The following is a 57131-nucleotide window of genomic DNA, read 5'->3' as shown; positions in this document are numbered from 1 at the left end:
CGCAGAAACCTCATCAACGCTACGTTTTCGATCAAAGCGAATTCCACTCTACCTGCGTTAACGATTGCTAGGCGCATCACAAGTGCCGTTGGATTGGGATGAACTGTTGCATCGCTACGGTTTGTGCGCTACGTTTTCACCACCGCGGCAGGTTCGCCGCCGACACCGCACAAGGAGCGAGACTGATGAACACTTCGGAATGGGACGAAATCCCCGTCGGGGCTTGCACCCGGGATCCGGAGCGGTGGACCACGTCGGCCGACGAGGAGGCCAAGGCGATCTGCCGCGCTTGCCCGCGGCGTTGGCTCTGCGCCCGCGAAGCCTGCGAACTGCCGCGCGCCGAGGGCCTCTGGGCGGGAATCTTCGTGCCCGAGGCCGGACGCGGCCGGACGTTTGCTCTACGGCAGCTGAAGTCGTTGGCGGAACGCAACGGTTATCCGGTGCGTGAGCGTCGAGCGTACGCAGAGTCTGCCTGACCGTCGGCTCGTCCGCCGCCGGATCGGGGGCTCGGCGGCGGGCGGCCGACACCCGCTGTCGTACCGGAATAAGGCGCCGCAGCGGGTGGTTGACTCATGCGACGGTGCCGGGCATGCCCCGGGCCCCAATCACATCTGTCGCTGCGAGCGACCACTCGCCGAGAGGCGCAGGCGGCACCGTCCCCCTACTTCGCCAGCCGTCAGGTCTGGCTACCAGGTGTCGACAAACCGTCGGCCGGCGCGACGATGTGCGTGCGCGGTGGCCGCGGTCAGCGTGTTGATGATGACGTCGCGCGTTTCCGCCGGATCGATCACATCGTCGATCTCGAACAGCTGAGCGGCGTTGAGCGCCTTGGCATTCTCCTGCGCTACCGCCGTCGCCTGGCGGACGCGTTCCTCGCGTTCGGCGTCGTCGGCGATCGCGTCGAGCTCCTTGCGCATGCCCAACCGGACCGCGCCCTCCAGCCCCATCGGTCCCAGATGAGCACCCGGCCAGGCCACCGTGAGGACGGGCTCGTGCAGGCTCCCACCGGTCATCGCCTGGGCACCCAGGCCATATCCGCGGCGCAGTATCACCGCTATCAGCGGAACCTCCAGCGCGGCGCCCGCCACGAGCATCCGGGACGCGCGGCGCACCAGCGCCTCGGATTCGGCCGCCGGTCCCACCATGTACCCCGGACAGTCGACCAGCGAGACGACCGGCAGCCCGAACGCGTCGCACAGTTGCAGGAAGCGGGCCGCCTTGTCGGCCGCCGCGGCGGTGATCGCACCGGCCATCACGATGGTGTTGTTGGCGATGATGCCGACCGCGCGACCGTCGAGACGCGCCAACGCCGTCACCATTTCCGGAGCGAATCGGGTGCGCAGGAACGTCACCGACCCCTGGTCGGCCAGCGTCTCGATCACCGGCGCTACCTGATATGCCCGGCGGGCACGCTCGGGAACCATTGAGCGCAAACGACTTTGGTCGGCGGCCTGGGCGGGCCCGGTGGTGCCCTGGAAATATCCGAGCAACCGTTTGGTCACCGCGACCGCCTCGGCCTCGTCCGCGACGACGACGTCGACCACGCCGTTGGGCGCCTGCATGCTGATCGGTCCGACTTCGTCGGGCGGCACGTCGCCGAGTCCCCCGCCGGCGATCATCGCCGGACCGCCCATGCCGATCGACGTGCCCTCCGTCGCCACGATCAGGTCCGAGCACCCGGCGATGACGGCGTTGCCCGCGAAGCAGCGGCCGTTGACGACAGCGATCCGCGGCACCACACCCGACAGTGCCGCCCACAGCTTGAACGCGCGCGCGTCGAGCGCCGAGACGACCGGGATGTCGGTGTCGCCCGGGCGCCCGCCGCCGCCCTCGGCGAAGAACACCGTCGGCAGGCGCATCCGCTCGATCAGCTCGAAGAGCCGGTCCTTCTTGCGATGGCCCAGCGCGCCCTGCGTCCCGGCCAGCACGGTGTAGTCGTAGGACAGCACCGCGCAGGCGCTGCGGTCATTTCCGAAGAGGTGCCCGTTGATTCGTGCGGTGCCTGCGACCAGGCCGTCGGCCGGCGTGCGCGCGATCAGGTCGTCGAGGTCGCGGCGATGCCGCTGCGCAGCGATGGTGAAGCGGCCGTATTCGACGAACGACCCTTCGTCGACGAGGTCGGCGATGTTCTCCCGCGCGGTGCGGGCGTTCGCCGCATGCCTGCGCTCGACGGCCTCGGGCCGGGCCGTGTCCTCGGTGAGCTCGCGGCGCCGCAACAGTTCGGCGTGGTCGTCGCGCAGCGAGTCGTCACTCACGGCGTCCGATGCTAATCACCACCACCCGGGAGTTATCCACAGGCCGTGCGCTCGCACGCCCGGACTGTCGGCCGCCGCGCTTAGCGTGCGGGCATGACGAACTGGATAAACACAGTGAGCCGCGACCACGTCGAACTCGGCGTCCGTGGCCGCTTCACGCAGGCAAACCACGGCAAGCCGACCATGTTGCGAAAGATGACGCGCGGGGACTGGATCGTCTTCTATTCCCCGCGCACGGTGTATCCCGACGGTCCGCCACTGCAGGCGTTCACCGCAATCGGACAGATCGCCGACGACGAGCCCTACCAGGATCGGGTGTCGCCCGACTTCGAACCGTGGCGGCGCAACGTCGATTTCCTCGACTGCGCCGAAACGCCGATCCGCCCGCTCATCGAGCAGCTGAAGTTCATCGAGGACAAGACCCACTGGGGATACAAGTTTCGGTTCGGGGTGTTCAGGATCGACGACGATGACCTGGAGGTAATCCGTTCGGCGATGATCGGCCGGGGTTGAGGCCTACTGTGTCCAGGTGAGCAACACCGAGCCTGCACCGGCCGAAGTCGCCTGCGCGGCATCGCCGTTCGCCGGCGTCCTGCATCCGCGGGAAGTGCCGTTGGGCGGGCCGCGGGCCATCAGGGTGCGACGGACGCTGCCGCAGCGGGAGCGATCGCTGATCGGGGCGTGGTGCTTCGTCGACCATTACGGTCCGCACGATGTGCGCACCGGCGGAGGGATGGACGTTCCACCGCACCCGCACACCGGACTGCAAACAGTCAGCTGGTTGTTCAGCGGGGAGGTCGAGCATCGCGACAGCGCGGGCGTGCACGCGATGGTGCGGCCCGGTGAGCTCAACCTGATGACGGCCGGCGCCGGCATCGCTCACTCCGAGGTGTCGGTCTCCTCCACCCGGTCGGCCGCCACGCTGTTGCACGGTGTGCAGTTGTGGGTGGCGCTGCCCGACGAGGCGCGCGACACCGCTCGCGATTTCGCGCACTTCGTGCCGACGCCCCACACGCTCGGCGGTGCAACGCTGCGGGTCTTCCTCGGCGAGCTCGCGGGCCAGCACTCGCCCGTGCACACATTCACGCCGCTGCTCGGTGCGCAGGTCGACCTGGACCCCGGCGCGAACCTGACGCTGGCGGTGAACCCGGACTTCGAACACGGTGTGCTGCTCGACCACGGCGCGATATCGGTCGCCGGTGCGGCGCTCAACGTCGCCGACCTCGCTTTCCAGGGCGCCGGCAACGACCGGTTGAGCGTGGCCAATGCCGGATCGGGTCCGGCCCGGTTCCTGCTGCTGGGTGGTCCACCGTTTCCCGAAGAGCTGGTGATGTGGTGGAACTTCGTCGGTCGCAACCACGACGACATCGCGACATACCGCAGGCAATGGGAGGCGGGCGATGACCGGTTCGGCGCGGTGCACGGTTACCGCGGGACGGTCGCGCGCCTACCCGCTCCTCCCCTGCCCAACGTGACGTTGCGTCCGCGGCCCAACCCGGGGGTATAGAAGAACCATGACGACCGACAAGACCGGCGCGCCCACCGCAGTCACCGCCGAATCCGACCGATACACCATCTCCGTCGAGGGCAAGAGGGTGGGTCTGACCGAGTTCATCGACCACGATGGCCAGCGCATCTTCCCCCACACCGAGGTGGACGGCGAGTTCGAGGGACGCGGCTTGGCCACCATCCTGATCGGCGAGGCGCTGCAAGACACCCGCGACGCCGGGCAACGCATCGTCGCGGTGTGCCCGATGGTGGCCGCCTACCTCGACAAGCACCAGGAGTTCGCCGACATCGTCGATCCGGTGACGCGGGACGTCAAGCGCTGGCTGGCGAATCGCTGAAGCCGCCAGCCGCGAAGCGCCAAAACTCAAGCGAGACAAGAAAACACCCCGCGAGACCTTCGCGGGGTGTTTCCGTGCGGTTCAACGGTCAGCTGAGGCCGACGACCTCCTGGGCAATGTCGGCCAGGCGCGTCTGCGCCGCCGACACCAGCCGCTGCCGGTTCTTGTGCATCTCCTCATAGGCGATGATCGTGCGGATGTCGCTCGGATCGTCGAGGTCCTTGACCGCGGCCACGGCATCGTTGAGGTTGAGGTCCTCATACCCGGCGATCGGAAGCTCTTCGGCGTCGACGACGCCGCCTTCCGCGCGTGCCTTGTGCAGCGCGTCGGCCGCCTCATTGGCGCCCTCACGGCGGACGACCTCCTCGGCTCGCTTCAGTGCCCCGTCACGCGAGGCGCCGAGCGCCTTGAGCGTGATCTCGCTGGCGCGCTGGGCACGTTGACGGAGGTCGTCGACGGCCGGACCCGCCGAGCGCAGCAGCTCGGCGATGCGCTCGACCGACTGCGCCGACCACTGCCCGGGCAGGTTGACGATCCTCACCGCGGTGCCCGCGGCGGCCTGCAGCGGGGTGCGCTGCAGCGCCGCCGGACCACCGAGCGCGTCCTCGGCCAGCACGGTGGTCAGCCAGTTGACCGTCGCCGAGTGCGCGGTGATCAGCCGGTCGGCCAGCTCTTGAACATCCGGCTTCTTGGCCGCGACGGCCAGGGCCTTGATGTAGCGGGCGCGGTCCAGCAGCTGATCCTCCAGCGCCAGATCCCCCAGCAGTGCCTCGTCGAACGGTTGCGCCTGCTCGGTCAGCGCCTTCACGGCCGCGGCGGCGCGGCCCAGGAACGGGCCGATCGTGTCGGGAAAGCCGCCGAGATCGCGGATCGCCTTCTCGATCGCCTCGGCGCGGATGCGTCCGTTCTCGGCGTTCTCGGTCAGCTCGCGCCGGACCGCCTCAGTCCTGGCCTGCGCGATCCGGGTTTCGGCGACCTGGATCTCGGTGTGGGTGAGGTCGAGAATCGTGCGCAACTGCGTCAGCAGTGTGGTTTCAGTGGTGGTGGTCATTGATATAGCCCCTCAAGCGTTGACGGATTGGGTCGGCGCTGGGCTGCACCTGGTCCGTTGGCTACCCGGCGTGTGGGGGCAGACGAACACGTCTCCGATGTGAGATGGATCGCAATCGCGTCAGCGCGGCTGCAGGATGATCACCGGGATCTCGCGAGCGGCCCAGGACTGGTAGGTGTCGAAATCGGCGTACGCCTCGACCAGCTTCGGCCACAGCCGGGCCCGCTGCTCAGGGGTGGCGGTCAGCGCGCGCACCGGTCGCCGCTCCGAGCCGATCTCGATGTGGGCCTCCGGGTTGGCCACGAGGTTGCGGTACCACTGCGGGTCCGTGTCGCGGCCACCCTGCGAGGCGACGACGATCACGTCATCTCCATCGTGGATGTACACCAGCGGGGACACCAGCCGCTTGCCGGACTTACGGCCGATGTGCTCGAGCAGCAGGGTCGGCACCGGCTTCTTGAACCCGGCCCCCACGCGCCAGTTCGCGCCGATCTTTCCTCCGGAGCGGCGATACACCCAAACATGCGCCTTGCCCGCGTACTTCATGATCTTGGAGACGACGGGCGAGTTCAGCTGCTTGGGCTTGTTGTTCGGGTCCATGCGCTCAACCTAGATACTGCGCCGTGCTGCCGCCCAGCGGCATGGCCGGCATCCCGAGCTTGCGATGGTCCCAGCTGCGGGTCCGGATCGGTGCCACCCGTACACAGATCCGGTTGTTCATCATCTGGTCGACGAACGGGCGCATCTCATCGGAGTACGGTCCGGTGTAGCGCTCCCAGACGCTGATGCCAACGCGCAGTGCGGTTTCCGGGTCATCGACGATCTCGGCCCGGCCGTCGATCGAGACGCCGCGCAGGGTGTCGTAGGTGTGGCCGTCCTCGATCATCACGGTCACCGTCGGGTTGCGACGCAGGTTCACCGCCTTCTGCGACTTGGCCTTCGTCTCGAACCAGATCTCGCCGTCGAGCACGGCGTACCACATCGCGACCAGGTGCGGCCGCCCGTCGGGCAGCACGGTCGCCATCGTGGCGGTGCGGCTGCGTTCGATGAATTCGCCGATCTCGTCGTCGGACATGACGATCTTCGCGCGCTCGTTCTTGCCCACGATCGAAATACTGTCAGGTCGCGGGAGCGGCCACCGTCACGGGGATGCCGTATCAGCTACTCATCAACATGATGTACTGCGCGGCGGTCATCTGCTGCGTGGCCAGCAGGGTCGGAGCGCTCGTCTCGATCGCGTACCGGTCGGCCGTCGCCAGGCAGTAGAAGGTCTCGTCGGTCATCCGCAGGCAGCGGCTGCCGGGCATGTTCGGCACCGGGTTGGCGGGCTGTGCGATCGGTGACACCTCAGCGAAGAACTCATCGACGACGCCCTCGGCGCCGTCGGCGTCCTCGGCCCGGTAGACGCTGGAGCCGGCCATCGCGACGAGGTCAACTCCGGTGTCGGAGAACAGCTTCGCCGAGCGCACGGGGTCGGATTGGAAGTGCAGGGCGCCGCGCCGTTCGTAAGTCGTGTTCTTGGTGAACGTCAGATCCCGGCCGTCGAGCGGGATCGTCCGGGCCAGCAGCCCGGTGGGATCGATCGAGATGTCGGCGAGCTCGCTCAAGTCCGTGGCGCGGAAGTCGTCGATCGCCGGCGTTTGCAGCTCGATGCTTTTCGCCACCAGCTTGGCCGCGGCGTCGACGCCGGCGGTTGCCTGCGCCTGCTGCATCAAGACGTACGGGCCGTGCGCGGTGAACGAGCGCACCGCGCCGAACGACCCGATCGTCCGATCACTCGCGGTGTAACTGGTCGCCCGCGCCTCCGGATGTCCCGGGATCTCCAGTGTCGCCGGTCCGTCGGCACCTTGCTGCTGCGCCGCCGCCTCGCCCAGGTCGGTGGCCGCGGCTGCCGCAGCGTCGTCGTCGGCGAAGCGCAGCACCGCATTGAGCAACACCCGGCGCTTCTTCTCGGTGCGCACCGTGGCGAAGCCGGTGACGAAGTCGTGCCGGGCCGCCGCCCCGGCGAGGTTCATCGGGCCGATCAGCGCGAGAGCCTCCGCGCGCGGCAGCACCACCGCGCCGAAGCCGAATCCGTCCTTCAATGCGGAATCGACTTCCCACGGTCCGACGACATAATCGGCGAGCCGCTGGCCCTCGAGCACCGCACCCAGCATCGGGTCACCGGCGACGCCCAGCGGTTGCCTCGGTGTCGTCGGGAACCGACCCGGGTCCAGCCGATCGAAATCCAGCGTGGGCCCCGACGGTCCGCCGGTGGCTTTGATCGCCGCCCCCTCGACGGTGGACGTACACGCCGTTGCGAGCAGCGCGACTACGAAAACAAGGGCGAGAATTGCGTGCCGCATTCAGGCGAAATTACCCGCCCCGGCAGAAACCGCGGTTCAGGCATGCCGGTGGGTGTCGAGGTACTTGCGTTCGGCGCCCAAACACCAAAGGCCACGACCTCTTTCGAGTTCGCGACCTTCAGCCCCTGCAGTTCGTTTTGTGTGCGGATCTCAAATGCAGGTCAGACTGCCCATCCGGCGGTTGATTCCACCGACTTTTCGCGATTTTTCCACCGACTTTATACAGGATCAGAAGACGACTTCGGTGGTGCCGCTCTGGCGTTCGCTCGGTCGCGTCTGGTGGCATCTGCGCTCCTCCTCGCAAACTATGAATCTGGCGTTTCCGCTGGCAGGGTGCATTCTGTGGCGGTTCGGTGAAATTGTGCCATTTCATTCCACCGACTTTCTCCAGCTGCGGACATGACGATGGACCGCACCTGTTAAGCGCGGTCCATCGTGCGGAGTTGCTTTTAGGTTCGTGGGGGTGTGCGGGCGGGCTCGTGGCCGAGGTCGGCGGCGAGCTGACGCATCCGCATGTCGATGGACTCGCCCCTGACCTTGGCGGGGTCGAAGTTTGCTTGGCTTTCCCGGTTGGAGGCGACGACAGCCATGGCCAGGATCAGCTTGATCATCGGGTCGCGCCGCGGCCCGTCGGTGAGCTGCCTCAGCCCTGTCACGTGGGCGGACTTGAGGTGGCTGAACCGCTGCTCGGTCAGCGCGCGAGCTGCCTCGAAGTACACCGCGTGTTCCCAGCTCCCGGGTACCAGATCCCATTGCGCGCGTTTGAACTGATCTGGAGTGAGGGTGACCATGACGCTGGACTTGACGCAGCATCCACGTTCGTGGGCCTGCCAGGTCGGCTCCGCGACCGGGACTCCGCGACGGCCGTACTGCATGGATTCGGGTTTGAGTGGACAGGTGACGTTGCCCAGCGCCGCCGGACAGACCAGTTTGACCTTCACCACCTGCTTGCGTGAGCGACCCAAAACGGGCCTGCCGTGTCCGCTTTGTGCGTAGAAGGGCCGTGAGTTGTATCCCATGAGGTAGGGCAGGATGCGCCGCAACCGCTTGTCGTGGAGGCGGAACTGATCGTTGCTCAGGAGGTGTTCCATCTTCGGTGCGCTGTGGCCTTTGATTTTCGCCAGGACTGCGGGGCAGAAGAACGCCCCGGCCCATTGGAGAGCGCCTGGCTCTGGCTCGGAGGCGGGCGCTCCGGCAGGTTTCGTTGAGGGGCATTCGATCCCCCAGCCCTTGGGGAACCGTCCGACGTAGTTGTAGCGGCGTTCGAGCAGGATGTCGGCAGTTTTGTCCTTCGTGTTGTAGGCCATGTCAGATGTCATGAACGGCCATTTGGCACGAAGACTTTCAGAACGTCCGGTCAGACCGTTGGCCTCGGCTTGTTCAAGCGCATCGGCCATGCCTTCCGGGCTTCCTGAAGTTCCGTAGTGGATGGCGATGCCGACGAAGACCGGGGCCACGGCGTGCATCGCAGTGGGCTTGCCGATGCGGGTCAGCGCGGTCATTTCCAGAGTCATCCCCGCATAGGTGATCTGGCGAGTCGTGCCTGTGCCGTCGCCGGCCGCAGACTTGCGGTCGCGCACGTGGTAGTTCGCACTCGGTACGGCGCCGCGCATCTTGTCGTCGGCGACGCCGATCGTGCCGTCCTGTTTGGCGACGAGGTAGAGGGTTCCGTCGACGACGAGGTCTCCCCGGCAGCCTTCGGGGTTCTTGACCTCTACGGACGCCGCGACGAGCCGGTTGATGGCCAGGTGCAGAAGTCGTGCGGCGCGTTCGGCATGGTCGCGTTGTTCGTCGGTGCGTTTTTCGAGGCGGGCGTGATATTGCGCGTTGGTAATGCGCCGGGCTGGCAGGTCAGCCCAGGAATCGAAAGGCCTGAGTCTGCGTGCCCACCAGGCGGTGAAGCGCTTGTACTCGGCGTGGTGTTGTCGCCAGATCCGCGAGCAATCCTGGTCGTGCATGCCGACTGCGGTGAGTTGGGCCGCGGTGAGCTCCGTCATCGTCTGCAGGAGGCCCGTCAGTGTGGGGGGACGTTTCATAATGACCCTGATCAGCAGCGAGACCAGAACTGCGGTGGTCGTATAGGCGATGCCTTGTCGACGTCGCCCGGCCGCCTCACGACGATGCTGGTGTTGATCGTCGATGAGTTCGGCTACCCCAGATTCCCACACCAAGTGGCGAGCGTAGTTGAAGAGGTCGTCGGCAATGATGCACTCCGGTTTGCGTGCGGCGATCATCGCAGGCTCTCCTGCTGAATGGTGATAGCGTGCCGGATTTTGAAGTGCGGCAATTCCTTTCGTAGATCACTCAATACCCTCAGGTCCGCAACATCCGCTAACTGCAACAGCATCGCTGTGGGTATGCGCCGTTCGGCCATATCAAGAATCCACCGGTTGCGCAGCGCCGCCGCCCTAACGGGTGGATATCCCTTGTTCGTCAGCTTTTCGCTGATGCGGTTCACGATATTGCGTTCAGCGAACTCGGCGTTGGGGGCCAACACCAGGCCGTCACCGACTCGGGCCGCCAATTCGATGAGCCGGGAGTTGATGCCGGGTTCTAGGACCGGTACCTGCCGTGCACCGCCGGCGGCGTTGGGCAGCGCGACGACGCAGATCGCTCGGCCATGTGAGCGCACCGTGGTGATCGCCGTTCCTCGCAGGACCTTGAAGTCGGCCGCGCGGGCACCGACGCCGTAGCTCAGATCCGCCAACGCCAGCGCTCGCATCCCCAGCGGAGTGGGCAGTTCCCAGACGACCCTATAGAAAGAGCGGATCTCGTCGTAGCTGGCCGCCTTCCGCTTCGTCCGCGCCACCGGCGTTACCCGCTCTGGCGGGTACTCCCGAGGATGGAACAAGCGTCCCGCGGTATAGAGGACGTGACGGACTTGCCGATGACCTCGGGGGCTCTGCGCTCCGGTGACCTCCAGTCGCTCGTCGACAGGTCCGCGTTTGAGAGCTCTCTTGGCGTCGACGACGCCACCGACGGCGGCCCAGGCCAGATGCCTGGCCACCTCTGCACAAGCCTTCCTGTCGGTCGCTGCGGTGGTGAACTCAGTCATGCACTGGACCTTCGCCGCCTCCAGAACCGCTTCCCTGGCGACCTCGGGGTCCGGGTAGCGGATCGTGATAGCGGTAAGCATGGCCATACGCTCTTCGAGATCGGGACCCGGCTCCGGCACCGGTGTCAGGGCGGCGCGTTGCATGAACGCCGAAGCCGCCTCCAGGAGCGGCTCGGGCGGTGCCTCGTCAGGAACAGTCACCGACGCATCGGCCGCGGTGAACCCCTTGAATCGGGCCATCAGCAACCACCACCGATCACGCGGCGTGGTTGGTTGACAATCGTGCGTAGGCACGCTGAAATGAACACAGTCCTCCTTGGAGGTTTAGAAGAGCGTCGCAACTCTTTGTTCGTCTGGAAGCCGGGTTGGCGCCCGGCTTTCGGCATTTCTGGGCGGCATATGCCGCGGGGAGTGCCGTTACCGCAGTCAGCTAGGTGTTCGGTGCACCTCCCGAACTCGGCGCGTGTGCAACGGGATTCAGTGGATTCTCGATAGACTCATGGCGATCGATTCCGTGCTGGCTCAGCGCCAGTTTCAGGAGTTCACCGCCAGCCTGCGACAACGTAATGTCGGCGGAATCCGCATACGTGTAGACGGCTTCAGCGATTGCCGGTGGCAAGCTGAACTCGACTCGCACCCGTGAAAGGCGCCCGTTCCGTGGCCTGGCCATCGCAGCTCCCATCGAGTCCCGGAGATTTGTCGAGAGATTCCCGGCCGTAGATTAACCGACCCATCACGCTGAATACGTTGCCGTTGGGGGCTTCTCGCAGTAGTTGGTGTCAAAGTTCACCGTATGTGGTGAACTTCGAAGGCTAGGCGCCTCGGCGGCGAAGATGGTCCCTGTTCAGATCATGGTTCCACTCGATGTGCGCGCTCTGTGCGCATACTCGTTGCTGAAGAACATATTTCGACCTCCTGAGAGGAAACAATGCCTTAGGGTTGATCGGACTCGCGACCGCCGTTAGCTCCTGCGCACGGGACTCGACAATGCAGATCAAAACATCCAGCCACAGCTTCGGAGAACTCTTCGCAAACAGCATTCTGCGCGCGTGTCGCCGGCGCTGACGCATCGACAGCGGCGAGAGCCAGGACGGGACACGGGAGATGCAGCTTCGCTCGTCGCCAAATCCGATGGTTCCGCTCAATCATCAACCACGGCAACGGAGTCCGGTTCGCCGGCGATCCGTCTTACAGTCTCCTGCTGCACTACGGTCAGCATGTCCTCGGTATAGCCATCGATCACGAGAGCCCACCACACCGTTCTCACGTTGGGACAGCGAGGACAACATCGGGGGCTGACGACGCCGAACTTGCCCATGCGCGGTGGGTAGTCCCATCCGAGATCAAACGCATCGCTCGGAGTCAGGATCTCCTCAACCCCGCACACTTCGCAGATATGCCGCCACTGTCGTTCGGTGTCCGTCATGCGCGCCAGTCTCGCCTGCAGCGGTGACAGGTATGCGAGACGGGCGAGGAGCGCCTCGGCACCACACCACAAGGGGTCGACCAGGCCGCGCCCACCGCCGGGCGGCTATGGGCCGTGCTGGTCTCAAGCCGGCCGCGGCGCGCCGGGATCAGTGAGAATGCCGCCGCCCGGGATCACGGTGATCGGCGACCTTTTCCACGCCGGCAAGCGCGGTCAGATCACCGTGCAGGTGCAGTGGGACTGGGTTGGCCGCCCCGGGCGCACGATGACGGTCAAGGGCATCGAGGACGTCCCCGTCCACGACTAGGACGCCATAGTGGCCAGGTCGTGCATAGGGCTTGTGACGAGCGCTTCGATCAGGTCGACCAGCACCGCACCGATGGCGGGCAGGACATCGGTGTGGCCGGTGAACATCGCGACGATGCACACCGCCAGCCAGGACGCGACGATGACGACTACCGTGATCAGCAGATGCTTGAGCGCGGTCAGTAGATGAGAAGACATGCCTCCCCCTCACAGGGGTTGAAAGCGACGAGACAGCCGTGGCCGTCCCACCGCGACCCGACTGGCCCCGGCATAACTTCCTGTGAGTCAGAGCATGTCTTACAGGTACGAAGTGCATCAATGCTGGTCAGGGGCATGATCAAAACCCCGTTGCATTGTGTGCCTGATAGGCACACAATGATTGGCATGGCTACGAAGACGGAGCGGTTCGCGGTGCGCTTGACTGCTGAGCAGGACGCGCTGATTCGTCGTGCCGCCGAGGTGGAGGGGACCGATCTGACCAACTTCACGGTTACTGCGACTCTGGCTCATGCCCGCGAGGTGCTCGCCGATCGGCGGCTGTTCATGCTCGATGCGTCAGCCTGGTCGGAGTTCGTGGCGGTACTGGACCGCCCGGTGTCGCAGAAGCCGCGGCTGGAGAAGCTGTTCACGGAGCCCTCGATCTTCGACGAGTGAGCGGCTACAGCGCGCCCCGGCCGATTAGCGAGCACGATGTGGTCGCCGACTTCGACAGCGGCGAGGCCAGCCTGGATGAGTACCTGCGGGGACGCGCCCTGGCCAACCACGTCGAGGGTGCCTCCCGGTGCTTCGTGACGTGCCGGGACGGACGTGTCGTCGGGTTCTACGCGCTGGCCTCGGCGGCGGTGGAGCGCGCCGGCACACCCGGGCGGGTGCGACGCAACATGCCCGACCCGGTGCCGGTGATCCTGTTGTCACGGCTGGCGATCGACCGCAAAGAACAAGGCCAGGGTCTGGGCGCTGCACTGCTGCGCGACGCGATCACCCGCGCGGTGGCCGCCGCGGAGATCATCGGCGTGCGGGCACTGCTGGTACACGCGCTGGACGAGCAGGCGCGAGCGTTCTACGCGCACTTCGATTTCGAGCCCTCACCGACCGACCCGCTGCACCTGCTGCTGTTGATCAAAGACGCCCGCGCCCTGCTCGACCCGCCGCAGAAGTGACTGGCTGATGCCCGACGACATGGAGAACGCACCCGAGGACCGGCGGTGGCGATCAGCAGCGACCTTCCAGGGATTTCTCGACCACATGGAGGAGTTCTGGCATTCACCGCAGGGCCAGCAGCTTCAGGCCGATCAACAGGCCGCCGAGGCCGACCTGCAAGCGTGGCTGGCCGATCAGCCAGGGGTCCTCGTGGGCCGCCACGGCGGGCAGGTGCCCGAGCAGTGGGAAGGCCAGGTCGACGGGCACAGCTTCTACTTCCGCGAACGGGGCGGGGATTGGGACATCGAACTGGACCTGCACGAGCAGCAGCCCGGCATCACCAGGGGACACCTCATCGCCACCGGCACAATCACCGCCCCCGGATATGGGCAGAGCCCCCGGGAGCGGGCGGCGTTCATCGTCACCACCATCCGCAACCATCTGCGCCACACGCGGACCGCCGAGGCCACCGCCAGCTCGGATTTCGCCTACCGGGTCGAGTGGTCGCCGGCGGACAACGAGTTCGTGGGCCGGGTCGCCGAGTTCCCCGCGCTGTCCTGGCTGGCACCCACCGAGGACGAGGCGCTGCGCGGCATCATCAAGGTCGTCGAGCAGATCGCGGCCGATGACCCCGACACCGGCGGTCGGGGACTCCGATGACCGCGGAGAACGGCGTCGACACGGAATTGCTGGGACAGTCGGCGTTCCACAAGCTCACGCATGGTTTCGCGATCCGCGACCGGCTGCGCGATGTGCTGGCCGAGCAGCAGGCGATCGAGCGGCATTACCTCCGGCGCGACAACAGCAGTGAGTACAGCTCGCGCACGGCCTGGGCGGAGTGGGTGCTGGACTCAGATCTCGACTACACCGAGGCAGCGCTGCTCCTGGGGGATTTCATTCACAACCTGCGCGCTGCGCTGGATCACGCCGTGTGGGCGATCACCCCGGCGCACATTCAGGAGAAGAGACCGACCGAGGTGGCGTTCGGGCTGCGCTCGACCGAGCAGAGCTACGCGAAGTGGGCGAAGGCTCGCCGTGACTGGTACGGGCCGGAGGTGTTCGAGGTGTTCAAGAGCAGTCAGCCGTTCAACGCCGTGGGTACCGGCACGCTGCATCCGCTGCACATCCTGCAGTTCCTGTCGAACACCGACAAGCACCAGCTGCTCAACATCGTGGCCAACACCCAGGTCGACCTGGGCGGTGTCACTGTTGATCCGGAGCCACCCGGCGGCGTGGTCTCCACGGTCAACCAAGGTGTCGTCTGCAAGGGATCGGTCCTGGCCCGGGTCGAGTTCGCCAGACCCACCCAGCCAGGGAAAACAGAGGTGACGCTGAAGCCGGTCTTTGCGTTCGAACAGGTCTTTCGGTATGTCGACCAAGATGGCGCACAGCAATGGCTGGTCGTCGGCGACGCGTTGAATGAGATCGGCCCGGATGCCGTCGAGGCCGTCACCTCCCTGCTCTCTGCGCACAAGCGAGACCACGATAACCGCTGACTCGTTTCGAGTTACACGGTCCGGGCGCAGCTTTCTTCGTCACTCTCGGCGTGACGGGTGGCAACGGCCTAACGCCATCTGGCGCGAATGTTGAGTTTCTTAACGCTCCGAAGGGCCGAGTATGGCCGCAGCCAGATCCACTGATTCTCGAAGTTTGCCGAACCTAGACCAGTTACCGGTGTAGTGCCCGAACTGTCCTGCGACAACTCCGATGGACACCTTTGCTTTTCGTGCGAACGACTCGGCGTCTGCCTTCGTTTGTAGGAGGGCGAGTTCGCATCGCTGCCGGTCGTTGAAGAACGTGTCGGACGCGAATGCGTCGGCTGCGGTTTCTTGTTGGTCTGCATCGTCATCGACGCGCTTGGAACGTTCGAAGTGTAGAAACGTCACCCTTTTGGGATGTAAGAGCACGTGAGCGACCTCATGGACGAGGGTGAACCAAAAGGCGTCGACAAATCTGTATCGGCCGGTGAGCGCAATGATTGGATGCGATGGCGTATGCCACCAGGTAGCACCAGAGATGCGCGTTTCGTCGATCTCAGGAACAAAGACCAGCAATACCCCGGCGCTCAACAGCATGGCTCGGGCCGCTCGAAAACCTTCCCCCACAGGTAGTCGACTCAGTGCCGGCAGTTGATGCGCGGCGGCCCTCAGCGCACTGGCGTCGTAGTCTGCTGCGCCGCCGAGCAGCGTGTCAGCTTGGACTTCGGCGAGGCGTCGCCATAACGCCGTGGCGTAGGGGTCGACACTAAATTTCTGGCTTCGCCGATAATTGACCTGCGGCGCAAGAAATATGCGATCGAACGACTTCTCGTCGGCAACCCGGAAGAACCGCAACAATGCTTCGACTCGTGCGGAGGCCGGAGCGGAGAAGTCGACGACGCGATACTCCTGCAGGGCCTGCCTCGGAAATTTCGCAACCCAGTGCTGCATTCCTGCCAGCGTCGAGGCCGAGGTTCGGCGCACCTTGTCGGCCTGCCAGGTGGCGTCCATCTGAAGCAGCATTTCAGCGGGGATGTCGAGGACGCGCTCCAAGGCAACGGCGATATCAGGAGACAAAGGCACGTGTCCTTTGATCAGCTGATTGAAGTGCTTAGTGCTGATGTTGGTTCGAGCTGCGACGTCTGCCTGGGAGTACTCGAGCGCGTCGAGTTCGGCCTGAATCAGCGTGCCAGGCGCGACGGCCCAATCCGCCTCGAGGCGGTTGGCCACGTAGCGGAGCGTGGAATCCGAGTGCGAGTCTGCCATCAGCCAGCGTGTCGCAGCAGACTGGTTCCAGCGGCGTGGACGTCGTCAACGCGTAGCGCTGCCTGCGTCGACATCCCTGTCCAGTAATTAACCGGGTCTCCTCGAAGTACGTTCCCGGCCTTGGTCAGGACTACGGCATGCATCGCTGCCTCCTTGTGTTCGACGATGATGCGGCCCACTGCCACATCGATGGGCTGGACGTGCACACTGCGTAGCCGGCTCACCGAGCGCAGGTCGGCGGCGTGCCCCACGACTGACAGCAGAAGCCGTACGGCGTCGGCTGAGGCGGGGCATGCCCGGGTTAGCAGATCCCCAGACGTGCAGATGCGCCGCAGATCGGGTGACATCCAGGCCAGAAAAATGTTATTACCTTTCAGGTAATGGATACTTTCTGTATGATCGATTACCAGATGCACCAAGACTACCTCGGTGCATAGCTGCATCGTCGACGTGGCGCGCATCGCGAGCCCAATAGGAAGGATCACCGTGAACGCACCCAGGAAACTGACCGTCTACCTCGACGGATCGCCCCACGCCCTGGCCCCCGGCCGGTACACCGGCGCCCAGATCCGTGCTCTCGTAACCCCGCCGGCTCAGGACCTGTTCTGGGACATCGAAGACGCTGCAGATCCGGCCATCGCCGCCGACGTGGTAATCACGATCAGCGAAGAAATGCGGTTCTACACCTCGATGCCGGTGACCATCTATCTCAACACCCAGCCGTACACCGTCCCCGCCGGCGCGATCTCCGAACAGCAGCTGCGCCACCTGCCCACGCCGCCGATTAGCGGCGACGACGCCATCTGGCGCGACATTCCCGACGCCAACGACCGTCGCCTTGCCCACGGCGAGATGCTCGAGATCACCGGCGGCGAGCGATTCTTCTCAGCGCCCGAGCGGCACCGCCCCGTCACCATCATCGTCAACACACGGCCCAAGCGCGTCGAGCACCGCGAGCTGAGCTTCGAGAGCCTCGTGGAATTGGCCTTCGACAACCCACCCACCGGCGAGAACGTCCTCTTCACAATCACCTACAGCAGGGCTGCCGGGCCGAACTCGAAGGGTTCGTTGCCCGTCGGCGGCGTCCTCACCGTCAAGGAAGGCACGATCGTCAGTGTCCAGCATTCCGATAAGTCTTAGCCCCGACCTGCGTCGCCTGCGCGATCAGGGCTACGCAGTCTCGATCGTCGGCGCGCACCTCCTGCTGTCTGATGTGCCCTACGTCACCGCCGACCGCCGGGTAGCGCGCGGCACCCTCGTCTCCGAACTCACCCTGGCCGGACAGGTCACCGCCACACCGAGTGATCACGTCGTACGGTTCATCGGCGAAATGCCCTGCCACCCCGACGGAACCCCGCTGCGTGAAATGGTCATCGACTCCCAACCCCAGCAGATCAACGCTCAGCTGACGACTAATCACACCTTCAGCCACAAGCCAGCAGTCGGCTACCCCGACTACTTCGCCAAGATGACCACCTACGCCAATCTCCTGACTAGCCGAGCGCAGGCCATCGATCCCACCGTGTCTGCACAGACTTACCCGCCGCTCACCGACGACGCCGACGACTCGCCCCTGGTATACCTCGACACCGCATCCAGCCGTGCCGGCATCACAGCCGTCACCTCCAAGCTGGCCGTGCCGAAGGTCGCAATCATCGGACTCGGCGGCACCGGCAGCTACGTCCTGGACTTCCTAGCGAAGACACCGATCCGCGAAATCCACCTCTTCGACGACGATGACTTTCTCCAGCACAACGCCTTTCGCAGCCCCGGCGCTGCAACACTGGACGAGCTGCTCAATCACGTGGCCAAGGTCGACTACCACACTGCCCGGTACACGGCGATGCACCGCGGAATCGTCCCCCACCAGACTGCACTCGACGAGAACACGATCGATGGCATCGACGACATGGCGTTCGTCTTCGTGTGCATCGACGACGGGCCCGCGAAGAAGATCATCATCGACCGCTGCGAGCAACGCGGCATTCCCTTCGTCGACACCGGCATCGGCGTCGACGTCATCGACGATGCACTGAGCGGCATAGTCCGCACCACCATCAGCCGTCCCCACGAAAAGAGCCGCACAGCCGCGCGCTCACAGATCTCCCTCGGCGACATCGGAGATGACGCCTACCAGCACGGCGTGCAACTCGCCGAACTCAACGCCCTCAACGCGGCGCTCGCCGTCGTCGCGTTCAAAAAGGCCCTAGGCTTCTACGCAGACTTGAACCCCATCGACTCGACCAACTACACCCTGGCAACTAACGAGATCGACAACGTCGGCCCCGACCATGCCTGACATATCCCGCGCCGCATCCGTGTTCGGCCACCGCTTCGTCTCCGAGGTACCTCCATACCGGCACCTCGAACCATCAACCCTCTATGTCTGCATCGAGTACGCCACCACCGTGCACCTGTGCGCCTGCGGATGCGGACATGAAGTGGTCAACGCACTCTCGCCGACCGACTGGCGGATCACCTTCGACGGCGAAACGGTGTCACTCAGCCCATCAGTCAACAACAGCAGCTTGGCCTGCGCCTCTCACTACTGGATCAAACAGGGCCAAGTGCTTTGGTGTGAGACTGTGCCGACAGCTCGTGTCGAAGCCCTCCGCGCCGCCGACAGGCGCGCAAAGCAGCGCTTTTACGAAGACGCAGGGGACCACGAACCTGAAGCCAATAGGGTCTCGCACCAGAACAAACGGGTCAATCGCCTGTCACGCATCTGGCGTCTATTGCGACAACGCAATTGAAAGGCGCGCGCCTTCTCAGCATCTGAATGCGATTGTTGTCCGACCTACGGCGCGGTTTCCAGCTCGCCATGACGCGGCCACATGTCCGCTCCAGGAGCCCAGCCCGCAGCTTCGGTATCCCAAGAACCGGGGTGTTTCGGAGACCACGCATCCGTCGCCGCGCCGCACATCAGCCGTTGCCCTTGACAGAGGTCCGCGTGTGGGCGACCACAGTATGTTGAGCTTCGTGTACATCGACCGTATTGACGTCGAACGACTCCTCGGGTTCGAGAACCTGAGCGTCGAGGTTGATCCTGCGCTGCAGCTCATCGCCGGTCCAAACAACGCCGGCAAATCCTCGCTCCTCCGCGTTCTCGAGACATTCTTCGCGGACCCGTCGAGCGCAGACCTCCTGAGGTTGAAGCCCTTGCACGACTACTACGTAAACGGCGGGCCGCGAATGATGTCGAGCATTCAGGTGCAGTTCGGCGGCCTCACTGAGGACGAGAAACAGTTTTTCTCGGACGCTCTGGTGAGGAATGGAACGTTCTGGGTCAAGATCTCCTGTACCCGGGGTGGAACGATCGGCTATGCCGCAAGCCGCAAATCACCACGTGCCCGCGAACACTACGAACGCGTGCTGGAGTCCTTCAGCTTCGTCAAGATCCCGTCCGTCCGTGTGAGCGAGACAGGTCAGGGCGAGAACGACCAGTCTCTACTTCGACTGCACGAGACCCTCGAAGGCGTACTAGTACGCTCGGGTGGTTCGCGAAAAACTCAGTTGCAGAGAGAGTTCGAGGACGCAATTGCTCCAGTCGAGAAACTCGTTCATAGCGTACTGAGTGACTCCATGAAGGCTGTCGCCTCCGAGTTGCCCTTCCGCGAACGTGATCTCGGTATCAAGCTGCCGGATTCCCGGCACGCGCTACGCGGCATGCTCAAAGAAGCCGTCATCACGAGCAAGGACGAGATCGAGGTCTCAATCGGCGAGCGCGGCACGGGGTTCCAGTCCGCAATGGTTCTAGGTATTCTCCGGTACGTCGCTTCTAGGAGCAGTCAGACAGCAGGCCGGGTTGTATTTGTGATTGAGGAGCCCGAGGCGTTCCTCCATCCGCAGACCCAGCGGGCGATGGCGAAGATTCTTCGCGACATCTCCCAAGACGCGCAGCTCCTTGTAACGACCCACAGCCCCGTTCTGGTGGATTCCTTCTCCGTCCGCCGCATCGTCCGACTACCGCTGAGCCCCTCCGGGATGAACTACACGGCAAAGCGCCAGGAAATGTCCGAAGCCGAAGAGGGCAGGTTGTCGAGGTACTGCGACGCGACCAACAGCGAACTGGTGTTTGCGAATGCGGTGGTCCTCGTCGAGGGGCACGGCGACAAACTGCTTATCGACTACCTGCTTCAGAAGATCACGGGCGGGCCTGGCGGCCACTATGCCCTGGGAATAACCGTGGTTGAAGCATCGAGCATTGACAACATCCCCCATCTCATCCGCCTCGCGCAGCTCTTCGGAGTTCAGGCCTACGTCGTCACAGACAAGGATGGGCTGCATAAGGCCGGCGGTAACGGGAAGCGCAAGCTGCTAGAGATCCTGAAGGCCAAGGATCCGCGGCCGCCGCAGGACGAGCTCTTGGAGCTGTGCGGCCTGGCGGACACTGAAGTCACACACCTCACCGCGGCGCTTGAGCAACAGGCAGCACTGAACGCGATGCTAGATGCATGGGATGCGTTCGTGCTTGCGTCAGATCTGGAAGGCCTCCTGCTCGACACCATGAGGCAGGCGGACCTCGCCGAGAAGCTCGGCCCGGACGGAGAGAATCAGGTCGACAAAGCCACAGCAGAGAAGTTCGCGCAAGGAGCCCAGGGCAAGGCGGACATGGCCTCGTGGTTGGGTTCCAAGGGCTGGAACTCCACAGGCAGAAAGTCCGGCAAGGTGAAGCCTCATCTGCCGTCCGCGCTACTTCGAGAGCACTTGAGCTCGCGTACGGGTCTTCCCCGCGCCATCAGGCCCCTTGAAGCGTGGCTTCGCAGCATCGTTTCCGAGCACGAGCGATCTCCGCTCTGACTGGCCAAATCCATGCGGCGCATGTCCCGTATTCCGACGAAAGAGTTAGACCCGGTTGTCGGGGACTCGTGATGGTCGCTAGCTTGGCCAGCGGCGACGTTGATAGTCGTGGGCTTCCTGCCCGGATAGTTCCTGAGTGGAGTTGTTCACACGGACGAAAAAGGCTTGGCGCTTCTCACCTTTGATCGTGGTCGCAAAAACTGGCGCTGCCGCAGGACCTACGTCGATCCTGGCGATCGTGTGGTCCTCTATTTCGCAGATCGTCGTCCGGAGGTCTGCGGCAGCCACCTTGCCGAGTGACGATGAGATGCGGTCGGTGAGCCAGAGCTCCCATCCGTCACTATCCTGCTTCTTCCCAAGCATCGCAAAGTCTTGCTCGATGCCAAGCAAAGTCCCGTCGTCCGCGACTCCGACCAGTAGTGATCCACCGTTGCCATTCATGAAGCCGGCCAGGGTCTTTACGATGGCCCACTCCATCTGCGAGTCGCGCTCACCGGTTCGAAGGTTCTTGAGCGCCGTTGATTTGAACTCGACGATTCTGCTCTCCCCCGCCTTTGCAACGGCGACTATCCCTTCGGCATCGCCACTGCTGTCGGTACGTGCGAAGGGTGAATCGAATCCATCCTGGCTGCGCGTTACGGCCTTCCCCGTGGCTGACTCGACTTGCTTGATCAGACGTTCGAGGCGCTTTGTGAAGAACTCCTCAAAGTCGTCTGCTCTCAAAGCAATAGGGTCAATGTCGTGCGAACTCAGAATTGCGTCGAGTTCTTCGGGGGAGATCTTCTCATTCTTCTGCAGCCGCTCTACATAGACGCTTGGCGCACTGCCGCCGATCCGTCGATTGGTTCTTGAGTCAATAGCCGTCTTGTTGACGATACTGTTCATGATCCACCGCTGCACGCCGTTGGCGCGGCACCAGTCCTGCGGGAAGATGTGGTGAATGTCGATCGCATCGTCGAGATACGCATGCAAGTCAATAGTGTTGCCAGTACGGAAATCTCGTCCCCCGCGCTTCATCTGAAGAGCGTACAGACCCTTGTAAGCTGCGCTGTTCCTCGTTTGCAAGCGAACGAGGCGTCCGGCCTGAAGTTGCGACTCACGGATGGTTCGCGGTTCATCCGCACCGTTCTTAACCCAGCTAACAACGTCCTGAAGATCATTGGCGAACCGTGTTTCGGTTGATGTGCCGTACATTTCACCGAAGACACCGCACCAGTACCACCGACGCAACATCTCGGCGACACCGTGACTTTCAGCTCGGTCGCCCAGAATTACGAAGATCGCAGTAAGAGGTACCAACTGGGTCGGGTAAGGCAGGTCGGACTCCTTGAAAACTCTCTCGGCGTGGAGGAAACGGACCACCTTGGGCAGCGCATCGGTCACCGTGTCAGCCCAAGATTGGTAGTCATTCACCGTCAGGCGAAGCACGTCCCTTCGCTTACATGACGTCGCGGGCGCACGATCATCTCCCGGGTGGTTTTCTAGGTGTAGTGCCCGGCGATGGTATGTCGCGAGCAAGCTGATGATCTGGAGGAAGTCTGTCGACCGAAACGAACCGAGAACATGGTGTTCCGCCAGCAACTTCGCACGCTCAGCCCAATCATCACGCAGGGCGAAGTCATCTGCGGCGAAGGTCGCGGTGAGCAATTCGAAAACGGTCAGGGAAACACCGCCGGTGTTGACCTTCTCGAACACCTGGCAGACAGCCTCTTTCGGCGTCATCTTAGCCAGTTCGATTGATGGAACGGTGTATCGCTCGAAGTTGTGAACTACCGCTTCTTCAAAAGCATCCCACTGCTCGATACGTGTGTCCGCGTCAGCGCCGTCGGACGCGCAGAACTGCCTCATCCATTTCCTAGTCTTCGCCGCATCCAGCACAATCTCTAGCGGGAACAGTCCGGCGTCAACCTGTCCCTGCAGTGATGAGACATCTACGCCCACCTCGCCCCTGCCTCGGAGCATGCCGTCAGCGGACACCGAGAGAATCGCCTCTTCACGATCCTGGTCGGGATCTATGCACTTCGCTATGTCCGCAAAGTACCTCCGGTGAATCGAATTGCCGCGTGCGTCTCGCGTTGGCACAGGTTCTCCGGAGCCCAGCGCTAAGTACAGTGACGTAATGCGCTGCTGCCCGTCGAGGAGCAGCAATTCAGGCTCGACCGTTGCAGCGGCTTTGGCACCCTCCAAGGCCCGTGGCTTGAACTTCACATCTGGGTTGCCCGTTCGCAACGTCATGACCGCGCCGATAGGGTAAGACAACGAGATCGAGGCCAGCAGACTGCTGATATGCCCGTCATCCCATACCCAGTTTCTCTGAAAATCGGGTAGCTGCAGGGTCCCGTGTCCGGCCTGACGAAGCAGGTCGCCTAACGGCGTGTCACCGCTGGTGAACTTCTTATCCAAAGCCGATCTCTCCCTGTTCATTGGCATGAGGTTGCGCTGCTGCGCGAGTGGCAGGAGCTGCGTTGTCCCGCACGGTGTTCAGGATCGTCACGATGTTGTCAACATCCGCCTCGCCAAACACGTCGTCGGGACCCGTCGGTGCGTGGTCGATGTACGGCGACTCGTAGAGCCGCACAGGTTCTACGAAGCCGTTGGCTGTCAGTTCGGTGATGATGAGGTTCACGAAGCGGATCTGGTCGGCATTGAACTTCGTGCCGTCCAGGTATGCGCCGAAGGCTTCAGCGGCGGCTTCGCGGTCCAGCCCGACTAGTGACCGCACGAACAACCCCAGGCCATGCGACTGCTCCTTGGCCAGCTCGATATCGGCTTGCTCTCCCGTACCGCTCTCGACGAGCATCTGCTCCAACGAGGCGAGGTCATCCGGGGTCAAGGGTCTATTGCGTCGTAACCGTTGCAGCGCAACGTGATCCTGGTGCTGTCTGAGATACGCGCGGGCCTTGGCTTGGAAGCGTTCCCAGTTGGTGCCGGGCGTGATCCCCGGGAGATCAACGAGGGTGGCTTCGCTGAGTTCGTCGGCGAAGTCGGTATAGACCTGGTTCCGTTTCGCCTTCTCCAGGAACCGGAGCAAACCGCGTAGCTTGCGCCGCACCGATTCGAGCATCGGCAGGGTGACGTCAACCCACCACTCATCCCCGCCGACCTCTTCGAGAAGCCCCTCTTGTGCCTTCACCGACGGGATCGCTGTCTGGCTCAGCAGGCCAATTGCGATGTTCTGGATCTGTTCGCGTAGCCGTTCGGCCGCGACAGCGTCGCCTTCGAGTTGGGCGAGTTGACGGCGCAAGACGAGCATGTCGAAGCGCTTGGCGTCCTCGTCCTCGTCCTTGTGCGCTGACGGCAGCCCTGCGAGGTGTTCGGCGACATCGCCTGCGACATCGGGCGTCAGAGACGTCCAGGCCGGCCATTGCGAGTATTGCTCGACCAGCCGGCGGTGGGGTCGCACCAGAAAGTTGTCCAGGTTCATTCCCGTGACGGCCCGATGGAGCGACCACGCAACATCGACCCGCAATCCTCTTTCGGTCTCGGTGCCCTGCCCCTCGTCGGGTTCTGCCTCCGAGGGCGGCCAGGCGTGGTCGATTGCGGTGATCAGGCCAAGGCGCGTTTCGAACAGCCGCTGGTTCAATGACTTCTGGAACGAGCCTTCGGATCCCTGCAGGTCCTGGCTGAAGAATTCGAGGTTGCCGCAGAAGTCGAAGACGTAGAAGTTCTGCTTGTCCTTGCCGGGGCCGAAGAGATCGGGGCGTAGGCGGGTCCCGCGGCCGATCATCTGCCAAAACTTGGTCTTGGACCGAACAAGCTTAAAAAAGACGAGGTTGACCACGTCGGGGACATCGATGCCGGTGTCGAGCATGTCGACCGATATGGCGATGTGTGGGGCCTTGTCGGTGACGGAGAAATCGTCAATCAGCGACTGGGCATAGGCAGTGCTGTGGGTGATGACACGGGCGAATGTTCCGGCGTACTGCGGATATTGGACGTCAAAGCGTCGCGCGATGAACTCGGCGTGGGCTTGGTTCTTGGCGAAGATGATGGTCTTGCCGAGCCGGTCGCCCTCGGCGACGCGGTGGCCCTTGCTCATCAGTTCGGCGAGCACCTTGTCGACGGTGTCCTCGTTGAACAGGAACCGGTTGATCTCCTCTGAGCTCACCTCGTCAGGTGGGTCCTCGTCGCCCCAGTCCAGGGCATCCCAGTCGTCCTTCTCCTCTTCGGAGAGATCGGCGTAGCGGATGCCTTGACGCAGGAACTTGGTGCCGACGGAGATTCCGACAGCTGGTACCAGGAAGCCTTCCTTGACGGCGTCGTCGAGGCTGTAGGCGTCAGTGGGTACGCCGTCTTCGAGGCGGAAGAGTCGGTAGGTGTTGTGGTCGACTTCGTCTTTAGGGGTGGCGGTCAGGCCGACGAGCAGTGAGTCGTACCAGTCGAAGATGGCCCGGTACTTTTGGTAGACCGACCGGTGGGCTTCGTCGATGACGAGGAGGTCGAAGTAGCCGGGTCCGAACTTCCTAATGCCAGAGTCGGTGTCGTTGATGAGGTTCATCATCGTCGGGTAGGTGCACACGTATACCCGGCCGTCGGTGATCTTCTCGGTCACCAGATTCACGGTGGTCACATCAGGCAGATGCGCCTTGAACGCGTTGGCGGCCTGGGTGACCAGAGCTGTGCGGTCGGCGAGGAACAGGACCCGTTTGACCCAGTTGGCTTCCATCAGCTGCTTCACCAGCGCGATGACGGTGCGGGTCTTGCCCGACCCGGTGGCCATCACCAATAGGGCTTCGCGTTCCTTAGCGGTGAATGCGTCGTCGATCGCGCGAATGGCGCGGTGCTGATAGTGGCGCTCCACAATTGCCGAGTCGATCGGCGTGTCGGACAACGGTTTGTGGGTGTCGCGGCGTTGGATCAAGAGCTCAAGCTCGTCCCGGGTGTAGAAACCCTGGATATCCCGCGGAGGGTAGCCGCCGGTGTCATCCCAGACCCAGTGCTCGAAGCCGTTGGTGTAGAAGATGATCGGCCGTCGGCCGGTCATGTTCTCCAGGCAGTCGGCGTAGAGCTTGGCCTGCTGCTGGCCGACCTGCGGGCTCTTGGTCGTCCGTTTGGCCTCGACGATCGCCAACGGGAGACCGTCTGCACCCCACAAGACGTAGTCGACAAACCCCTTGCCGTCGCCGTTCGGCATGCCGGTAACCGGGTACTCGCGGTCCTTGGTGTCTGTCAGGGGCCAGCCTGCTTCGGCGAGCATGACGTCGATGAACCGATCTCGGGTCTCGGCTTCGTTGTAGTCGCGGTCGTCAGTCTGCTGGTTGGCGACTTGGGCTTTCTTGATCGCGTCGCGCAGTGCGGCGATCTCGGCGGCCTGCGCAGCGGCAAGCTCGTCCTTCTCGGCCAGCGCCTCCGCGTGTGCCTCGTCCTGTGCCGCGAACTTCGCCGCAAGCTGGGCGACCTCCTGCCGGGACAACGGTGCGGCCTTCGCCGCGATCTTCGGATCGAACGCGGCCCTCATCGGAACTGACTGCGGCTGAGTCGAATACCGGAATGTCGCCCACAGCATCACGTGGTGCAGTTCGCGCAACACATCCAACGCGGCCCGCGGCGGGATGGGCTGCGAATCGTGGACAGCAGTGTTGCCGAGCTTGCGGATCAGGTTCAACTTGGTCGCGATCCCGACGCCGACTTTAGACTTGAACTTCGGATCGTTGATCTTGGCGGCAAGGTCGTTCTTGTACGGCACCGGCAAGACTAGAACGTCATACAAGTAGTCGACCAACAATTCGACGGTGCGGCGGCTGTAAAAGCAGGCTGACCGGGGGTCGCTGGTGGCGTAGCTCTCCGCCCGCGCGCAGTCGGCGTGCATCTCGGGCCAACCGACCGTGTGGAGGAAGGCGAAGTTGGACATTGCGCTACCTCACAGCTGTCCGGAGAAAGCGCGGGATTGGAGACAACCGAGCAGTTCATCCATGAATTTAGTGGACTCGGCTAGGAATCTGGCCTGCCGTCGGCTCCTGGCTGCCACATCGCAGTACGTTTGTTGATCATCCCGAGCCGGAACTGGCGCACGATATTGGAGAAGTTTTGCTTTCGCTATGTTCCGCACGCCGGCGGCGCCGCTCGCATTGTGCCGCACAAAAGCCAAGAACTCTTGGCTCCTAAGAATGCCCAACACAAAGTCAGGTAGAACCTGACAACACTCAGGAACCTCTAGCCGCCATACCTTGTCGGGCAAGAAAAGGTTGTCACACGGCTTATCGACGATTGCTGTAGCTCCCAGTAGATCTAATGATCCACTCGCTCGACCGAAAAGCACGTCCCCAGAGTGAATTCGATGGTTGGGCGGGGGGGTATAACTTGTAGGCATCGGTTTTGACTCTGCAGGGTCAAACTGACCGCTAGAGATCGCACTGACTTTAATTACCCTGTTGTCCGGATGGGTATCATGCGCGGAGCCCACCACATTCTTGCCGCTAGTGAAGGTGATGCCTAACTCGGCCAAGCTTGCCCTCGTATCGCCATCTCGGCACGCTGCCGCGAAGGCGGCTCTTTCAATGGATTTTGTAAGGCTTACCGTGTGACGTCGTTTGCGTAGGGCCGCATCAGCATGGTCGAGTATTGAAGCGATACGACGCTGCGCGTGTAGTGAAGGAAGCGGTACAGGCCATTTTGCGAGAGCATCCCGCCCCAGATGGTTAATGCCGACCCCGCGCGAACCTCTTGCGAATGCCGATGTCGCTGCTTGCCAACGGAAGTAGTGGAGCAAGTACTGCGGGTTTGCGTTAGGCCCACATCGCACTCGCAGCAACGTGTTCTGAAACGCACACTCCTCAATTTCACCACTCCATATAGCAGGCTTCCCCACCTCGGTCGCCGAGCCAGAGGCTTCGTTGAGGAGAATGTCACCGGGTTTCAGCCGAAAGGTCTCCATCTCTGAATCCGAGAAGTTCATCGACTTCACGTCTTCAAGGAGCAGACCGGACCACCCAACATTGGCTGCCCGCAGATACTTCCGCATATTTGGACCGTCATGGTTCTGCGGTGACCGCTGCCGCCCCAGTTTCACTTCTGCAATTGATGTGAGCGGCACTGTAGGAATGCTCACGACAACAGCGCCTTTAGTGCGTCCAGCCCCGAGGAAATTTCACCCTCAAGCCTCTCGATCTCGGCGATTATCTCTAGCGGAGGCCGGTGCTCGACCACATCCTGAACGATCTTCTTGTATCGGTTTAGCGATAACTCGTATCCCTGCTCGACGATGTCGCCCTTCGGTACGCAGAACGACTGTTCAGTGCGTGTTCGCGAGAGTTCGGAACCATTCCGTTCCATCCAGCGCGAGAGCACATCTCGGAGATCGCTCGCTTCAACCGGATTCCGCTTATCGTCTAAAGAGAATCCATCAGCAGTCACGTCGTAGAACCACACCTGATCGGTACCGCCAGAGTTGGTCTTCGTGAACAACAGGATCGCCGTCGATACACCCGCGTACGGTTTGAACACACCGGACGGCAACTTCACGATTCCATCGAGCTTCTGATCTTCGACCAACATTCGCCGAAGGTCTTTGTGCGCCTTCGATGAACCGAACAGCACTCCATCGGGCACGACAACCGCCGCACGCCCACCGGGCTTCAACAGCTTCAAGAACAGCGCCACAAATAACAGCTCGGTCTTCTTAGTCTTTACGACCCTTTGCAGATCTTTCGAGGTCGACTCGTAGTCCAGCGAGCCAGCGAATGGAGGGTTCGCAAGGATCAGCGTGTACTTCTCGGCGTCTTCGGAAGCACCCTCCGACAGCGAGTCCCGGTAGCGGATATCAGGACTTTCGATGCCGTGCATCAGCATGTTCATGCTGGCGATCCGGAGCATAGTGTTGTCGAAGTCGTAGCCGTGAAACATGCTGGCGTGGAAGTGCTTGCGCTGCGCGGCATCGGTGAGGACTGACGGGTGCTGCTCGCGGATGTACTCGGACGCGGCAACGAGGAAGCCTGCCGTACCGGATGCCGGGTCGCAGATCTCGTCGGTCGGCTTCGGCGCCATCATGTCGACCATCAACTTGATAATGTGCCGCGGCGTACGGAACTGGCCGTTGACGCCGGCGCTCGCGATCTTCGACAGCAAGTACTCATATAGGTCGCCGTTGGTATCGCGATCGTTCATCGGAATGTCGTCAAGCAAGTCGACCACCCGGGACAACAGCTGCGGCGTCGGGATAGTGAACCGGGCGTCCTTCATGTGTTCGCCGTAGGTCGAGCCGTCGCCACCGATGGTCCGCAGGAACGGAAAGACCTCTCCCCCGACCGTCGTGAACATGACAGCCGGCTCCTCATTCTTGAAGCGCGACCACCGCAGCTTTTGTTGGTCTGAACCGAAACGGAGCTCACCGGATGCGCCGAGGCGCGCTTTGCGCTCTTCCAGAGTCTCTAGGTCATCGAGGCGTCGGATGAACAGCAGGTAGGTGATCTGCTCGATGACCTCCAGCGGGTTGGAGATGCCGCCGGACCAGAATGCGTCCCAGACCCGGTCGACCTTGCTCTTCAATTCACCGGTGATCACGGCCGAGTCCCCCTCAATCTCATCGTCCTGAACTGAACGGAACTGTATATAGGACCCAGCCGACAAGTGGCACACAACGCTGAGGATCGACTTGCCAGATCGGGGCGGTACCGCGACATGCGACCATCCAGATGGGGACTTGGAGCTCTATATCCCGCGGCCCTGTCGTCAGGAAGTTCAATCAGGCATTCTCCACAAAACACAAAGGTCACGAACCATTTCTGGTTCGTGACCTCTATGCCTGCAGTTCGTAGAACCGCTCTTTGTGGGCGAAGGGGGACTTGAACCCCCACGTCCCGAAGGACACTGGCACCTGAAGCCAGCGCGTCTGCCATTCCGCCACTCGCCCCAACAACCGGGGGAGCCTATCACGCACGGCGCCCCGCTCCCCAACCGTACCGGCGGCACCGCAGAGCTTGGTCACGCGCCTGGACCGATCGTGATTCATACGGTCTGAGCTGGATTGATCCGATTCTCAGAATTCTGTTGGTCCCGCAGCGCGGCGCTGGGCCGATACCATGCACATGAGCATTGTGGCCAGGCGACACGCTGGGCATCCGTGCCGATGAGCAGGACGAACGAAACGACCGAGTGAGGCGGGCGGTGACATGGGTCTAGTCGACCGCATCGAGCGCAAGCTCGAGTCGACGGTCGGTGACGCTTTCGCCCGGGTGTTCGGCGGTTCGATAGTTCCGCAGGAAGTCGAGGCGATGCTCCGCCGGGAAGCCGACACCGGTGCGCGGGAAGTGCTCGGCGGCCAGGTTTTGGCCCCGAACGCCTACGTCATTACCCTCAGTGTGCCTGACTATCAGAAGGTGAGCGCCGACCCAGACCTCACATCAGCGACTTTTGCCAAGCACTTGGAGGGATACATCCGTGAGCAGGGATGGCAAACGTATGGTGATGTTGTCGTCAGGTTCGAAGAATCATCCACCCTGCACACCGGACAGTTTCGCGCGCGTGGAGCGGTCAATCCCGACTCGACCACTGGCGAACCCGCCCCACCACCTCGAGTACGTGTGTCCAGCGCAGAATCAGGAGTACCACCGATGAGCGACAATCCGACCTACCGCGGCGGCCAGGGGCCGGGCCGGCCAGCCGACGAGTATTACGACGAGCGGTACGGCCGTCCGGACGACCGCGGTCAGTATCCCCCGCAGGAGCAAGGCGGCTACCCGCCCCAGGGTGACCCCTACCCGCCGCGTCAGGGCGGCTACCCCGACCAGGGCGGCTATCCAGAGCAGCAGGGCGGCTACCCGGAACAGGGCGGCTATTCCGACCAAGGCTATCCACCGCCGTCGTACGAACAACGGCCTCCCGGCGGCGGGTACGGCCCGCCGCAGGGCGGTTACCCGGATCAGGGCTATCGCCAGGCACCCGGCGGCTACGGTCCGCCACAAGGTGGGCAGCCGGGCTATGGCGGTCCTCCCGCCGGTGACTACGACTACGGCCGCTCGCCGGCGCCGGGCCGTCACGAAGAGGGTGGTTATGGCCGGCCCGAGCCACGGCCCACGTATCCGGATCAGGGCGGCTACCCCGACCAGGGTGGCTATCCCGACCAAGGCGGCTATCCCGACCAGGGCGGCTACGGCGGTCAGCCGTACGGCCGCCAAGACCAGGGTTACGGCGCCCCGCCGGACTACGGCCGCTACGGCGACGCGCCGGCCGCCGGTTACGCCGAGCCCGCGGGTGGCTACGAGCCCGCGGGTGGCTACGACTACGGCCAGCAGGGCGGCTACGGCGCCGGCTACGGCCAGTCCGACTACGCCGCCGGCGGCGCCACCGTCACGCTGCAGCTCGACGACGGCAGCGGCCGGACCTACCAGCTACGCGAGGGCACGAACGTGATCGGCCGCGGCCAGGACGCCCAGTTCCGGCTGCCCGACACCGGGGTGTCGCGACGCCACCTGGAGATCCGCTGGGACGGACAGGTCGCGCTGCTGTCCGATCTGAACTCCACGAACGGCACCACCGTGAACAACGCGCCGGTGCAGGAGTGGCAGCTCGCAGACGGCGACGTGATCCGGCTGGGCCACTCCGAGATCATCGTCCGCGTGCACTGAGCACCGAGGCCGGCCGCGGCCGGGGCGCGAAGCTCGTCGCTTCCCGCTCATGTCGGTGACCGTCCAAGTATCGTGACGGTGCCGAGGCCGGCTGCGCGGTGCCGACGCAACGAGAACGGGACGGGGACGGAGAGGACGTCAGATGCAGGGGTTGGTACTGCAACTGACGCGCGTCGGATTCCTGTTGCTGCTATGGCTGTTCATCTGGTCAGTGCTCAGAATTCTGCGCACAGATCTCTACGCGCCCACCGGTGCCGTCATGGTGCGCCGTGGGCTGCCGCTGCGGGCCTCGCTGCTGCCCAACCGGGGCCGTCGTAACGTGGCGCGGCATCTGGTGGTCACCGAGGGCGCGCTGGCCGGGACCCGCATCACGCTGGGCAGCCAGCCGGTGTTGATCGGGCGCGCCGACGATTCGACCCTGGTACTCACCGACGACTACGCCTCGACCCGGCACGCCCGCCTGTCGCCTCGAGGTTCGGAGTGGTACGTCGAGGACCTAGGATCGACCAACGGCACATACCTCGACAGGGCGAAGGTGACGACGGCGGTACGCGTTCCGATGGGCACGCCGGTTCGGATCGGCAAGACGGTAATCGAGCTGCGCCCGTGACACTGGTGCTTCGCTATGCCGCGCGCAGCGACCGCGGCCTGGTCCGGGCGAACAACGAGGACTCCGTCTACGCCGGTGCGCGACTGCTCGCACTTGCCGACGGGATGGGCGGCCACGCCGCCGGCGAGGTCGCCTCCCAGTTGGTGATCGCCGCGCTGGCCCACCTCGATGACGACGAGCCCGGCGGCGACCTGTTGTCCAAGCTCGACGCCGCGGTCCGCGAAGGCAATTCGGCGATCGCCGCGCACGTCGAGGCCGACCCCGAGCTCGAGGGCATGGGCACCACGTTGACCGCAATCCTGTTCGCGGGCAACCGGCTTGGGTTGGTGCACATCGGCGACTCCCGGGGCTATCTCCTGCGCGACGGTGAGCTGACCCAGATCACCAAGGACGACACTTTCGTCCAGACTCTCGTCGACGAGGGCCGCATCACCGCGGAAGAGGCGCACAGCCATCCGCAGCGGTCGCTGATCATGCGCGCGCTGACCGGTCATGAGGTGGAGCCCACGCTGATCATGCGTGAGGCGCGCGCCGGCGACCGCTATCTGCTGTGCTCCGACGGGCTCTCCGATCCGGTCAGCCACGACACCATCCTCGAGGCACTGCAGATTCCCGATGTGGCCGAAAGCGCCGACCGGCTCATCGAATTGGCGCTGCGCGGCGGCGGACCCGACAACGTCACCGTCGTGGTGGCCGACGTCGTCGACTACGACTACGGGCAGACCCAGCCGATCCTGGCCGGTGCGGTGTCCGGCGACGACGACCAGCCCCCGCCCAATACCGCAGCTGGTCGAGCGTCGGCGTTCAACCCGCGCCGCAACGAAGCCAAACGCGTTCAACCGGAACCGGAGGAACCGCCGCGGCCGCCCAAGTCGCGGCGGCGAATGTTCATCGCCGCCGTTCTGCTGGTGTTGGCGGTACTGGCCGGGTTGGCTGTCGGCCGGGAGATCATCCGCAACAACTTCTACGTCGCCGCCCACAACGGCACCGTGTCGATCATGCGAGGGGTGCCCGGATCGATCCTCGGCTATTCGTTGCAGGAGCCGTACCGACAGGGCTGCTTGACCGAACGCAACGGCCTGAACCTCATCAGCCCCGGACAGCAGCCGCGCGACTGCCAGATCTTTCGGGTCAGCGATCTGAAGCAGTCCGAACAACGGCAGGTCATCGCCGGGCTGCCGACCGGATCCGAAGACCAGGCCATCAGCCAGATCAACCAGCTGGCACGCGATTCGCTGCTTCCGATCTGCGCGCCGCCTCCGCCGCCGCCTCGCACCAGTGAGACGCCGCACAGCCCAGCACCGACGAATTCGCCTGGCGTACCGAACAATCCGCCGACCCGCGGTGAAACCGGCGCCCCGGCGCCCGAGACGCCGCGAACGGTGACGCCACCCCCGCCGGAACCGAGGTCGCCTGCTCCGCAACCGGAACCAGGTGCACCGTCACAGCCGGGCGACCCGTCACCGCCCGCGTCGTCGCCCAAGCCGCCACCGGCACCGACGGTCACCGCGTTGCCCCCGCCGCCGCCGGAACCGGGCACCAACTGCCGGGAAGTGGCATGACCACCCAGCCGCAGTCCGCCGTCGCCGTTACGCCGCCACTTCCCAACCGGCGCAACGCCGAACTGCTCCTGCTCGGCTTCGCGGCCGTCATCACCACTCTCGCGCTGCTGCTCGTCGAGGCCAACCAGGAGAAGGGGCTGCACTGGGATCTCGCGCAGTACACCGTCGCGTATCTGGCGTTGTTCAGCGGTGCGCACCTCGCGGTGCGACGTTTCGCCCCGTACGCCGATCCCCTTCTTTTGCCGGTGGTCGCGCTGCTGAACGGGTTGGGACTGGTGATGATTCACCGCCTCGACCTCGGATCCGGCGAGCTGAGGCAGGACGGCTTGGGCGGCACCGCCAACCAACAGATGCTGTGGACCCTGCTCGGGGTCATCGGGTTCTCGCTGATCGTGATCTTCCTGCGCGACCACCGGCTGCTGTCCCGCTACGGCTATCTGTGTGGGCTAAGCGGCCTGATTCTGTTGGCCATTCCGGCAGTGCTGCCCCGCTCGGTGTCGGAGCAGAACGGTGCCAAGATCTGGATTGAGTTCCCGGGCTTCTCGATTCAGCCCGCCGAGTTCTCGAAGATCCTGCTGCTGATCTTCTTCGCTGCGGTGCTGGTGTCCAAGCGCAACGTCTTCACCAGTGCGGGCAAGCACGTTCTCGGCATGGATCTCCCCCGGCCCCGCGACCTCGCGCCGCTTCTCGCCGCCTGGATCGCCTCGGTCGGGGTGATGATCTTCGAGAAGGACCTCGGCACCTCGCTGCTGCTGTACGCGTCGTTTCTGGTGCTGGTCTACGCCGCCACTGACCGGCTCAGCTGGGTCGTCATCGGCCTCGCCCTGTTCGCAGCGGGAAGCATTGCCGCATACCACCTTTTCGATCACGTCCAGGTCCGCGTGCAGACCTGGCTGGACCCGTTCGCCGACCCCGACGGCGCGGGTTACCAGATGGTGCAGTCGCTGTTCAGTTTTGCGACCGGAGGGATCTTCGGCACCGGTCTTGGCAATGGTCAACCCGCCACTGTGCCCGCCGCATCAACCGATTTCATCATCGCGGCCATCGGCGAGGAACTCGGCCTGGTGGGCCTGGCCGCGGTGCTGATGCTCTACACGATCGTCATCATCCGGGGCCTGCGCACCGCGATCGCCGTGCGTGACAGCTTCGGGAAGTTGCTCGCCGCGGGCCTGGCCTCGACGCTGGCGCTGCAGTTGTTCATCGTCGGCGGCGGTGTCACCAACCTGATTCCGCTGACCGGCCTGACGACGCCCTGGATGTCCTACGGAGGGTCTTCGCTGCTGGCGAACTACCTGCTGCTCGCCATCCTGGTGCGCATCTCGCATTCGGCCCGGCGCCCCATTGTCACCGCACCGCAGACCCCGACCCCGATCGCGGCGGCCGGCACCGAGGTGATCGAGAAGGTATGAACACCTCGCTGCGCCGCATCGCCGTCTCGGTTATGGCCCTGATCGTGCTGCTGCTCGCCAACGCCACCCTCACGCAGGTGTTCACCGCTGACGGGTTGCGCTCCGATCCGCGCAACCAGCGCGTGCTGCTCGACGAGTACTCCCGGCAGCGCGGGCAGATCTCCGCGGGTGGCCAGTTGCTGGCCTACTCGGTGTCGACCAACGGTCGGTTCCGGTTCCTGCGGGTGTATCCCAATCCCCAGGCCTACGCGCCGGTGACGGGCTTCTACTCGCTGCAGTACTCGAGCACCGGCCTGGAGCGCGCCGAGGACTCCATCCTCAACGGCTCCGACGAACGGTTGTTCGGCCGGCGGCTCGCCGACTTCTTCACCGGCCGCGACCCGCGCGGCGGAAACGTCGACACCACGATCAATCCGCAGGTGCAGCGCGCGGCCTGGGAGGCGATGGAGGACGGTTGCGACGGGGGGTGCCATGGTTCGGTGGTGGCCATCGAGCCCTCGACGGGCAAGATCCTGGCGATGGTCTCGGCGCCGTCCTACGACCCGAACCTGCTGGCCACCCACAACATGGCCGCCCAGACGGAAGCCTGGCAGCGGCTGCGCGACGACCCCGAGTCTCCGCTGCTGAACCGCGCGATCTCCGAGACGTACCCGCCGGGGTCGACCTTCAAGGTGATCACCACCGCGGCGGCCCTGCAGCGGGGCGCCACGGTGGACACCCAGCTCACCGCCGAACCGCGAATCCCGTTGCCGGACAGCACCGCAACGTTGGAGAACTTCGGCGGCGCGTCCTGCGGCGGGGGCCCCACCGCGTCGCTTCGGGAGGCCTTCGCCAGGTCGTGCAACACCGCGTTCGTCCAGTTGGGCATCGACACCGGCGCCGACGCGCTGCGGTCGACGGCCCGCGGGTTCGGCCTCGACGCGCCCGCGCCGATGATCCCGCTTCAGGTGGTCGAGTCGAGCGTCGGCCCGATCGCCGACGCCGCCGCGCTCGGCATGTCGAGTATCGGCCAGAAAGACGTCGCGCTCACTCCGCTGCAGAACGCCCAGGTCGCCGCGACCATCGCCAACGGTGGGGTGGCGATGCGGCCCTATCTCGTGGATAGCCTGAAGGGACCCGACCTCTCGAACATCGCTACGACGGCTCCGCAGGAAGAGCGCCGGGCGGTGTCGCAGCAGGTCGCCGATACACTTACGGACTTGATGGTCGCCGCCGAGCAGGTGACGCAGCAGAAGGGAGCCATCGCCGGCGTGCAGATCGCATCCAAGACCGGCACAGCGGAGCACGGCACCGACCCGCGTAACACCCCTCCGCATGCCTGGTACATCGCCTTCGCCCCGGCACAGGCCCCCAAGGTCGCGGTCGCGGTGCTGGTCGAAAACGGCGGTAACCGGCTGTCGGCGACGGGCGGGGCGCTCGCCGCGCCGATCGGCCGGGCCACGATAGCCGCCGCCCTGCGGGAGGGCTCATGAGCGACGCTCGCGAGCCAATCATGGGCGCAGCATGCGGCGACCGAGCCAGCGAGGGGGTCGCATGAGCCCCCGCGTCGGAGTGACGTTGTCCGGGCGCTACCGGTTGCAGCGGTTGATCGCCACCGGCGGCATGGGCCAGGTGTGGGAGGCGGTGGACTCCCGGCTGGGCCGGCGGGTCGCGGTGAAGGTGCTCAAGGCCGAGTACTCCACCGACCCCGAGTTCGTCGAGCGGTTCCGCGCGGAGGCCCGCACGGTCGCCATGCTCAACCATCCCGGCATCGCCAGCGTGTACGACTACGGCGAGACCGACATGGACGGCGAGGGTCGCACCGCCTACCTGGTGATGGAACTGGTCAACGGCGAACCGCTGAACTCGGTGCTCAAACGGACCGGCCGGCTGTCGCTGCGCCATGCGCTCGACATGCTCGAGCAGACGGGACGCGCGCTGCAGGTCGCCCACACCGCGGGCCTGGTGCACCGCGACGTGAAGCCGGGCAACATCCTGATCACCCCGACCGGTCAGGTCAAGCTCACCGACTTCGGCATCGCCAAGGCCGTCGACGCCGCGCCGGTGACGCAGACCGGCATGGTGATGGGCACCGCGCAGTACATCGCGCCCGAGCAGGCGCTGGGTCATGACGCCACCGCCGCCAGCGACGTGTATGCGCTGGGAGTTGTTGGCTACGAGTCGGTTTCGGGCAAGCGTCCGTTCACCGGCGACGGTGCGCTGACGGTGGCGATGAAGCACATCAAGGAGACGCCGCCGCCGCTGCCCGCCGATCTGCCGCCCAATGTGCGCGAACTGATCGAGATCACCCTGGTCAAGAACCCCGGTATGCGGTATCGCTCCGGCGGGGCATTCGCCGACGCGGTCGCCGCGGTGCGGTCCGGACGGCGCCCACCGCGACCGAACGCCGCGCCGTCGATCGGCCGGGCCGCGCCCACCGCCGTGCCGTCGGCCACTCAGGCCCGCGCCGCCGCCGACATGACCGGTCGCGCCCCGGCCACCGCCGCGCGCCCACGCCCGGCAACCGGTAGCCACCGCCCGCCGCCGCCGCGGCGCACGTTCTCGTCGGGCCAGCGCGCGCTGTTGTGGGCCGCGGGGGTGCTGGGGGCGCTCGCGATCATCATCGCGATCCTCATCGTGCTCAACGCTCAGGACCGCCAGGACAAGCAGACGCCGCCACCGACGATCACCAACACCATCACCGAGACCACCCCGTACGAGTCGCCGGCGGCGCTACCGGATCGGACCGGGCGCGGGGGCGAAGTTGATGGTGAGGAAGAATCAGGGGTAACCACACCGCAGGCGATGGCGCCACCGGCACGGGCGCTGGTGCTGCCGTCGACCCCGGCACAGGAGCTGGACCTGCGACTTTCGGCTCCAGAACAGACATCGCAATGACGACCCCGCAACACCTGTCCGACCGCTACGAGCTCGGCGAGATCCTCGGCTTCGGTGGCATGTCCGAAGTCCATCTCGCACGCGACACGCGCCTGCATCGCGACGTCGCAATCAAGGTGCTGCGCGCCGACCTCGCCCGCGATCCGAGCTTCTATCTGCGTTTCCGCCGCGAAGCGCAGAACGCGGCCGCCTTGAACCACCCTGCGATCGTCGCGGTCTACGACACCGGCGAGGCCGAGACGCCGAGCGGTCCGCTGCCCTACATCGTGATGGAGTACGTCGACGGGGTGACGCTGCGCGACATCGTGCACAGCGACGGTCCGATGGAACCGCGGCGGGCCATCGAGGTGATCGCCGACGCCTGCCAGGCGCTGAACTTCAGCCACCAGCACGGGATCATCCACCGCGACGTCAAGCCGGCCAACATCATGATCAGCAAGACCGGCGCGGTGAAGGTGATGGACTTCGGGATCGCCCGCGCACTGGCCGACGCCAACAGCGTCACGCAGACCGCCGCGGTGATCGGCACCGCGCAGTACCTGTCGCCCGAGCAGGCCCGCGGCGAAAAGGTCGACGCGCGTTCCGACGTCTACTCGCTGGGCTGTGTGCTCTACGAAATCCTCACCGGGGAGCCACCTTTCATCGGTGACTCCCCCGTCGCGGTGGCCTACCAACACGTCCGCGAGGACCCCATTCCGCCGTCGCAACGGCACAATGACATCACCCCGGAACTGGACGCCGTGGTGCTCAAGTCGCTGGCGAAGAACCCCGACAACCGGTACCAGACAGCCGCGGAGATGCGCGCCGATCTGGTCCGGGTGCATAGCGGCGAGCAACCGGACGCCCCGAAGGTGTTCACCGACGCCGACCGCAACTCGCTGTTGTCGGCGCCGCCCAGTCATGAGCGCACCGAGCCGATCGAGCCGGCCCCGATGCCGCAGCCGCGCGAGTACGCCGAGCGGGAGCGGCGCGGCTCCGTCGGGCGGTGGCTGGCCGCGGTCGCGGTACTGGCCGTGCTCACCGTGGTGGTGACGGTCGCGATCAACATGTTCGGCGGCGACACCCGCGCCGTCGAAGTGCCCGACGTGAGCGGCCAGCCGTCGGCGGATGCGATCGCCGAACTGCAGAACCGTGGCTTCAAGACGCGCACCCAGCAGCGGCCCGACTCCACGGTGCCGCCCGACCACGTCATCAGCACCGATCCCAGCGCCGACACGTCGGTCGAGGCCGGTGAAGAAATCACCATCAACGTCTCCACCGGTCCGCAGCAGCGGGAGATACCCGACGTCAAGAACCTGACGTACGCCGAGGCGGCGCAGAAGCTGACCGAGGCGGGTTTCGAGAAGTTCAAGCCGTCGTCGTCGCCGTCGACGCCGGAGCTCAAGGACCGGGTCCTCGGCACGAATCCGCCCGCGAATCAGACCTCGGCGATCACCAACGAGATCACCATCATCGTGGGCTCGGGACCCGAAAGCCGCACGGTGCCCAACGTCGCGAACCAGTCAGAGGCCTCCGCGCGGCAGATTCTGACCGCAGCCGGGTTCACCAACGTGGTGCCGGTCCAGGTCGACAGCCCCGAACCCTGCGGACAGGTCATCGGCACCCTGCCGCCCGCCGGACAGGATTCCCCGGTGGACGCCCCGGTTCAGTTGCAGCAGTCCGCCTGCAATCAGTTCCTGATGCCCGACCTGCGCGGAATGTTCTGGGTGGATGCCGAACCGCGGCTGCGGGCGCTGGGGTGGACGGGTTCCTTGGACAAGGGCGCCGACGTGCCGAACAGCGGCCAGCGGGCCAACGCGGTCGTCACTCAGAGTCCGGCGCCGGGCGCCAGCGTGGACTTCGGCGCGACGATCACGCTGAGTTTCGCGTCGTAGCGGCCGCGCGCTGCACGGCGCTCGAGACCTCGTCCTCCAACCGCCGGACCAGCGACTCGGCGGGCGCCGCGCCGCAGTAGCCGAGCCAGTTGGCCAGCATGCGGTGCCCACCCTCGGTGAGGATCGACTCGGGATGGAACTGCACACCGTGGATCGGCAACGCGACGTGCCGCACGCCCATGATGACGCCCCCTTCGGTGCGAGCGGTCACCTCCAATTCGGCGGGCACCGTGTCGGGCAGAATCGTCAGCGAGTGGTACCTGGTCGCGGTGAACGGATCCGGAAGTCCTTGCAGCACACCGGAATTGGTGTGATGAACGACGCTGGTCTTACCGTGTAGCAGTTCGGGAGCGCGGTCGACCGTGCCGCCGAAGGCCACCCCGATCGCCTGGTGGCCGAGGCACACGCCCAGCAGCGGGGTCTCGGCCGCCGCGCACGCCTTGACGAGGGGGATGGACGCGCCGGCCCGCTCCGGCGTACCCGGACCGGGGCTGAGCAGCACCCCGTCGAACTCGTCGGCGGCCGTCGCGATGTCGGCGCCGGTGCCCAGGCGGTCGTCGTCGTTGCGCCAGACCTGCGCGTGCACTCCGAGCTGACCCAGGTACTGCACCAGGTTGAACACGAAGCTGTCGTAGTTGTCGACCACCAGGACCTGCATCAGCCCAGGTTACTGGGTGCGATTTCGGTGTACTTCGTCGCGGCTCGCGCCACCTACGACACCGAAGTCACCATCCGATCGGCCCCGCCGGCTTCGCGAACTTCATCCGGACGGGTTCGGTGTACCCGACGAGTTCGACCTCGGCGCGCGGCTCTTCGGAGTACCCCAACCCGAAGCGCACCACGTACTGCCGATAGAGCTTGACCAGGGGAGCGGCCGCCAACGCCGCCTGCATGGCAGCCGCATCGCCGATCGCGGTGATCACGTAGGGCGGGCTGTAGGTGCGCCCGTTGAGCAGCAGGGTGTTACCGACGCACCGTGGCGCGGACGTGCCGATGATCCGCTGGTCCTGCATCTGGATGCCCTCCGCGCCGGCGCTCCACAGCGCGTTGAGTACCGCGTCGATGTCCTGCTGGTGCACCACCAGGTCGTCGGGGGAGGCGTCGCGGGGGAACCGGCCCTCGGCGTCGCGCTGGGCGTCGTTGAGGGTGACGACGAGGCCGGGCCCGCGCATCGGGTCCAGCCCGGCGACGGTCGCCAACCGCGAAGCGCGCGCGGTGATGGCGGTCAGGGCCGCGTCGGCGCGGGGGCTGCCTCCGTGGTGGCTCTCCATCGCCGTCGCGAGGGAGTCCCGTTCGGCGCCGAGTCGGTCCACCGACTGCTGGGTCTCCCGGACGAGGTCGACCAGCCGCGGGGCGTCACTGCGCCGAATGTCGTCGCCACCGGAGACTCCGTGGGTGGTTGCGAGCAGAAGTCCCGCCAGCAGACAGATCACCGGCACGCCGTACCGCCACAGGCCCGCGCGAGGCGTGGGCCCTCGCGTCCCGCGACCACGCACCGACCGTTGCATCCCCGCTACCCGGCTTCCCTGACTCTGCTGTGGCGGACCTACGTTAGGCTCGTATCTACATCGTCGCACCAGTTGTCCCGAAGGTACCCATGCCCAAGTCCAAGGTCCGCAAGAAGAACGACTTCACCAGCAACCCGGTGAGCCGGACGCCCGTCAAGGTCAAAGCCGGGCCGTCCAGTACCTGGTTCGTGGTGTTGTTCGTCGGCTTGATGCTGATCGGTCTGGTCTGGCTTCTGGTGTTCCAGTTGGCGTCGTCGGCGATCCCGTTCCTTGCCGAACTGGGTCCGTGGAACTACGCGATCGCGTTTGCTTTCATGATTACCGGGCTGTTGCTCACCATGCGGTGGCGCTGAACCATCGATCCGACGGCATGAATTCATTCTGGTCGCTGATCGTTATCCTTCCAGCAACCTCCGAGTAATCGGATCACACCGATGTGATTCATCCCCATTGGGGATAGCACTTGTGGATAACCGCGTAAGGGGCGGTGAAAGGGTGTGCACAACGGATGCAGCAAACTCAGTGGGGTCCCCCCGCGGCGGGCATCGCCGCGTGCGGCATAGCCGGAGTTATCCTCGCTATTCTCGCTGTGATGCTGATCACAGACCCTCCTGGCCGCATTCTGGCGGGCGTTGCCGGGGTGGGATTGATCGTGTTTGCGATCCTTTCGTGGCGCGCGCGACCGAAGCTGGCAATCGAAGAAGCCGGCCTGGTGACCCGGGGCCTGTTCGGCACCCGGATGTTGCCGCGCACCGACATCAAGCTGATCCGGATCACCGAGTTCCGCAGGTTGGCCCGCAAAGTCCGGTTACTTGAAATCGACACCATCGACGACCGGCTGCTCGTGTTCACCCGGTGGGACCTGGGCACCGATCCACTGCAGGTACTCGACGCGTTGACCGACGCGGGCTACGCCGGCACGGGCTCCTGACCGCTGCGGTCAGGCGATGGTGATCGAGTCGACGACCACCGGATCGGTGGGCCGGTCGTTGCGGTCGGTCGCAGTCGTTGCGATCGCGTCGACGACCTTCTGGGACTCAGCGTCGACGACCTCGCCGAAGATCGTGTGCTTGCGATTCAGGTGCGGAGTCTTGCCCACGGTGATGAAGAACTGCGAGCCGTTGGTGCCCGGGCCGCGGTTGGCCATCGCGAGCAGGTAGGGCCGGTCGAACTGAAGCTCGGGGTGGAACTCGTCGGCAAACTCGTAACCCGGCCCGCCGCGGCCGGTGCCCGTCGGGTCACCGCCCTGGATCATGAAGCCGTCGATGACGCGGTGGAACACGACGCCGTCGTAGAACGGGCCCGATGTGCTGCCCGATGCATTCTCGCCGCTGTAATCCTTGGTTCCCTGTGCCAGTCCGACGAAGTTGGCGACGGTCTTGGGCGCGTGGTTTCCGAAGAGTGCGATCTTGATGTCGCCGCGGTTGGTGTGCAGGGTCGCGGTCGCTGTCTGAATGGGGCTCGTCACGGGGTGTCAGTGTGCCACGCCGCCTTCGAAGCCCAACCGGCACCGCCGTCTTGCGGTAGATGGCAGGCTGTTGTCGACCCCCTCCACGCCGCGAAAGAGGTGCGCCATGAGCTCGAAGACGGACGTTCGGTTGACCCCAGGCGAGCGGTTGAGCCGCGGCCTGAAGTACACGGCGGTCGGCCCGGTCGACGTCACGCGCGGCGCGCTGGGGCTCGGCGTCCATGGCGCGCAGTCGTCGGCGGAATGGGTGGGCGAGCGGTACCGCCGCGGGCGGCTCAAGGCTCAGTTGAGCGAGGATCTGGCGACCGCGCAGCAGGCCATCGCGCAGGAACTCAGTGCGGCGCAGGAGATCGTGTCGCAGGCGCTGCTCGGCGCGTCGTCGGCGCGCACCGCGAAGAGCAAGCTGCGCAGGCGCAGGCTGGTGATGGTCGGCGTGGGTGTCGCCGCGTTGGCCGGGGGAGCGGTTGTGTTCTCGATCGTGCGGCGGTCGACGCAACCGGAGCCGTCGCCCTTGCCGCCGAGCGTAGAGGTGGCGCCGCGGCCCTGAGAAGGCCCGGCCGGCCGCACGAGAATCGAAGTGGAGCCTAGGAGAATCGAACTCCTGACATCTACCTTGCAAAGGTAGCGCTCTACCAACTGAGCTAAGGCCCCTGGTCCGCCGACGGCGCACCGGGCGCCGCGTGCCACACCTCGACGCCGTGGCGCGACCGCCAGAGGGCGACGGCGGCTGCGGCGGCGATCGCCGTGGCGATCAACAGCACCCGCCTCATGGTGTGCACCTTTCCGTGGGGCTAGGAGGACTCGAACCTCCGACCTCTTCGTTATCAGCGAAGCGCTCTAACCGCCTGAGCTATAGCCCCGTAACGCCGCTACGGCCGAGCGACGAGATTACCGCAATCGTAGGCTCCCGCCCAAACCGCGGAGCGTGCCTCAGTCCCTTCGACGGGCCGACAATCAATCCCGGTCGGCGAGCGTGACTTCCACGCCGCCGACCAAATCCGTTGTCAGGTTGTAGACGAACGCACCGATGGTGGCCATGGCCGTCAACAGCACGATGTTGACCAAGCCGATCAACGTCGCGCCACCGAAGATGGTGCCGCTGGACACCAACTCGCCGCCGGACCCGCCGCCGGCGCTGGTGAGCAGGTCGCCGACGTTGCTGTTGAGCTTGCTCCACACGCCCATACCGCCGAGCACGAGGTAGAGGAACGCCACCGCGATCATCCACACGAAGAACAGCGCGACCGACAGCACCGCGGAAACCTTCAAGGTGCTCCACGGGTCGATCCGACGGATCTGCATGCTGGCCCGGACCGGGCCCTTGTGCCGGGTGCCGACCTGGACGCGGGGCCCGGAGGCCGGGCGGCTGGCCGGTTCCCCGCTCGGCCGGTCGGCGGGTTTGCGCTGCTGCGGCGGGCGCGGCATCGGCCCGGACAGGTCCGGCAGTTCGCTGGCGTAGGTCTCCGGGCGGGGAGGCTCAGTCCGCTCGCCGCGCGTCGGCACGTCCTCCGTCGGCGCCGATCCACCCGACACGAAGCGGTTGAGGCGTGCGCTGGGGCCGGGGGAGTTGTTGGGATTGCCTCGGACGTCGTCGGCCGGCCGCTCGGGCGGATGACCGTCATCGCCCGGGCCGTCGCCGCGCGGCCCCGGACCGGGACCCCGCCTCGGCGGCTCCGGCGGCCGGACCCCCGGCTGTGCCGCCCGCGCCGCGGGCCCCCGCTGCCACGGCGGGACGTCTCCGCGGTCGGGGACATCGGGCCGGGCCGCACCCAGAGCGTCGTTGTTGGCGGCGGAGCCGTTGGCGCCCGCTGGACTTTCGCCCGCGTGTGGGCGTCCCGGCTCGTTCGGTGAGCTCACCTACGGCTCCTCACTGGTCCCGTCACTGCTCACGCACCGGGGTCGGTGTTGACCTCGTCGGTGCTGTCGCCTTCCTCCGCGTTGCGCGCGATGGCTATCAGTGTCGTGCCCTCACCCAGGTTCATCAACCGAACACCCTTGGTTTGCCGCCCGGCCTTGCGAACCTGGCGAGCCGCGGTCCGGATGACACCTCCACCTGACGTGATGGCGTACAACTCTGTGTCGTCATCGACGATCAACGCACCCACCAGACTGCCACGGCGTTTGTCGTACTGGATCGTCAGGATGCCTTTGCCGCCGCGGCCCTGCGGGCTGTACTCCTCGATGGCCGTGCGCTTGGCGTACCCGCCGGATGTCGCGACCAGCAGATACGTGTTCTCCCGCACGACGTTCAGCGACAGCAGCGCGTCATCGGCGTTGAACCGCATGCCCTGCACACCGGAGGTGGCCCGACCCATCGGCCGCAGCGCCTCGTCGGTAGCTGAGAATCGGATCGACTGGCCCTTGGCCGACACCAGCAGCAGGTCGTCCTCGGCGGAGCACAGCACCGCTCCGACCAGTTCGTCGCCGTCGCGCAGGTTGACCGCGACGATGCCGCCGGAGCGGTTGGAGTCGAAGTCGGTCAGCTTCGACTTCTTCACCAGCCCGTTGCGGGTGGCCAGCACCAGATACGGCGCGTCCTCGTAGCTCTTGATCTGGATCACCTGGGCGATCCGCTCCTCCGGCTGGAACGCCAGCAGGTTCGCGACGTGCTGGCCGCGCGCGGTGCGCGACGCCTCCGGCAGGTCGTAGGCCTTGGCGCGATAGACCCGGCCCTGGGTGGTGAAGAACAGGATCCAGTCGTGGGTCGAGCAGACGAAGAAGTGGTTGACGATGTCGTCCTGCTTGAGGCCGGCGCCCTGCACGCCCTTGCCGCCGCGCTTCTGGCTGCGGTACAGGTCGGTCTTGGTGCGTTTGGCGTAGCCGGTCTCGGTGATCGTGACGACGACGTCCTCGCGGGCGATCAGGTCCTCGTCGGCGACCTCGCCGTCGGCGGCGATGATGCGGGTGCGACGGTCGTCGCCGTACTTGTCGGCGATCTCCTTGAGCTCGTCGCGCACGATCGCGCGCTGCCGCTCGGGTTTGGCGAGGATGTCCTCGAGGTCGGCGATCTCGGCCTCGATCTTCGCCAGGTCGTCGACGATCCGCTGCCGTTCCAGCGCAGCCAGGCGGCGCAGCTGCATGTCCAGGATCGCCTGGGCCTGGATGTCGTCGATGTCGAGCAACTCGATCAAGCCCTGCCGCGCGACGTCGACGGTCTCCGACGCCCGGATCAACGCGATCACCTCGTCGAGCGCATCGAGCGCCTTGACCAGGCCGCGCAAGATGTGGGCCCGCTCGTTGGCCTTGCGCAACCGGTAGCGGGTGCGCCGCACGATGACGTCGAGTTGGTGGTTGACGTAGTGCCGGATCAACTGATCGAGGCGCAGCGTGCGCGGGACGCCGTCGACGATCGCCAACATGTTGGCCCCGAAGCTGGTCTGCAGCTGGGTGTGCTTGTAGAGGTTGTTCAGCACCACCTTGGCGACCGCATCGCGCTTGAGCTCCACCACGATTCGCAGTCCGACACGGTCGCTGGACTGATCCTCGATGTTGGCGATGCCGTTGAGCTTGCCGTCGCGGACCTGCTCGGCGATCGAGGTGATGAAGTTGTCGTGGTTGACCTGATAGGGCAACTCGGTGATGACGATGCCGGTGCGACCGCGGTTGTCCTCTTCGATCTCCACCACGCCGCGCATCCGGATGGATCCGCGCCCGGTGGTGTAGGTGTCGGAGATCCCTTGCGACCCAACGATCAAGCCGTGGGTGGGGAAGTCCGGCCCCTTGACGCGTTCGGTGACCGCGGCGAGCGTCGCCTCCTCATCGGCGTCGTGGTTGTCCAGGCACCAGTACACCGCCTCGGCGAGTTCGCGCAGGTTGTGCGGCGGGATGTTGGTGGCCATGCCGACGGCGATACCACCCGAACCGTTGGCCAGCAGGTTGGGGAACCGGCTCGGCAGCACGGTCGGCTCCTGCACCCGGCCGTCGTAGTTCGGAATGAAATCGACTGTCTCCTCGTCGATTTCACGCAGCATCTCCATCGCCAGCGGAGTGAGCCGCGCCTCGGTGTTGTGGCTGACGAACCCGTTGGTGATGAAGGCGTGGTCGGCGCTGTCAACCCGCAGGCTGTACACCGGTTGCACACCGGCGTCCGTGACGGACTCGACGCGGGCGTAGGCGTAATCCTCGATTGTGAATTCTGCGACGGAATTTCGTTGATTTGCGTCGCCGGATGCACAATCGGCGAGCATCGCGATGCGGTCACCCGGCCGGATGTCCTCGATCAGCTTCCACTCGAGCGTCGGTACGCCACCCACCTCGTCCAGGCACAGCAACGGGTGATTACCCGTACCCGTGACGGCACGGCCGTCAGCGCTGGTCACCGTGTACGTCTGGTGATCGCCCGAGTGGAACAACCGGTCGGCAACGACGGGTTCGCCGTGGCGGCCGAGGACCTTCATCTCGATGACGTTGTCCGAGTTAGGCTTTGCGTCGGGCACGACCGCGTCGATGCGAATACTTCTGCCTTCGGGGAGGCTGACCACCGCGTCGCCGGTGACGCAGTACCGCATAGCGGCCGGCGGGTCGTTGCCCGGTGAGCCGAAGTTGCCCTGACCGTCCACCAGGGGATAGCGCAGCGACCACGGCTGGGCCATCCGGACCAGGGTGTCGTAGATCGACGCGTCGCCGTGCGGGTGGTAGTTACCCATTGTCTCGGCCACAGACCGCGCGGATTTCGCGTGGCTACGGTCCGGCCGGAAGCCCGAGTCGAACATCGCGTAGAGCACGCGGCGGTGCACGGGTTTGAGGCCGTCACGCACCTCGGGCAGCGCGCGCCCGACGATCACGCTCATCGCGTAGTCGATGTAGCTGCGCTGCATCTCCTGCTGGATGTCGACCGGTTCGATCCGGTCGCCTTCGGGCGGCAAGGTATCAGTCATCAATCAGCCTTAGCGGGTTGAGTTAAACATCAAGGAAGCGCACGTCTTTGGCGTTGCGCGTGATGAAGCTGCGGCGGGCTTCGACGTCCTCGCCCATCAGGATCGAGAACAGTTCGTCGGCGGCCGCGGCATCGTCGAGGGTGACCTGACGCAGCACCCGCACCGACGGGTCCATCGTCGTCTCCCACAGCTCTTTGGCGTCCATTTCGCCGAGACCCTTGTAGCGCTGGATGCCGTCGTCGGTGTTGATCTTCTTGCCCGCCTTGCGGCCCGCCTCGAGCAAGCCGTCGCGCTCGCGGTCGGAGTAGGCGAACTCCGGCTCACTGCGCTGCCACTTCAGCTTGTACAGCGGTGGCTGCGCCAAGAAGATGTGCCCGTTCTCCACCAGCGGCTTCATGAACCGGAACAACAGCGTCAGCAGCAGCGTCGAGATGTGCTGGCCGTCGACGTCTGCGTCGGCCATCAGCACGATCTTGTGATAGCGCAGCTTGGAGATGTCGAACTCGTCGTGGATACCGGTACCCAGCGCGGTGATGATCGCCTGGACCTCGGTGTTCTTCAACACGCGGTCGATGCGGGCCTTCTCGACGTTGATGATCTTGCCGCGCAGCGGAAGGATCGCTTGGAACATCGAGTCGCGGCCGCTCTTAGCCGAGCCGCCGGCCGAATCGCCCTCCACCACATACAGTTCCGACTTGCGCGGATCGGTGGACCGGCAGTCGGCCAACTTGCCGGGCAGCCCGCCGATGTCGGTGGCGCTCTTGCGGCGCACCAATTCGCGCGCCTTGCGGGCCGCGATTCGGGCCTGCGCCGACGACACCGCTTTGTTCACAATGGTTTTGGCTTCGGCGGGGTTGGCGTCGAACCAGTGTGTGAGTTCCTCGTTGCAGATCTTCTGCACGAACGACTTGACCTCGGTGTTGCCGAGCTTGGTCTTCGTCTGGCCCTCGAACTGCGGCTCGGACACCTTCACCGAGATCACCGCGGCCAAACCCTCACGGATGTCGTCGCCGGTGAGGTTGGGGTCCTTGTCCTTGAGCAGCTTCTTGTCCTTGGCGTACTTGTTGACCACCGACGTCAACGCGGCGCGGAAGCCCTCTTCGTGGGTACCGCCCTCATGCGTGTTGATCGTGTTGGCGAACGTGTGCACGGACTCGGAGTAACCGGCGTTCCACTGCATCGCGATCTCGACCTCGTGGCCGGAACCCTTGCCCTCGAAGTCGATGACGCTCTGCTGGATAGGCGTCTTCGTCCGGTTGATGTGCTTGACGAAGTCGACCAGGCCGCCGGGATAGTGGAAGGTCCGGTGCTTGACCTTGTGCGGGGCGCTGGCTTCGGCGGCCTTCTCGTCGGCGCTCTTCGGCGCTTCGGCGGTGTCGCTGACGACCTCGTCGACGACTTCCTCCGCGGTGACGCGCTCATCGGTCAGTTCGATGGTGAGGCCCTTGTTCAGGAAGGCCATTTCCTGCAGGCGCCGCGCGATCGTTTCGAAGTCGTAGTTCAACGTCTCAAAGACGTCGGGGTCGGGCCAGAAACGGATGGTGGTGCCGGTCTTCTTGGTCTTCTCACCCTGCTTGAGCGTTCCCGGCACCGAACGGTCGTAGGTCTGGAACCACTCATAGCCGTCGGTCATGATGTCGGCCTCGAGCCGGGTGGACAGCGCATTCACCACGGACACGCCGACGCCGTGCAGACCGCCGGAGACCTGGTACGCGCCTTCCTCGAACTTGCCACCGGCGTGCAGAACCGTCATCACGACATCGACGGTCGGGATGCCTGTGGAGTGCATCCCCACGGGGATCCCGCGGCCGTCGTCGGTGACCTGGACACCGCCGTTCTCCAGGAGCCGCACGTCCACTTTCGTCGCGAAACCGGCCATCGCCTCGTCGACGGCGTTGTCGACCACCTCCCAGATGAGGTGATGCAGGCCGCGCTCACCGGTGGAGCCGATGTACATGCCCGGCCGTTTGCGGACCGCTTCCAGGCCTTCGAGCACCTTGATCGAATCGGCACCGTATTCTTTCGGGGCACTCTTCTTCTGGGCAGCCACGTTGGACGGGTCTCCTTGGTCTCTTGCCGGGGAAAGCTGGCTAGGCGGTCGACAGCCGCCTGCGGGTCGCTTCCCAGTCTACCGCCCGATGGCGACAGGACCGATTCTGAGGGGGCGTTTCTGCACACCTATTTGAGCCGCCTGTGGAATTTCTCGATTGAAGGTGCCTGAGGACGCTTGAGAAGTAGGATCGCGTCGTCCTCGCGGCTCTCAGCCAACAGGCGCGTAGGGCAGCTAGCCGTACGTGTCGCGCGGACCCCGGCCGGGGATGTGGTACCGACCCTTGCGCCACGAGGGGCCGACCGGACCGACGATTTTCAGCGATTTGACGACGCCGCCGCCCACAGCGTCGGCGATCTTGGCCAGTACCTGGGCTTGCACCATCCGCAATTGGGTCGCCCATGCCGTCGACTCCGCTGAGATGGTCAGCACGCCGTCGTTCAACGACGTCGGCGTCGCGTGCGCCGCGATGCCCTCGCCGACGAGTGCGGGCCAGCGACCGAACACGGCGCCCTCGGCGACCCGGCCCGACCACCCGCGGCTGCGGGCGAGGTCACTGGCCGCGGGTCCGAACGGTTGCGGATCCCGTGAATCCGGCCCCGGCCCCGACCACCGCCGCCGGCTGGCACCCGCGATCCGGCGCGGGGCGGACCCCCGGCCGCGGCCGACATCCTTACCCTGGCTGCGCGCCGCGCCGCGGGCCTCCTCGAGCGTGCGCCGCACCAGGTCCATTCCCCGCAGGTTCGCCAGGTGCTCGGGCGGGCCCGCCTCGTTCTCGCCCGACGTCATGGCTGCACCACCGAGATTCTCCCGGCATCATCGTCGTCTCGCATCGCCACCCCGATCCTGCGCGCATCCCAGTCGCCGGGGATGTCGTCGGAAACCGCGGCGGTCACCAGCACCTGCTCGGCCGACCCCGCCACAGTGGCCAACGCCCGCCGGCGGGCGGTGTCCAACTCCGCGAACACATCGTCGAGCAGCAGCACCGGATCGCCCCCTTCCGCCCGCAGCAACTCGTAGGCGGCCAACCTCAGCGACAAGGCCATCGACCACGATTCCCCATGGCTGGCATAGCCTTTCGCGATCTGATCGCCGAGCCGCAATTCGAGGTCGTCGCGGTGCGGACCGACCAGGCAGACCCCGCGTTCGACTTCGGCATCCCGGCGGCGGGCCAACGCGTCGAGCAACGCGGCCTCGAACAACTCCGCGTCGCCGGTCCCGGCGGACTCTTCCACCGCTTCCACGCCGCTGCGGTAGCGGATCGCCGCCGGCCGCGACCCGGGCGCCAGGAGTTGGTAGGCCTTCTCCACCTCCGGGGCCAGTTGATTGACGAGATCGACCCGCGCCGCGATCAGCCGCGCACCCTTCTCGGCGAGGTGGCCATCCCAGACGTCGAGGGTGTCGAAGACGCTGCGGTCCCCGCGGAATCGCGCGCCGGAGGCCGTTTTCAACAGCGCTGCGCGCTGACGCAACACCTTGTCGTAATCCGCGCGGATCGCGGCCACCTGCGGGCGGCGGGTGGTCGCGAGTTCGTCGAGATAGCGGCGTCGTTCGCCGGGGTCGCCGCGCACCAGCGCGAGGTCCTCGGGGGCGAACAGCACCGCCCGCAGCACACCGAGGATCTCCCGGGCGGAACGCACGGGGGAGCGGTTGAGCCGTGCCTTGTTCGCGCGCCCCGCGGTGATCTCGAGGTCCACCGCGAGTTCGCGTTGCTCGTTGACGACGATCGTCGACACCACAGCGCGTTCGGCGCCGGTCCGGACCAGCGGCGCGTCCGCGGCCACCCGGTGTGAACCCAGTGTCGACGAATACCACAGCGCCTCAATGAGATTCGTCTTACCGTAGCCGTTCGGTCCGACGAACACGGTGCGGCCCGGCTCGAGGTCCAACTCGACCCGTGGCCACGACCGGAAGTCGGTCAGAGCAAGACGGCGGACGTACACGGCGTCGCGACCTAGCCGGACTCGCTGACCCGTTTGACCGCGTGCCCGCCGAACTGGTTGCGCAGCGCCGAGACCGCCTTCATCGCCGGCGAATCCTCCTGGCGCGAGGCGAACCGCGCGAACAGCGACGCCGCGATCACCGGCATCGGCACCCGGTGGCTGATGGCCTCCTCGACGGTCCAGCGCCCTTCGCCGGAATCCTCGGTGTAGCCGCTGATGTCGGTGAACTTCGGGTCTTCCTTCAACGCCTTGGCGAGCAACTGCTGCAGCCATGACCGCACCACGGTGCCGTTGGTCCACGCCTGAATGACGGCCTGGGTGTCGGTGATGAGCTCCTCGGCGGCCAGCAACTCGTAGCCTTCGGCGTAGGCCATCATGAGGCCGTACTCGATGCCGTTGTGCACCATCTTCGCGTAGTGCCCCGCACCGACCGGCCCGGCGTGCACGAACCCGTCTTCACGAGGTCCCGGCGGCCGTAACGCATCGAAGATCGGCATCGCGCGTTCGACGTCGGCGTCGCTCCCGCCGACCATCAGACCGTAACCTTCTTTCAACCCCCAGACACCGCCGGAGACGCCCGCATCGATGAACGCAATTCCCTTGTCGTTCAACAATTTCGCGTGTGGACCGTCTTCGGTGTAGCGGGAGTTGCCGCCGTCGATGACGAGATCGCCCTCGCCGAGTTCGTCGGCCAGGGCGGTGATGGTCTCGTGGGTGATCGGCCCGGACGGCACCATCACCCACACCACCCGCGGCGCATCCAGCGCATCGGCCAGAGCCGCGAGCGTCGGGACGTCGGTCACTTCCGGTCTGGGGTCATAGCCGACGACTTCATGCCCGCCTTCACGTAGGCGTTCGCGCATGTTGAAGCCCATCTTGCCCAGACCGACCAGCCCGAGTTGCATATGCGCCCCTTCCGTGGCGTGGGCCGGTCAGCCTGGAAGCCGCACCGGCATCAGCAGGTACACGTAGTCGGTCTGCTCCGCGGGGAACGGCCCCGCCGCAGCGACACCCGCATCGTCGTCACTGGCCGGGCGCAACACCGCGGGACGGCTGGGTGTGGTGAAGCCGAATGTCACCCGCTCGGAGTGCAGCGAAGAGAGCCCGTCGGTCAGGTACGTCGGATTGAACGCGATGGTCAACGGGTCTCCGGCGAAGCTGACAGAGAGGTCTTCCTCCGCGCGCCCCACATCGTCGGCTCCGGCCGAGAGCCGCAGTGCGTCGTCGGAGAACTCCATCCGCACCTGCGCACCGCGGTCCGCGACCAGCGCGACACGCTTGATCGCCTCGCTGAGTTCGGCGACTCCGATCGTCGCCATCGCGGTGTGCTCGGTCGGCAGCAGCTGCCGGAACTTCGGGAACTCGGCATCGAGCAGACGCGTGGTGCTGCGTTTGCCACCGCTGCTGATTCCGAGCAATCCCTCCTTGCCGACCGCCGCACCGGCCCCCAGCGAAAGATGCACATCGCCGCCGTCGGCACCGGCCTTGGCGGCCTCCGACAACGTCTTGGCCGGCACCAGAACCGCGGCCTCGATGTCGGCGCCCGCCGTCGACCACGTCAGCTCGCGCACCGCCAACCGGAACCGGTCGGTCGCGGCCAAAACGACCTTCTCCCCGGCGATTTCGAGCCGGATACCGGTCAGCATCGGAAGCGTGTCATCGCGGCCGGCGGCGATGGCAACCTGGCCGATCGCTTCGGCGAACAAATCGGCGGAGATCACACCGGTCTCGTCCGGCAACGCGGGCAGGGTCGGATAGTCCTCGACGGCCATGGTCGGAAGCGAGAAGCGGGAACTACCACAGGTCAACGACACCCGGGTGCCTTCGACGCTGACGTCGATCGGCTTGGCCGGCAACGCCCGGGTGATGTCGGACAGCAGCCGGCCGGACACCAAAACGCTGCCGGGTGAAGCGATCTCGGCCGGCACCCGCACCTCGGCGGAAACCTCGTAGTCGAATCCCGAAATCGTCAACCCGTCCTCGGAACCGGTCAGCAATACGCCGGCGAGCACGGGAACGGTTGGCCGGGTCGGCAGATTGCGGGCCACCCACGCGACAGCGTCGGCGAAGTCCTCTCGTACGAGGCGGAACTTCAGATCGGTGACACCAACTGTTGTCGTCGCCACGTCCATTGAGTCCCTTCGATCAATACCACGACAAGCATTAAGCAGCGGTTTCCCGGTGTCTCACCACGCGTCTGACCGATGCGTCCCGACGACCGTAACGGCTGTCGATGAATCACCGTAGAGCTTTCCGCCCCAACTTGAAAGCTAATCGATCGGGCTGACATCGACGGTTTCCGGTGAGCTGACGGCCGGTCGGTTCGGTGTTTCCCCAGCCGCCTTCTTCGAAGAAGAATCTTCGGAGATTTACAAGCAACAGTATTAGGCCCTGTGGAATCTGGGGATGAATCCATGTCCGCGCTGCTGACAAGCGTGCGACGGTGTGGGGCAGCTGTGGATGAGTGCAGGCCAGGTTGGGAATGAGTGTGGAGAGGTCGGCAGGTGTGCACGAATCGGCGAGTAGTTCGCCGGTTGAGCCCAAGTTCTCCACATCGATGTGCACAACCTCGGCGTGTGACGGATGGTGTGGCCGGGACAGAAGATTTTTCGAAGAAATTTTCGTGGTCGTCGCACGAGACGCCGACATCTGGGCGCGGCACGACCCAACCGCAGGGGAGGAGCAGACGATTCAGCGCTTGGAGCGCTGGCGAATTCGCGTCGTGAGTTCCTTCACGTGATCGAATACCTCGCGCCGCTCGGCCATTTCACCGCGAATCTTTTTCTCGGCGTACATGACGGTGGTGTGGTCGCGTCCGAACGCCTGGCCGATCTTCGGAAGGGACAGATCGGTCAGCTCGCGGCAGAGATACATGGCGATCTGTCGGGACTGCGCGAGCGCGCGGGTCTTGCCGGGGCCGCGCAGTTCCTCGACTGTCGTCTCGAAATACTCGGCGGTGGCCGCCATGATCGCCGCGGTGCTGATCTGCATGGTGCTGGGATCGGAGATCAGATCACGCAGCACGATCTCGGCCAACGACTTGTCGATCGTGGTCTTGTTCAGGGACGCGAACGCCGTCACCCGAATGAGCGCGCCCTCGAGTTCACGGATGTTGCGTTCGATGCTGCTGGCGATGAGCTCGAGGACATCGCCGGGCACATCGAGCCGGTCCATCTGTGCTTTCTTGCGCAGAATCGCGATTCGCGTCTCCAACTCCGGTGGCTGCACATCGGTGATCAGCCCCCACTCGAAGCGGGTGCGCAACCGGTCCTCGAGGGTGGCCAGCTGTTTGGGTGGCCGGTCCGAGGAGATGACGATCTGCTTGTTGGCGTTGTGCAGGGTGTTGAAGGTGTGGAAGAACTCCTCCTGGATGCCTTCTTTGCCCTCGATGAACTGGATGTCGTCGACCAGCAGCACATCGATGTCGCGGTAGCTTCGCTTGAAGGACGCCTTGCGGTCGTCGCGCAGCGAGTTGATGAAGTCGTTGGTGAATTCCTCGGTCGAGACGTACTTCACCCGCATGCCGGGAAACAAACGCTGCGCGTAGTTCCCTGCCGCGTGCAACAGGTGCGTCTTGCCCAGGCCCGACTCGCCCCAGATGAACAGCGGGTTGTAGGCGCGGGCCGGCGCCTCGGCGATCGCCAGGGTCGCGGCGTGGGCAAACCGGTTCGACGCGCCGATGACGAATGTGTCGAAGGTGTAGCGCCGATTGAGGTTGACCGCGCTGGTGTCGTCGGTCAGCGTGTTCGGCGGCCGGCTGGTGAAGTACGTCGGCCAGCTCTCCTCGGCGCTGACGCGGGCTTCGAAGTCCTCATCGACCTCGTCGGGTTCGGCGACGGGGGACAGCCCGTTGAGCGGTCCCTCGGTGGTGTCGTCCGGACCGGGATCCGCGATGCGCACACCCAGTTCGACGCGCTGGCCGAGCTGACGGCTCAACGCGCTGATGATCGGCTCGCGCAGATGACGTTCGATCTCGTTCTGGACGAACGGGGTCGGCACCGACAGCAGGGCAAATCCCTCGGTGATGACGAGCGGTTTGACGAGCTTCAACCACGCTCTTTGCTGTGGGGTGAGAATAGGACCGGCGGGGTCGCCGATCGTTCCGGCGCCAGGGCCACCGTTGAGCTCGGCAACCACCGTGTTCCAAACGGCCACGAAGGGCGGATCGGGGTCAGCTGTCAACGACGACTACCCCCTTGCGGTCGACCCAGAGACGACCAATGGAACGAGGACGATCTGTCCACAAAGTTATCCACAGGCTGTGGAGACAGGACAGTCGTCGTCGTTCTGTTGTCTACCGGCGAGAACGCCGCGGGCCGGGGCACATCACGAAAGTGAGGCATCCTGTGGGCTCACGACTAGTCGGGCGTCCTCGCTTCGTTGTTCGTCGCCGTTTCGTTATCGAATCGGCCTTGGCAGAAGCTAACAGTTTTCTCGGCGGGTGCCAACCGTTCTGCAACATTGCGCGGGTGGATATTTCGGCCTCACGGCGCGTCGTGACGGGTGGTGCAATTGTGGCTGTCGGCCGGGCCCTGGGGCGAGGTTTGACCCAGCGAAAACTCGTCAGTACCCTCGAACAGTCGCCCGTACGAGGCGATACGGCTGCGACCCGGCTCCGACCGGAGACCGCGCCGGCTAGCAAGACGGACGAGCTTACCAACGGCAACTGCGTCCACACCGATTCGTACGTGGATCGGTGGGGGCTGCGGACGCCAGACGCAACAAGGAGAGACAGCCGTGGCCAAGGGCAAGCGGACCTTTCAGCCGAACAACCGGCGCCGGGCGCGCGTGCATGGCTTCCGGCTGCGGATGCGCACCCGCGCGGGCCGCGCGATCGTGGCGAACCGTCGCGGCAAGGGTCGGCGCAAGCTGTCTGCGTGATTCCCACGTGACTTCAAGCGGAGTCTGACGCGGTGCTTCCGGCGCGGTACCGGATGACGCGGTCGACGGAGTTCGGGATCACGGTCAACCGAGGGGTGCGCGCGGTGCAGCCCGATCTCGTCGTGCACGCGTTGCGGTCCGAAGTGGCCGCCGCCGAGCCGGGCCCCCGAATCGGGCTGGTCGTGTCGAAGGCCGTCGGGACCGCGGTGCAACGGCATCGGGTGGCCAGGCGGTTACGGCATGTCGCGCGCACAGTGCTCGACGAGCTCGATCCGGCCGATCGGGTGGTTATCCGCGCGCTGCCCAGCAGCAGACACGCGATATCGGCGCGCCTCGAGCAGGAGCTGCGCACCGCCCTGCGCCGGACGAGGCCCAAGAACGAGGCGGCCGGGTGAGGGCACCAATGGGTTCGCTCGCAGTGCGCGGGCTCGTCTACCTGATTCAGCTGTATCGGCACACGGTTTCCCCGCTGCGGCTGCCCACATGCCGGTTCATGCCCACCTGCAGTCAGTACGCGGTGGACGCGCTGAGCGAGTTCGGG

52 protein-coding genes, 3 tRNA genes and 2 pseudogenes (1 of these 57 only partly in view) are annotated in these 57131 nt (G+C 65.1%); 27 read left to right on the top strand and 30 right to left on the bottom strand.

Annotation, left to right across the window (positions count from 1 at the left end; translation table 11 throughout):
* The first annotated feature begins 185 nt into the window (after positions 1–185).
* Entirely contained in the window at positions 186–476 is a 291-nt protein-coding gene (locus AU185_RS01630) for a WhiB family transcriptional regulator (protein ID WP_059100566.1), read from the top strand.
* 210 nt (positions 477–686) lie between these two features.
* Here AU185_RS01630 and AU185_RS01625 read toward each other — a convergent pair whose 3' ends face one another.
* A complete protein-coding gene (locus AU185_RS01625; protein ID WP_059100565.1) occupies positions 687–2255 on the bottom strand; it encodes an acyl-CoA carboxylase subunit beta in 1569 nt (522 codons plus the stop codon).
* A gap of 93 nt (positions 2256–2348) precedes the next feature.
* On the opposite strand from AU185_RS01625, the gene AU185_RS01620 reads away from it, so the two are divergent.
* The 3 genes from AU185_RS01620 to AU185_RS01610 are packed head-to-tail and all read left to right on the top strand — an operon-like array spanning position 2349 to position 4102.
* Positions 2349–2768 (top strand): EVE domain-containing protein, encoded by a 420-nt coding sequence (locus AU185_RS01620; protein ID WP_059100564.1) that lies wholly within the window; start codon positions 2349–2351, stop codon positions 2766–2768.
* Positions 2769–2784: 16 nt separating this feature from the next.
* Positions 2785–3762, top strand: a complete 978-nt coding sequence (locus AU185_RS01615) for a pirin family protein (protein WP_059100563.1) — start codon at positions 2785–2787, stop codon at positions 3760–3762.
* Positions 3763–3769: 7 nt separating this feature from the next.
* Positions 3770–4102, top strand: a complete 333-nt coding sequence (locus AU185_RS01610) for a GNAT family N-acetyltransferase (protein WP_059100562.1) — start codon at positions 3770–3772, stop codon at positions 4100–4102.
* A gap of 88 nt (positions 4103–4190) precedes the next feature.
* Here AU185_RS01610 and AU185_RS01605 read toward each other — a convergent pair whose 3' ends face one another.
* From AU185_RS01605 to AU185_RS01590, 4 genes are all read right to left on the bottom strand, one after another.
* On the bottom strand, positions 4191–5153 hold the full coding sequence (locus AU185_RS01605) for a hypothetical protein (protein WP_059100561.1): 963 nt from the start codon (positions 5151–5153) through the stop codon (positions 4191–4193).
* Between the two features lie 120 nt (positions 5154–5273).
* Complete coding sequence (locus AU185_RS01600) at positions 5274–5753, bottom strand: nitroreductase family deazaflavin-dependent oxidoreductase (RefSeq protein ID WP_059100560.1); 480 nt, start codon at positions 5751–5753, stop codon at positions 5274–5276.
* Between the two features lie 4 nt (positions 5754–5757).
* The gene (locus AU185_RS01595; protein ID WP_059100559.1) at positions 5758–6258 is read right to left on the bottom strand and encodes a pyridoxamine 5'-phosphate oxidase family protein; all 501 of its coding nucleotides are present in this window, start codon (positions 6256–6258) and stop codon (positions 5758–5760) included.
* A 52-nt stretch (positions 6259–6310) separates the two neighbouring features.
* A complete protein-coding gene (locus AU185_RS01590; RefSeq protein ID WP_059100558.1) occupies positions 6311–7498 on the bottom strand; it encodes a DUF7373 family lipoprotein in 1188 nt (395 codons plus the stop codon).
* A 154-nt stretch (positions 7499–7652) separates the two neighbouring features.
* On the opposite strand from AU185_RS01590, the gene AU185_RS24980 reads away from it, so the two are divergent.
* Positions 7653–7901, top strand: a complete 249-nt coding sequence (locus AU185_RS24980) for a hypothetical protein (protein ID WP_156425357.1) — start codon at positions 7653–7655, stop codon at positions 7899–7901.
* Between the two features lie 46 nt (positions 7902–7947).
* Here the strand turns inward: AU185_RS24980 and AU185_RS01585 are convergent, their stop codons facing one another.
* The 3 genes from AU185_RS01585 to AU185_RS01575 form a co-directional block, all read right to left on the bottom strand.
* On the bottom strand, positions 7948–9732 hold the full coding sequence (locus AU185_RS01585) for a hypothetical protein (protein WP_059100557.1): 1785 nt from the start codon (positions 9730–9732) through the stop codon (positions 7948–7950).
* Positions 9729–10793: a hypothetical protein gene (locus AU185_RS01580; protein ID WP_059100556.1), complete on the bottom strand. Its 1065-nt coding sequence runs from the start codon at positions 10791–10793 to the stop codon at positions 9729–9731. Before AU185_RS01580 ends, AU185_RS01585 begins: the two co-directional genes overlap by 4 nt.
* Positions 10794–11694: 901 nt before the next feature.
* Positions 11695–11979, bottom strand: coding sequence for a hypothetical protein (locus tag AU185_RS01575; RefSeq protein ID WP_059100776.1), 285 nt, complete (start codon positions 11977–11979; stop codon positions 11695–11697).
* Positions 11980–12136: 157 nt separating this feature from the next.
* On the opposite strand from AU185_RS01575, the gene AU185_RS24970 reads away from it, so the two are divergent.
* A complete protein-coding gene (locus AU185_RS24970; protein WP_156425356.1) occupies positions 12137–12286 on the top strand; it encodes a hypothetical protein in 150 nt (49 codons plus the stop codon).
* On the opposite strand, the gene AU185_RS01570 is transcribed toward AU185_RS24970, so the two are convergent.
* Positions 12283–12483 carry a hypothetical protein gene (locus AU185_RS01570; RefSeq protein WP_059100555.1) on the bottom strand — a complete coding sequence of 67 codons (201 nt, stop codon included), beginning with the start codon at positions 12481–12483 and terminating at the stop codon, positions 12283–12285. The two genes, AU185_RS24970 and AU185_RS01570, sit on opposite strands and share 4 nt — an antisense overlap.
* A 150-nt stretch (positions 12484–12633) precedes the next feature.
* Here AU185_RS01570 and AU185_RS01565 point away from each other — a divergent pair.
* The 4 genes and pseudogenes from AU185_RS01565 to AU185_RS01550 all read left to right on the top strand — a co-directional run.
* Positions 12634–12939: pseudogene (locus tag AU185_RS01565) on the top strand (type II toxin-antitoxin system TacA family antitoxin); the annotation flags it as partial.
* Positions 12936–13445 (top strand): GNAT family N-acetyltransferase, encoded by a 510-nt coding sequence (locus tag AU185_RS01560; RefSeq protein WP_059100553.1) that lies wholly within the window; start codon positions 12936–12938, stop codon positions 13443–13445. The pseudogene AU185_RS01565 and the gene AU185_RS01560, both read left to right, overlap by 4 nt.
* A 7-nt stretch (positions 13446–13452) precedes the next feature.
* Positions 13453–14085, top strand: a complete 633-nt coding sequence (locus tag AU185_RS01555) for a hypothetical protein (protein WP_059100552.1) — start codon at positions 13453–13455, stop codon at positions 14083–14085.
* Complete coding sequence (locus AU185_RS01550; protein WP_059100551.1) at positions 14082–14921, top strand: hypothetical protein; 840 nt, start codon at positions 14082–14084, stop codon at positions 14919–14921. Before AU185_RS01555 ends, AU185_RS01550 begins: the two co-directional genes overlap by 4 nt.
* A 99-nt stretch (positions 14922–15020) precedes the next feature.
* Here AU185_RS01550 and AU185_RS01545 read toward each other — a convergent pair whose 3' ends face one another.
* Both AU185_RS01545 and AU185_RS25280 read right to left on the bottom strand, forming a co-directional pair.
* On the bottom strand, positions 15021–16133 hold the full coding sequence (locus AU185_RS01545) for an XRE family transcriptional regulator (RefSeq protein WP_172800361.1): 1113 nt from the start codon (positions 16131–16133) through the stop codon (positions 15021–15023).
* A 35-nt stretch (positions 16134–16168) separates the two neighbouring features.
* Complete coding sequence (locus AU185_RS25280; protein ID WP_172800360.1) at positions 16169–16585, bottom strand: hypothetical protein; 417 nt, start codon at positions 16583–16585, stop codon at positions 16169–16171.
* Between the two features lie 70 nt (positions 16586–16655).
* Between AU185_RS25280 and AU185_RS01535 the strand changes: the two genes are divergently transcribed.
* The 4 genes from AU185_RS01535 to AU185_RS01520 all read left to right on the top strand — a co-directional run bounded on the left by AU185_RS01535 (position 16656) and on the right by AU185_RS01520 (position 20969).
* A complete protein-coding gene (locus AU185_RS01535) occupies positions 16656–17309 on the top strand; it encodes a multiubiquitin domain-containing protein (protein ID WP_059100548.1) in 654 nt (217 codons plus the stop codon).
* Positions 17284–18468, top strand: a complete 1185-nt coding sequence (locus AU185_RS01530; protein ID WP_082683685.1) for a ThiF family adenylyltransferase — start codon at positions 17284–17286, stop codon at positions 18466–18468. The genes AU185_RS01535 and AU185_RS01530 overlap by 26 nt, the downstream gene beginning before the upstream one ends.
* A complete protein-coding gene (locus AU185_RS01525; RefSeq protein ID WP_197413448.1) occupies positions 18461–18922 on the top strand; it encodes a ubiquitination-like system serine protease family protein in 462 nt (153 codons plus the stop codon). Before AU185_RS01530 ends, AU185_RS01525 begins: the two co-directional genes overlap by 8 nt.
* A 226-nt stretch (positions 18923–19148) precedes the next feature.
* Positions 19149–20969 carry an ATP-dependent nuclease gene (locus tag AU185_RS01520; RefSeq protein WP_172800359.1) on the top strand — a complete coding sequence of 607 codons (1821 nt, stop codon included), beginning with the start codon at positions 19149–19151 and terminating at the stop codon, positions 20967–20969.
* A gap of 78 nt (positions 20970–21047) precedes the next feature.
* Here the strand turns inward: AU185_RS01520 and AU185_RS01515 are convergent, their stop codons facing one another.
* From AU185_RS01515 to AU185_RS01500, 5 genes are all read right to left on the bottom strand, one after another.
* Positions 21048–23372 carry a GmrSD restriction endonuclease domain-containing protein gene (locus AU185_RS01515; protein ID WP_059100545.1) on the bottom strand — a complete coding sequence of 775 codons (2325 nt, stop codon included), beginning with the start codon at positions 23370–23372 and terminating at the stop codon, positions 21048–21050.
* Positions 23365–26820 carry a DEAD/DEAH box helicase family protein gene (locus tag AU185_RS01510; RefSeq protein WP_059100544.1) on the bottom strand — a complete coding sequence of 1152 codons (3456 nt, stop codon included), beginning with the start codon at positions 26818–26820 and terminating at the stop codon, positions 23365–23367. The genes AU185_RS01515 and AU185_RS01510 overlap by 8 nt, the downstream gene beginning before the upstream one ends.
* Positions 26821–26829: 9 nt before the next feature.
* Positions 26830–27843 carry a restriction endonuclease subunit S gene (locus AU185_RS24490; RefSeq protein WP_231740381.1) on the bottom strand — a complete coding sequence of 338 codons (1014 nt, stop codon included), beginning with the start codon at positions 27841–27843 and terminating at the stop codon, positions 26830–26832.
* Between the two features lie 170 nt (positions 27844–28013).
* Positions 28014–29468 (bottom strand): type I restriction-modification system subunit M, encoded by a 1455-nt coding sequence (locus tag AU185_RS01505; RefSeq protein WP_059100543.1) that lies wholly within the window; start codon positions 29466–29468, stop codon positions 28014–28016.
* Positions 29469–29734: 266 nt separating this feature from the next.
* Positions 29735–29817 (bottom strand) — tRNA-Leu (locus AU185_RS01500).
* A gap of 259 nt (positions 29818–30076) precedes the next feature.
* On the opposite strand from AU185_RS01500, the gene AU185_RS01495 reads away from it, so the two are divergent.
* The 7 genes from AU185_RS01495 to pknB all read left to right on the top strand — a co-directional run bounded on the left by AU185_RS01495 (position 30077) and on the right by pknB (position 39863).
* Positions 30077–31531, top strand: coding sequence for an FhaA domain-containing protein (locus AU185_RS01495; protein ID WP_059100542.1), 1455 nt, complete (start codon positions 30077–30079; stop codon positions 31529–31531).
* Positions 31532–31673: 142 nt separating this feature from the next.
* Entirely contained in the window at positions 31674–32141 is a 468-nt protein-coding gene (locus AU185_RS01490; protein ID WP_059100541.1) for an FHA domain-containing protein FhaB/FipA, read from the top strand.
* The gene (locus tag AU185_RS01485) at positions 32138–33703 is read left to right on the top strand and encodes a PP2C family protein-serine/threonine phosphatase (RefSeq protein ID WP_059100540.1); all 1566 of its coding nucleotides are present in this window, start codon (positions 32138–32140) and stop codon (positions 33701–33703) included. The genes AU185_RS01490 and AU185_RS01485 overlap by 4 nt, the downstream gene beginning before the upstream one ends.
* Positions 33700–35112 carry an FtsW/RodA/SpoVE family cell cycle protein gene (locus AU185_RS01480; RefSeq protein WP_059100539.1) on the top strand — a complete coding sequence of 471 codons (1413 nt, stop codon included), beginning with the start codon at positions 33700–33702 and terminating at the stop codon, positions 35110–35112. Before AU185_RS01485 ends, AU185_RS01480 begins: the two co-directional genes overlap by 4 nt.
* A complete protein-coding gene (gene pbpA / locus AU185_RS01475; RefSeq protein ID WP_059100538.1) occupies positions 35109–36584 on the top strand; it encodes a D,D-transpeptidase PbpA in 1476 nt (491 codons plus the stop codon). Before AU185_RS01480 ends, pbpA begins: the two co-directional genes overlap by 4 nt.
* Before the next feature lie 61 nt (positions 36585–36645).
* Positions 36646–37989 (top strand): protein kinase domain-containing protein, encoded by a 1344-nt coding sequence (locus AU185_RS01470; protein WP_059100537.1) that lies wholly within the window; start codon positions 36646–36648, stop codon positions 37987–37989.
* Positions 37986–39863, top strand: coding sequence for a Stk1 family PASTA domain-containing Ser/Thr kinase (gene pknB / locus AU185_RS01465; RefSeq protein ID WP_059100536.1), 1878 nt, complete (start codon positions 37986–37988; stop codon positions 39861–39863). The genes AU185_RS01470 and pknB overlap by 4 nt, the downstream gene beginning before the upstream one ends.
* Here pknB and AU185_RS01460 read toward each other — a convergent pair.
* Both AU185_RS01460 and AU185_RS01455 read right to left on the bottom strand, forming a co-directional pair.
* Entirely contained in the window at positions 39841–40521 is a 681-nt protein-coding gene (locus tag AU185_RS01460) for an aminodeoxychorismate/anthranilate synthase component II (protein ID WP_059100535.1), read from the bottom strand. The genes pknB and AU185_RS01460 overlap by 23 nt on opposite strands.
* A gap of 67 nt (positions 40522–40588) precedes the next feature.
* On the bottom strand, positions 40589–41371 hold the full coding sequence (locus AU185_RS01455; protein WP_082683682.1) for a DUF881 domain-containing protein: 783 nt from the start codon (positions 41369–41371) through the stop codon (positions 40589–40591).
* A gap of 89 nt (positions 41372–41460) precedes the next feature.
* On the opposite strand from AU185_RS01455, the gene crgA reads away from it, so the two are divergent.
* The gene (crgA, locus tag AU185_RS01450) at positions 41461–41724 is read left to right on the top strand and encodes a cell division protein CrgA (RefSeq protein ID WP_059100533.1); all 264 of its coding nucleotides are present in this window, start codon (positions 41461–41463) and stop codon (positions 41722–41724) included.
* 155 nt (positions 41725–41879) lie between these two features.
* Positions 41880–42302, top strand: a complete 423-nt coding sequence (locus AU185_RS01445) for a PH domain-containing protein (protein ID WP_059100532.1) — start codon at positions 41880–41882, stop codon at positions 42300–42302.
* Between the two features lie 9 nt (positions 42303–42311).
* Here the strand turns inward: AU185_RS01445 and AU185_RS01440 are convergent, their stop codons facing one another.
* Positions 42312–42839, bottom strand: a complete 528-nt coding sequence (locus AU185_RS01440) for a peptidylprolyl isomerase (protein ID WP_059100531.1) — start codon at positions 42837–42839, stop codon at positions 42312–42314.
* Between the two features lie 106 nt (positions 42840–42945).
* Between AU185_RS01440 and cwsA the strand changes: the two genes are divergently transcribed.
* Positions 42946–43386: a cell wall synthesis protein CwsA gene (gene cwsA, locus AU185_RS01435; protein WP_059100530.1), complete on the top strand. Its 441-nt coding sequence runs from the start codon at positions 42946–42948 to the stop codon at positions 43384–43386.
* Positions 43387–43417: 31 nt separating this feature from the next.
* On the opposite strand, the gene AU185_RS01430 is transcribed toward cwsA, so the two are convergent.
* The 11 genes and pseudogenes from AU185_RS01430 to dnaA all read right to left on the bottom strand — a co-directional run bounded on the left by AU185_RS01430 (position 43418) and on the right by dnaA (position 55891).
* Positions 43418–43490: transfer RNA gene (locus AU185_RS01430), tRNA-Ala, on the bottom strand.
* Positions 43481–43609: a hypothetical protein gene (locus tag AU185_RS25485; protein WP_286131840.1), complete on the bottom strand. Its 129-nt coding sequence runs from the start codon at positions 43607–43609 to the stop codon at positions 43481–43483. The genes AU185_RS01430 and AU185_RS25485 overlap by 10 nt, the downstream gene beginning before the upstream one ends.
* A 16-nt stretch (positions 43610–43625) precedes the next feature.
* Positions 43626–43699 (bottom strand) — tRNA-Ile (locus AU185_RS01425).
* Between the two features lie 94 nt (positions 43700–43793).
* A complete protein-coding gene (locus tag AU185_RS01420) occupies positions 43794–44696 on the bottom strand; it encodes a DUF3566 domain-containing protein (RefSeq protein WP_059100529.1) in 903 nt (300 codons plus the stop codon).
* 29 nt (positions 44697–44725) lie between these two features.
* A complete protein-coding gene (gene gyrA / locus AU185_RS01415; RefSeq protein ID WP_059100528.1) occupies positions 44726–47716 on the bottom strand; it encodes an intein-containing DNA gyrase subunit A in 2991 nt (996 codons plus the stop codon).
* Between the two features lie 22 nt (positions 47717–47738).
* Complete coding sequence (gyrB, locus tag AU185_RS01410; RefSeq protein WP_059100527.1) at positions 47739–49766, bottom strand: DNA topoisomerase (ATP-hydrolyzing) subunit B; 2028 nt, start codon at positions 49764–49766, stop codon at positions 47739–47741.
* Positions 49767–50000: 234 nt separating this feature from the next.
* Positions 50001–50555 (bottom strand): DUF721 family protein, encoded by a 555-nt coding sequence (locus AU185_RS01405; RefSeq protein ID WP_059100526.1) that lies wholly within the window; start codon positions 50553–50555, stop codon positions 50001–50003.
* Entirely contained in the window at positions 50552–51709 is a 1158-nt protein-coding gene (recF, locus tag AU185_RS01400) for a DNA replication/repair protein RecF (RefSeq protein WP_059100525.1), read from the bottom strand. Before recF ends, AU185_RS01405 begins: the two co-directional genes overlap by 4 nt.
* 11 nt (positions 51710–51720) lie before the next feature.
* Positions 51721–52617, bottom strand: a pseudogene (gnd, locus tag AU185_RS01395) (phosphogluconate dehydrogenase (NAD(+)-dependent, decarboxylating)); the annotation flags it as partial.
* Between the two features lie 24 nt (positions 52618–52641).
* Positions 52642–53841: a DNA polymerase III subunit beta gene (dnaN, locus tag AU185_RS01390; RefSeq protein ID WP_059100523.1), complete on the bottom strand. Its 1200-nt coding sequence runs from the start codon at positions 53839–53841 to the stop codon at positions 52642–52644.
* Positions 53842–54400: 559 nt separating this feature from the next.
* Positions 54401–55891 carry a chromosomal replication initiator protein DnaA gene (gene dnaA / locus AU185_RS01385; RefSeq protein WP_059100522.1) on the bottom strand — a complete coding sequence of 497 codons (1491 nt, stop codon included), beginning with the start codon at positions 55889–55891 and terminating at the stop codon, positions 54401–54403.
* 555 nt (positions 55892–56446) lie between these two features.
* Here dnaA and rpmH point away from each other — a divergent pair.
* The 3 genes in view from rpmH to yidD are tightly spaced (at most 32 nt apart) and all read left to right on the top strand, a layout consistent with a single transcriptional unit that may run on beyond the window.
* Positions 56447–56590: a 50S ribosomal protein L34 gene (gene rpmH, locus AU185_RS01380; protein ID WP_059100521.1), complete on the top strand. Its 144-nt coding sequence runs from the start codon at positions 56447–56449 to the stop codon at positions 56588–56590.
* Positions 56591–56622: 32 nt separating this feature from the next.
* Positions 56623–56985 (top strand): ribonuclease P protein component, encoded by a 363-nt coding sequence (gene rnpA, locus AU185_RS01375; protein ID WP_059100520.1) that lies wholly within the window; start codon positions 56623–56625, stop codon positions 56983–56985.
* Positions 56986–56993: 8 nt separating this feature from the next.
* A protein-coding gene (gene yidD / locus AU185_RS24485) for a membrane protein insertion efficiency factor YidD (RefSeq protein WP_082683681.1) crosses the window boundary here: on the top strand, positions 56994–57131 show its start. 222 nt of this gene lie beyond the right edge of the window; only the first 138 of its 360 coding nucleotides appear in the window; its start codon is at positions 56994–56996; its stop codon lies off the right edge, out of view.

Source organism: Mycobacterium sp. GA-0227b (genome assembly GCF_001499855.1).
GTDB lineage: Bacteria > Actinomycetota > Actinomycetes > Mycobacteriales > Mycobacteriaceae > Mycobacterium.
This window is presented reverse-complemented; position numbering and strand designations above follow the sequence as displayed.

Excerpts from the sequence above, each read along its gene's own strand:
- AU185_RS01630 (WP_059100566.1), top strand. The coding sequence starts at position 186 with ATGAACACTTCGGAATGGGACGAAATCCCCGTCGGGGCTTGCACCCGG.
- AU185_RS01620 (WP_059100564.1), top strand. The coding sequence starts at position 2,349 with ATGACGAACTGGATAAACACAGTGAGCCGCGACCACGTCGAACTCGGC.
- AU185_RS01610 (WP_059100562.1), top strand. The coding sequence starts at position 3,770 with ATGACGACCGACAAGACCGGCGCGCCCACCGCAGTCACCGCCGAATCC.
- AU185_RS01605 (WP_059100561.1), bottom strand. The coding sequence starts at position 5,153 with ATGACCACCACCACTGAAACCACACTGCTGACGCAGTTGCGCACGATT.
- AU185_RS01600 (WP_059100560.1), bottom strand. The coding sequence starts at position 5,753 with ATGGACCCGAACAACAAGCCCAAGCAGCTGAACTCGCCCGTCGTCTCC.
- AU185_RS01590 (WP_059100558.1), bottom strand. The coding sequence starts at position 7,498 with ATGCGGCACGCAATTCTCGCCCTTGTTTTCGTAGTCGCGCTGCTCGCA.
- AU185_RS24980 (WP_156425357.1), top strand. The coding sequence starts at position 7,653 with ATGCAGGTCAGACTGCCCATCCGGCGGTTGATTCCACCGACTTTTCGC.
- AU185_RS01585 (WP_059100557.1), bottom strand. The coding sequence starts at position 9,732 with ATGATCGCCGCACGCAAACCGGAGTGCATCATTGCCGACGACCTCTTC.
- AU185_RS01580 (WP_059100556.1), bottom strand. The coding sequence starts at position 10,793 with ATGGCCCGATTCAAGGGGTTCACCGCGGCCGATGCGTCGGTGACTGTT.
- AU185_RS01575 (WP_059100776.1), bottom strand. The coding sequence starts at position 11,979 with ATGACGGACACCGAACGACAGTGGCGGCATATCTGCGAAGTGTGCGGG.
- AU185_RS24970 (WP_156425356.1), top strand. The coding sequence starts at position 12,137 with ATGCCGCCGCCCGGGATCACGGTGATCGGCGACCTTTTCCACGCCGGC.
- AU185_RS01570 (WP_059100555.1), bottom strand. The coding sequence starts at position 12,483 with ATGTCTTCTCATCTACTGACCGCGCTCAAGCATCTGCTGATCACGGTA.
- AU185_RS01555 (WP_059100552.1), top strand. The coding sequence starts at position 13,453 with ATGCCCGACGACATGGAGAACGCACCCGAGGACCGGCGGTGGCGATCA.
- AU185_RS01550 (WP_059100551.1), top strand. The coding sequence starts at position 14,082 with ATGACCGCGGAGAACGGCGTCGACACGGAATTGCTGGGACAGTCGGCG.
- AU185_RS01525 (WP_197413448.1), top strand. The coding sequence starts at position 18,461 with ATGCCTGACATATCCCGCGCCGCATCCGTGTTCGGCCACCGCTTCGTC.
- AU185_RS01510 (WP_059100544.1), bottom strand. The coding sequence starts at position 26,820 with ATGTCCAACTTCGCCTTCCTCCACACGGTCGGTTGGCCCGAGATGCAC.
- AU185_RS24490 (WP_231740381.1), bottom strand. The coding sequence starts at position 27,843 with ATGGAGACCTTTCGGCTGAAACCCGGTGACATTCTCCTCAACGAAGCC.
- AU185_RS01495 (WP_059100542.1), top strand. The coding sequence starts at position 30,077 with ATGGGTCTAGTCGACCGCATCGAGCGCAAGCTCGAGTCGACGGTCGGT.
- AU185_RS01490 (WP_059100541.1), top strand. The coding sequence starts at position 31,674 with ATGCAGGGGTTGGTACTGCAACTGACGCGCGTCGGATTCCTGTTGCTG.
- AU185_RS01480 (WP_059100539.1), top strand. The coding sequence starts at position 33,700 with ATGACCACCCAGCCGCAGTCCGCCGTCGCCGTTACGCCGCCACTTCCC.
- pbpA (WP_059100538.1), top strand. The coding sequence starts at position 35,109 with ATGAACACCTCGCTGCGCCGCATCGCCGTCTCGGTTATGGCCCTGATC.
- AU185_RS01470 (WP_059100537.1), top strand. The coding sequence starts at position 36,646 with ATGAGCCCCCGCGTCGGAGTGACGTTGTCCGGGCGCTACCGGTTGCAG.
- pknB (WP_059100536.1), top strand. The coding sequence starts at position 37,986 with ATGACGACCCCGCAACACCTGTCCGACCGCTACGAGCTCGGCGAGATC.
- AU185_RS01460 (WP_059100535.1), bottom strand. The coding sequence starts at position 40,521 with ATGCAGGTCCTGGTGGTCGACAACTACGACAGCTTCGTGTTCAACCTG.
- AU185_RS01455 (WP_082683682.1), bottom strand. The coding sequence starts at position 41,371 with ATGCAACGGTCGGTGCGTGGTCGCGGGACGCGAGGGCCCACGCCTCGC.
- crgA (WP_059100533.1), top strand. The coding sequence starts at position 41,461 with ATGCCCAAGTCCAAGGTCCGCAAGAAGAACGACTTCACCAGCAACCCG.
- AU185_RS01445 (WP_059100532.1), top strand. The coding sequence starts at position 41,880 with ATGCAGCAAACTCAGTGGGGTCCCCCCGCGGCGGGCATCGCCGCGTGC.
- cwsA (WP_059100530.1), top strand. The coding sequence starts at position 42,946 with ATGAGCTCGAAGACGGACGTTCGGTTGACCCCAGGCGAGCGGTTGAGC.
- AU185_RS25485 (WP_286131840.1), bottom strand. The coding sequence starts at position 43,609 with ATGAGGCGGGTGCTGTTGATCGCCACGGCGATCGCCGCCGCAGCCGCC.
- gyrA (WP_059100528.1), bottom strand. The coding sequence starts at position 47,716 with ATGACTGATACCTTGCCGCCCGAAGGCGACCGGATCGAACCGGTCGAC.
- AU185_RS01405 (WP_059100526.1), bottom strand. The coding sequence starts at position 50,555 with ATGACGTCGGGCGAGAACGAGGCGGGCCCGCCCGAGCACCTGGCGAAC.
- dnaN (WP_059100523.1), bottom strand. The coding sequence starts at position 53,841 with ATGGACGTGGCGACGACAACAGTTGGTGTCACCGATCTGAAGTTCCGC.